Origin of the sequence: Mycobacterium sp. GA-2829 (assembly GCF_001499965.1) — a bacterium.
GTDB lineage: Bacteria > Actinomycetota > Actinomycetes > Mycobacteriales > Mycobacteriaceae > Mycobacterium.
In genome coordinates, this window is sequence record NZ_LQIT01000067.1 from 1 (window position 1) to 57,671 (window position 57,671).

Genomic DNA, 57,671 nt, shown 5'->3' on the forward strand with positions numbered 1-57,671 from the left:
TCGATCCGCCTCGCCTAATTCGACTGTGCGATTTCATCCGCGACGCGCCGAGCTAGGCGTATCGATCCGCACACTCGGCGCAGTCAGCAGACGGTCGATCCGCCTCGCCTAATTCGACTGTGCGATTTCATCCGCGACGCGCCGAGCTAGGCGTATCGATCCGCACACTCGACGCGGTCAGCAGACGGTCGACGCGTCCGGCACGCATTCCGGTTGCGGCTCGGCCGACGGTTCGGGCTCGGGCGACGGTTCCGGCTCGGGCGCGGCGGTCGGTTCAGGCGCGGCTGTCGGCTCCGGCGCAGCCGTCGGCTCAGGGGCAGCCGTCGGCTCCGGCGCGACCGTCGGCTCAGGCTGCGGTTCGGGTTCGGGTTCGGGCTCGGGTTCGGGCGACGGCTGAGGTGCAGGAGTCGACGCAGGCGGCCGCGGAGCGAACGTGACCTCCGGCAACGGGATTCGCGGGAGGTTGAACGCCGGAGCCGGAGCGGGAGCCGGGGCCGCAGGAGCCGGCGCAGGCGCGGGAACCGGAGCCGCAGGTGCAGGTGCAGGTGCAACAGGAGCCGGCGCAGGGGCAGCCTGCTTCGCCACCCGGTCCCCCACCCTCGGCTGTTGAGCAATCGGCGGCCGAGGCGCGGCATCCACCGTCCGAGTCACCGCCGCCGGAGCAGGCGGCGCGACCGCGGGAGCCTGCGGCGCCTCGACCTCCATCGGCCGCTCCGCCACCGGCGCGGAGATCACCGACGAATCCGTCCGCACCGCATCCGCATCGCCGATGTGCGACGTCAGGATCACTCCGGTCGCCGCGAACGCCGCCACACACGCGGCCCCGACGAGCAGCCCCGCCGGCCTGCGGTACCACGGCGTGTCCTCCACCGGTAAGGGCGTCGGCTCGAACGCGAAACCGGGCCGCGCCATCGCGGCGTCCTGCACCGGCTGCACGGACTCGGTCGCCGCGTCGAAGTCCACGGTCTCCTCCGACCACGCCAGTGCCGGCGCCGCCATCGTCTCCGCCGAGTCGAAAGTCGCCACGACCGTCGTCACCGCTTCACGTGAAACCCCGCGCACCGCGACCAGTTCCGCACCCGCCGCCGCCGCGACCTGCGCATACGGACCGGTGATCACCGGCAGCCGGAACGCCTCCGAAAGACGTTGCGTGATGAACGGTATTTGCGCGCCGCCACCCACCGTGGCAACGGCGGCGAGCTGGCCCACCCCGTTGCTGTGCATCACCTCGAACACCGCGTCGACCAGACCGGTCACCGGTGCCGCCAACAGTGCCTCGAGTTCGGGTCGGGTCACCCGGCTTCCGGCGACCGCCGTCGCGGTCTGCGCCGACAATCGTTCCTTGGCCGCCCGGGCCTCGACCCGCAGCGCCGACAACGACGCCACCGCCGACGTCGCGTTCGGGTCCACCTCGCGACCGGCCAGCACGTGGCGCAGCACCGCCTGGTCGACGAGGTCTCCGGAGAAGTCGTCGTAGCGGATCGTCGACCCGATGACGCGGAAGCCGTCACCGGCGTCGGCCAGGGTGATGCTGGTGCCGGTCGCGCCGATGTCACACAGGGCGACCACACCGCGGGCGGGCAGCCCGGGATTCGTCTGCAGCGCCGTGAGCGCGGCGACCGCGTCCGAGACGACGGTCAGATACGGGGCCACCGCACGCAACGCGGCCACCGCCGAAGGCGACCAGTGCGCCGGTACCGCGACCGCGGCCACATCGGGCCGCCGCGTCGGGTGGACGCTGCGGGTGATCGCCTCGATCGCGGCGCCCACCAACCGACCGCCGTCGTGGGCCGAGCCGTCGGCGGCGACCAGCGGGACCGGGTCGCCGACGCGGTCGACGAAACCCGAGAGCGTGGATCCGCCGACCGTGATCTGGGCGGGGCGGATGGTCGGGCGACCGTCGGCGACGGCCACCAGGTTGGCGGCGCCCAAAGAGATGCCGAGAGACGTGCGCATACCTGTATGTCGCCGCGGAGCGCGGAAACGTTAAGCGGGTCCGCGCCCAGCCGCCGCATACGCCGCGACCAGCGCTTCGGCGCTGCGCACCGCCGCCCGGCAGGCCCTGGCGGTGAACGGATCGTTGAGCGGATGTTCGGCGCGGCGGCGCCACCGCTGCGCCGCCGCGAACGCCGCGCGCGGACCGTCGTAGGGGTCCTCGGGTTGCAGGCCGAGCCTGCTGGCCGCGTCGGTGCCGGACCCGCCGATCAGCCGTCGCAGCGAGGCCATCTCGTCGTCGGTCAATGTCGTTGACCGCGAACGCAATTGACTCAGCAGGCGGAGCTCTTCGAACGCGTGGGTGTCGGCGAGCAGCGGGTCGATGTCGGCGATGATGTACGGCGTCGCGTAGATCGGATTGAGCTGCACGAACTGCCGCAGCGACAGCAGCGCCGTATGCGCCTTGAGCAGGTCCGAACGCTGCGCGAACTGCTGATCGATCACGTCGCGCAACGCGACCAGACCGCTGCGTTCGAGTAGTTCGTCGGCCAGCGCCACCGAATCCGACACCCCCGCCCGCAGCACGGCGATCGAGATGCGGATCCCGAACATCCCGAACCGGTCCAGCAGTGCGGCGCGGGTGGCCGCGTCGACAGGTAGCGGGCTGTCTTCGCGGACGAACCGGTCCACCGACAGCATCGCCTTGGCCAGTTCCGTCGGCTCCACGCCCGAAAGCTTCTCCAGCGCGACGAACTCGCTCTGCCGCAGCGTGCGCGCGGTCAGCGCCAGCAGCCCGGACACCGGGACGACGGCCTGACAGATGCCGGTGCGGTCCATCTCGGTGGTGAACCGCTGCGCGACGTCCTTGGCCGACAGCATCGCGTCGATGCGTCCGGCGCCGATCTCGTCGGCGCGCGAGGCCACGCCGATCACGCCGAGCGCCCCCGACGACCCGCCGACCAGTTCGCCGATCTGCTTGAGCAGCGCGATGTCGGCGGCGTTGAGCGTGCGCAGCAGAAACACCACCGCGTCGACGCGCGGCACCCCGTCGTCGGGGACCAGCAGCCGCACCGTGCGGGCCGAGACGTCGCGGTTGATCGAGGACGTGCCCGGGGTGTCGATGATCGTGGCGTCGATCAGTTCGGCGGCGGGCCACTCGACCTCGAGGTCGAGCACCTCGTCAGGGTCGAGCCGCGCGAGGTCGAACGTCAGGCCGCGGTCGCGGGCGATCGGCACGTTGGTCCGCCGGCCGCCGCGGTGGTTGGCGGTCACCTTGGGGGTGGGGCCGTGCCGGAACCACGTGACGATGCGGGTGGCCTCGGTCGCGTCGGTGGGGGCGATCTCCTCGCCTACCAGCGCGTTGACCAGCGTGGACTTCCCGGCCTTCAGCGTTCCGGCCAGCGCGATGCGGATCGGCTGGTTGAGCCGCGCGCCGATGCGCTCGAGTTCCTGGTGGATCTCGGGGCGCTGACGGTATGCCGGGTCGGCGCGGTAGGCGGCGATGGTGCCGCCCAGGATCGCGCGTACTTGATCGCTTGTGCTCAGGGTTTGCCCAGTCCGTTCCCGTTACCCGACTGCTGACCCCTCGAGCTTAGAGACCGGGGCGGCGAGCTTGTCCGCATGTGCGATTACCTGGCGCAGGATGTTGAGTTGCCGTTCGAGTTCCTTGACGCGGGCATTGCGCTCGGACTCCTCGAGTTTTGCCGCGGCGATGGTGGCCTGCAGCGACTCGTTCAGCGAGCGGGTCGTCTGGTTGGCGATCTCGCGGTAGTGGTCGCGCAGCTGGCGCTGGATGCCCTTGAGCCGGTCGCGGGATTCCTTGCCGACGACGAACGCGACGTCGTCGACGAACCGGCGCACGTTGGTCTTGGCCTCGTTGCGCACCCGCAGCATCCGGTTCTCCATGTCCTCCTTGTAGGCCTTGCGGCCGAGAACGAAGCCGGCGCCGAGAGACAGGGGGTTGAACATGCCGAGCCCGGCGAACGAGGTCAGCATCCCGAACATCAGCACGCCGCCATAAGAGCCGCGCATCCCGGTGACGATCTTGTGGCCCATCTTGAGGGGTTTGGCCTCCAACTGAGCCAGCGAGCGGAACTCACCGAACTCGGCGCCCAGTTCGCGGGCGTCGATGGCGGGCATCCGCACCGCGTCGAGACCGGCCTCCATGAATGTGCGGGCCACCTCGGCGGCGAGCGCCTCGGCCCGCTGGTAGGCCCAGACGAAGTTGTCGCCGACGGCGGTGGCGACGGCGTCTTCGAGTTCGGCGCCGATCTCGGCCCAGTGCAGGGTCGGGTCACCGGAGTCGATGACCCGTTCGGTGTGGTGGGTGATGTTGCGGAAGCGTTGGCGCAGATCGTGATCCACGTCGGCGGTGAGGTCGGCGATCCCGTCGTTGAGCACCTGCTGCCACAGCGCGGTGTGCTGCAGCGCCTCCTCCGCCTCCTTCTTGCGCCGCTCGAGGTCGGCGGTCAGGCTGCCGCCGGCCTGCGGGTCGTTGAGCGCGGAGAGTTCGGACTGCACCGTCATCGTGAGATGTTCTGCGGCGGCGCGGATCTCGTTGGCCACCTGGGTGCGCACCCGGTCGTTGTTCTGCGAGAGCACCTGCTCGGACAGGAACTTCACGATCGCGGGAAAGTTCGACTCCTCGTTGAGCTCCTTGTCGTTGAGCTGGACGGCGTGGCTGCGCAGCGTCGACGACACCGGGAGCATCGGGGTGGTCAGCCCGGCGCGCTGGAGGTGGGCGCGGTTGGCATCGGCCACCTGGCGCCAGTGCGGGTACAGGTCGGTCTTGGTGGCGACGATCGCGGCGACCGGGCAGATCTCCAGGGCCTGCCGGATGAACGTCATCTCGGGCTCGGTGAACTCCTGGCTGGTGTCGCTGACCATCAGCATCGCCTGGGCGTCGGGCAGCAGGCCCAGCGTCGCCGACAGGTGAGGTTGTCCGTGGCCGCCGACGCCGGGGGTGTCGACGAACGCGAGACCGCCCTTGAGCAGCGGGCTGGGCACCGTGACCTCCACGCGGAGCACCTCGCGGCCCTCGGCCTGCGGAGCGCGGCGCAGATCCGTGCCCAGATCGGTGGTCGGGATCTCGACGAGTTCGGGTTCCTCCCCCTCGGGGCGGGCCACCACCAGCCGGGCCGCCGGCTGCTCGCCGTAGGAGACGACGGTGGCCAGCACGGTCGACTCGTCGTCACCGACCCGCGCCACCGGCATGTTGAGCAGCGAGTTCAGCAGCATGCTCTTGCCCTGTTTGAGCTGTCCGGCGATGACGACCCGGATCTGCGGATCGCCGATGCGCTTGCGGGCGCGCCCGAGCCGGGCGACGAGGTCGCCGCGGTCGTGCGCCTCGGCGATCGTGGTGGTGTGCTCGAGGAGCTCCTTGATCACCTTGCGCGGGTCGTTCGCTTGCGTCATGACGCCTTCTCTCCCGTCGACCTGTCAACGGTATGCGCGCCAACCGGCGGGGACCAGGTCGGTCCCCGCCGGCTGCGCTATGCGGTTGTCGGTCAGAACACGTCCAGACCGGCGTCGTTGTTCGACGCGACATCGGTGCTGACACCGGTGTCGTTGCCCGAGAACAGGTTCGTGTCGTTGCCCGAACCGATCGCGGACTGGTTGCCCGAACCGATGCTCGACTCGTAGTTCGACGAGTGGTCCTCGATGGAGCTCTCGGTCGAGGTGTTGACCTCGGTCTCGACGACGCTGCTGACCGAGTTGTCCTCGACGTTGTCGCTGCCGTAGTCCCCGTCGATCTGGGTTCCGGTGTTGACGTCGGTGTCGGTGATGACGATGCCGCCACCGTTGCCGCCGGAGCCGCCGACCGCGTTGCCGCCGCCGATCCCGATCAGGCTGCCGCCACCGTCGGCGCCGCCGCCGTTGCCGCCGCTGGTGTCGACGTCGTTGAGGACGGGTGCGTCGTTGTCGGTGATCAGGTCGCCACCGGCGGTCTTCGAGTTGTCCTCGACCTCGTTGCCCTTGCCGACGACGACGTTGGACCCGGAGCCGGCGAGGATGTCGCCGTTGTTCATGGTGTTGCCGTCGCCGAGCACCGCGCCGTCACCGCTGACGATGTCGCCGTCGTTGTCGCGGCCGACCACCACACCGCCGTCGGTGGCGGTCTGCGTGGTCTTGTCGCCGAGGGTGATGTCACCGAAGCCCAGGTTGAACGCACCGTTCTGGGCGTTGGCGCCGGCGTCCTGGATGGGGCTGGCGACCGGGACGTTGTTGCCGCTGAGCAGGTCGGTGTCATTGCGGCTGGCGAGCTCGGTGGTCGGCGCGAAAGAGGTCTGCGGCGAGAACGGCGAGGCGAAGTTCGACGCCAGCTGGTGGTGGTCGGCGACCGCGCGCTGCAGGCCGACGATCGGGTCGCCGCCGCCGAGGGCGTAACCGGCCGGTGCCGCGGTGGCGGCCACGGAGGCCAGCTGTGCGGCGGTCACGTTCGGCAGGCCGGCGTCGCGCAGTGCGCCGTCCGGATCGACGACGAAGCTCGCCGCCGTGCCCGGGTTGCGGAACAGGTCGAGGATGAAGTCGATGATCGTGGTCATGTGACTGCCTTTCTGTCTTCCCGAGTTCCGGGGAGGTTGTCTCGCCGGCACCCCGGCGATCTGGAGACCACGTTATGGAGTTCGGAAGACCCGGCAAACGGGGTTGCCACCCCTGCCTGGCCGCTTCCCGTAGGGGGTGAAGAGCACTCCCCATTAGGGGATTAGGGGGTTGCCGGGGGCATCGGGGGAACAACGGCGAAATCGCAGTTCAGACACGAAAAAGCCCGCGCGGATCGCGATCCGCGCGGGCTTTCGGCGTGTTGTGACGGGTCAGTCGAAGATGTCGAACCCGGGGGTGTGGTCGGCGGGCTGGGCGTCGTCGACGGCCGCGCCCCAGACGTCGTCGAGTCCGGGGTCCGCCGGGGCCACCGTATCGATGGCCGAGTCCGTGAACTGCGTCGATGCCGTGTCGACGAGCGGTTCCGGTGCGGTGAGCACATCCACGGTCGAGGCGTCGACACCGACGGTGTCGATGACGGTCGGACCGGCGTCGATGACCGGTGACGCGGGTGCGAGATCGTCGAACGCGTCGAATGCGGCGGTGGCCGCACCACTGGACCACACATTGCTCGCCGGTTCGGCACCGAAGGCGTCCAGTCCAGGCGACGGAGCGGTCATCGGCATCGACTCCGCCACCACCGGGATCAGGTTGTCGACGTCCACACTGGTCACGCCGGTCAGCCCGGCGTCGGCGAGCGCGCCCGCCGGATCGGCGGCGTACCGGGTCGCGGCGTCGGGATCCCGCACCAGCGACATGACGAAGTCGAGTAGCGAGTTAGCCATCGAGCACCTTATCCCCAACTGATCCCATGACGGATGTGACGCTGTCGATGCTATCGACGCCGCATACGCCCCGGATCGGTGCTGACCCCACTGCCGGCCGCCCGTCGTTAGGGGATCGGCCGTTAGGGGGTCGGCGACACTAGGGGGATATCCCGAGGCTGCAGGGTGTCAACCGCTATCGTGACCGCATGACCGAACCCCTGGGGTTGTCGATCGGCCAGACGAATCTGGTGGCGGCCCGCGTCGGCCGCGCGCCGGTGATCCGACGGGCCATCCTCACCCTCTTCCCCGACCGGCCCGCCGAGGTCGGCGTGCCCAGCGAATGGTCGGCGAATCCCGACAGGCAGGGCCTGGTGCTGACCAGCTTCGTCGACCGGGTGGGCGACCCCGTGCCGCTGGTCGCGGCCGACGGTTCGGCGCACCGCGGTGAACTGGTGCTCGCCGAGGCGCTCGACGCGATGGCCCGCACGGTCGACGGCGGCTCACCGATCGCGATCGCCGTCCCCGCCCACTGGGGTCCGGGCACCGTCGGCGCCCTGCGCGGCGCCCTGCGGTCACGGCCGAACCTGGCGCCGCACGGTGTCCCCGCCGCACTGATCCCCGATTCGACTGCCGCGCTGGCGGCACTGCAGGCCGCCCCGGGCCTGCCCGGCCAGGGCGTGATCGTGCTGGTCGACCTCGGCGGCAGCGGCACCAGCATCTCGTTGGCCGATGCGAACGCCAACCTCGACGCCATCGGTCAGACCGTGCGGTATGCGGAGTTCTCCGGCGATGCGGTCGACCAGGCGCTGCTGAACCATGTCCTGGTCGGCATGGCCGATGCCGGGTCGGGAGACCCGGCGGGCACCGCCGCCGTCGGCTCGCTGGCCCGGCTGCGGGACCAGTGCCGGCTGGCCAAGGAACGGCTGTCCGCCGACACCGCCACCGCGGTCCCGGTCGAACTGCCGGGCGTCGCCTCCGACATCCGGGTGACCCGGCCCGAGCTCGAGCAGTTGATCGCCGCACCGCTCGACGGGCTGCTCGGCGCGATCGAAGACACGTTGCAGCGCAACCAGATCGCACCGGCCAACGTGGCCGCCGTGGCGACCGTCGGCGGTGGCGCGGCGATCCCGCTGGTCACCCAGCGGCTCTCCGAGCGGCTGCGCGCCCCGGTGGTCACCACCCCGGAACCGCAGCTCAACGTCGCCGCGGGTGCGGCGCTGGTGGCCAACCAGAGCGCCGACGCCGACGCCCCGACCGGCATGGCGGCCGCGGCCGATGCCCCCACCGGGATGGCACCCGCCGCGTGGGCCGCAGGCGCGGCCGGTCTGGCGGCCGGTGACGCCGCCGCCGACGGTGCGTCCTCGGCGACCTTCCGGGCGCTGGCGTGGTCGCAGGACGATGCGGCCGCCGGGGAACCGGTCGCCTACGCCGGTCCGGACTACGACCCGTCGGCGACCGGGGCTAGGCCACCGGTGGCATTCGCCCAGGACGACACCGGCTACGGCGCCGCGTACGAGGAACCCGCGCCGCTGCCCTGGTACAAGCGGCCGCCCGTGCTGTTCGGCGCCGCGGCCGCGGCCGCACTGCTGGCTGTCGGCGGGTTGGCGGTCACACTGACCGGCAACGAGGGCGATTCGACACCGGTGACCGAGACCGCGACCACGGTGTCGATGGAACCGTCGCCGCAGGAGTTGCCGCCGCCGGTCACCACGGTGACGGTCGGCCCCGACGGCGTGGCGACCACGACGGTGAGTCAGCCCCCACCGCCGCCTCCGCCGCCCGCACCGACGACGTCCACCACCACGACGACGACGTCGCCGACAACGACGACCACCACCACGACGACCACGACCACCACGACGCAGCCGACGACGACCACCACCCGGCCGACGACGACCCCGCCGCCGACCACCACCCAACCGCCGCCGACGACGACGCAGCCGCCCCCGACGACGGTCGATCCCCCGGATCCGCCCGAGCCGCCGACCACGGACGTCCCGGTCCCCGACGACGGCGCCTGACCGCAGTCGATGACGGAGCTCCCGACCGCCGCGCGTGAGGCCGTCGCGGCGATCGAAGCCGATCCCGGGACGCCGACGAAGCTGGTGGTCGTGGGCGGGATCGGAACCGGTAAGTCCACGGTGCTCGCCGCGGTGCGGATGGCGCTGCGCTCGGCCGGGCGGGCGGTGCTGTCGCGGCCCCGCCGCGCCGACGACCCCGCCGATGCGGCGGTGGTGATCGACGACGCCCACCTGCTCGACACCGATGACCTCGAGCGGCTCACCGAACTCGTCGCAGATTCGGCCGCGACGGTCGTCATCGCGGCCCAACCGCTGGCCCATCACCCGCCGCTGCGCACCCTCGTCACTGCGCTGGAACGCGAAAACCCCGCTGTCACACTGGGATCCGCGTCGCCGGTGGAAGTGGGGCGGGCGGCCGCGGCCGCTCTGGGCGCCGCCCCGGCGCCCGAGCTGGTGCGGATGCTGGCGACGGTCACCGCGGGTCTGCCGTTCCTGGTGCGTCCCGCGCTGGCGGCGGTGGCCTCGGTCGCTGAAAGTGCCGCCGCGGTGCGCCAGGCCACCCGCATCGCGCTCGTCGAACAGTTGCGCCGCCTCGACGAACCGCTGCTCGACACGCTGCTGGTCGCGTCACTGAGCCCGGATCTGGGACCCGACGACGTCGCCGCGGCGCTGCGCATCCCGTCGGACGCGGCGCTTGCAGTGGTCGACCGGGCCAGGGCCAGCGGGTTGCTGGAACCGTCGTTCCACCCCGGCTTCCAGCGCACGGTGCACGACGCGATCGCGCAGATCGTCGGCGCGGCCCGTCATCACGAGATCGAGGTCGCGCTGCTGTGTTCGCAGCTCGAGATGTCCACGCTGACAGCCGATCTCGCGCTGCGCATGGCCGAACACGGGCTGCGGGACGAGAAGCTCGCCACGGCGCTGGCGGACCTGGCGACGCGGGCGGGCGCCCCGGTGCGGGCGGCGCGGCTGTACCGGGCAGCCGCCGACGCCGGCGCCACCGCGCTGAGCGCGCAACTCGCCGACGCGCTCGCCCTGACCGGGGACTGCGCGACCGCCGGGCGGATCGCCGACGAACTGCTCACCGCCGAAGACGTCGACGAACGCGCCGCCGCGGTGCGGATCTCGGCGAGTATCGCCATGCACGACGGCGCCGCCACGCAGGCCCTCGACCTGTTCCGGTGGCTGGGTCCGTCGTCGGATGCGCTGCTGAGCGCGGCAGGCACGGCGGCCGCACTGGCCGCCGGCGACGGCGCCACCGCCAGGGAGTTGTCGCGGACGCAGTCCGCCGGACCGCCGACGTCACTCGCGCGGGCCGCCCGCAGCCTCGCCGACGGCCTCGTCCTCACCCTCGATCAGCCCTACCCCGTCGCGGTCGCGCGGCTGGGCCAGTCGCTGGGCGCCGAACCCGGCGGCCACCTCGTCACCCCGGACACCCCGGCCGCGTTGGTGACGCTGGTGGCGCTGCACGGCGGCGACCCGGTGCGGGCCCGCAGCGTGATCGGCCGTGCCGTCCGGGGCGCCGCTGACGACGCCTCGGCGGATGCGATCTTCGTCACGTACCGGCACCGGTTGCTGCTCGGCTGGACGCAGATGCAGGACGGCCAACTGCAGTCCGCCGCGGCGGCCGTCCCGCGAGCCGAGGCCGACCTGCACCGGCGGGATGCACTGTGGGCGGCGGCGCTGCAAACCGCGATCGCCCGGCGCAGCGGTGACAGCGGCGCCATGCAGCTGCACTGGTACGCCGCGATGGAGGTGCTGGCCGAATACTCCGTCGACCTGTTCGCCCTGTTGCCGCTGGGTGAGTTGTGGGTGGCGGCCGCCCGGATGCGGCAGGTGGACCGGCTGCGGCACACCCTCGACGAGGCGTTCGCCCTGTTGAGTGCGCTCGGCGATCCGCCGCTGTGGTCGGTGCCGCTGCACTGGGCGGGTGTGCACGCCGGGATCCTGGCCAACGCACCCGAGGCGGTCGCCCCGCACGGGCAGGCGCTGACCGCGGCGAGCCGCGACGAGCACGCCCAGAGTGGTTTCGCGAAAGCCCTGGCCACGGCGGGCCGCACCTGGTTGCGGGTACTGGCCAACCAGGTCGACGTCGATGAGGTGACCGCCGCGGCGCGCGGGCTCGCACAGTTCGGCCACACCTGGGACGCGACGCGGCTGGCCGGGCAGGCGGCGCTGCAGACCTCCGACGGCCGGGTGTCGCAGGCGATGCTGCAACTGGCCCGCGACCTCAAACAGGCGGTCGCCGGGACCGACGCCCCGGCCAGGCCGGCCGCCTCGAGCCCGGCGGCGCCCGCACCCGCCGCGGCACCCGCCCGGCCGGCCTCGGCACAGCTCTCGGAGCGCGAGCGCGAGGTCGCCGAACTCCTGCTGCTAGGCATGCCCTACCGCGACATCGGCGCCCAGTTGTTCATCTCAGCTAAGACCGTCGAGCATCACGTGGCCCGGATCCGGCGCCGGTTGGGCGCGGAATCGCGGTCGGAGATGCTGTCGATGTTGCGGGCAATCCTCGCCCCGCCCGGCTGACCGAACGGCGGGTTAGGGCAGCCTTCGTAGCGGCCCGCATACGGGTGATGTCACTATGAGCAGGATCGAGCCTAAGTTACCCACGGGTAACTTCGTCTAAGTTACTGCCGAGTAACTTCATACCGGGAGGCCGCGCGTGGACACCCAGATCCTGATCCGACTCGTCGTCGGATTGCTGATGACCGCGATCGTGATAGCGCTCGCCGCAAAACGCGTGCTGTGGCTGACGAAGCTGATCCGGTCGGGCGCGCCCACCAGCGAGGCCAACAACCGCAAGGACAACCTCAGCAAGCGCATCACGACGCAGTTCGAAGAGGTCTTCGGACAGACCCGCCTGCTGCGGTGGTCGATCCCCGGTATCGCCCACTTCTTCACGATGTGGGGCTTCTTCATCCTGGCGTCGGTCTACCTGGAGGCCTACGGCCTGCTGTTCGACCACGACTTCCACATCCCGATCATCGGCACGTGGGATGTGCTCGGCTTCCTGCAGGACTTCTTCGCCGTCGCGGTGCTGCTGGGCATCATCACGTTCGCGATCATCCGCGTGATGCAGGAGCCGAAACAGCACGGCCGCGACTCCCGGTTCTACGGTTCCCACACCGGCGGCGCCTGGCTGATCTTGTTCATGATTTTCAACGTCATCTGGACCTACGCGCTGGTCCGCGGCGCTGCCGCCGACGTCGGCAACCTGCCCTACGGCAACGGCGCGTTCTTCAGCCAGTTCATGGGTTGGGTGCTCAGCCCGCTGGGCCACAACGTCAACGAGTGGGTCGAGACCATCGCGCTGCTCGCGCACATCGCGGTCATGCTGATCTTCCTGCTGATCGTGCTGCACTCCAAGCACCTGCACATCGGCCTGGCCCCGATCAACGTCACCTTCAAGCGGATGCCCAACGGTCTGGGCCCGCTGCTGCCGATGGAGTACAACGGCGAGCCGATCGACTTCGAGGATCCCGCCGAGGACGCCGTGCTGGGCCGCGGCAAGATCGAGGACTTCACCTGGAAGGGCTACCTCGACATGACCACCTGCACCGAGTGCGGGCGTTGTCAGTCGCAGTGCCCGGCCTGGAACACCGGTAAGCCGCTGTCGCCCAAGCTCGTGATCATGAACCTGCGCGACCACCTGTTCGCGAAGGCGCCGTACATCCTCGGCGACAAGGAGTCCCCGCTGGAGAACACCCCCGAGGGTGGTCTCGGCGAGGAAGCGCGCGGCGAGAAGAGCTCCGAGAAGCACGCGCACGACCACGTGCCGGAGTCCGGGTTCGAGCGGATCCTCGGTTCGGGCCCCGAACAGGCGACCCGCCCGCTCGTCGGGACCGAGGAGCAGGGCGGCGTCATCGACCCCGACGTGCTGTGGTCCTGCACCACCTGCGGCGCCTGCGTCGAGCAGTGCCCGGTGGACATCGAGCACATCGACCACATCGTCGACATGCGCCGCTACCAGGTGATGATGGAGTCCGAGTTCCCCGGTGAGCTCGGCGTGCTGTTCAAGAACCTGGAGACCAAGGGCAACCCCTGGGGCCAGAACGCCAAGGACCGCACCAACTGGATCGACGAGGTCGACTTCGACGTCCCGGTGTACGGCAAGGACGTCGAATCCTTCGAGGGCTTCGAGTACCTATTCTGGGTCGGCTGCGCCGGCGCCTACGAGGACCGCGCGAAGAAGACCACCAAGGCCGTCGCCGAACTGCTCGCGACCGCGGGCGTCAAGTACCTGGTGCTCGGTGAGGGTGAGACCTGCAACGGCGACTCGGCCCGACGCTCGGGTAACGAATTCCTGTTCCAGCAGCTCGCCGCGCAGAACGTCGAGACGCTCAACGATCTGTTCGAAGGCGTCGAGCGCGTCGACCGCAAGGTCGTGGTGACCTGCCCGCACTGCTTCAACACCCTGAGCCGCGAATACCCGCAGGTCGGCGGCAACTACACCGTGCTGCACCACACCCAGCTGCTCAACCGGCTGGTCCGCGACAAGAAGCTGGTCCCGGTCTCGCCCGTCGGCGGCGGCCAGGATGTCACCTACCACGACCCCTGCTACCTGGGCCGGCACAACAAGGAGTACTCCGCTCCGCGTGAGCTGATCGGTGCCGCGGGCGCGAAGCTGACCGAGATGCCCCGGCACGCCGACCGCGGTCTGTGCTGCGGCGCCGGCGGTGCGCGGATGTGGATGGAAGAGCACATCGGCAAGCGCGTGAACGTCGAGCGCACCGAAGAGGCCATGGACACCGCCTCGACCATCGCCACCGGCTGCCCGTTCTGCCGCGTGATGATCACCGACGGTGTCGACGACGTGGCCGCCACCCGTGAGGTGGAGAAGGCCGAGGTCCTCGACGTGGCCCAGCTGCTGCTCGGCTCCCTGGACAAGTCGTCGGTGACGCTGCCGGAGAAGGGCACCGCGGCCAAGGAGGCCGAGGAGCGCGCCGCCAAAGCGGCCGCGGCGGCCCCCGCGCCGGAGAAGGCACCGGAGAAGGCTCCCGCCGAGGAGCCGGAAGCGCCCGCCGCGAAGGCCTCGACCGCCACGGAAGCCAAACCCGTCACGGGTCTTGGCCTCGCCGGCGGCGCGAAGAAGCCGGGCGCGAAGAAGACCGCCGCGCCTGCCGAGGACAAGCCGGCCGCTGCCGCGGCTCCGGCCAAGGGGCTCGGCATCGCGGGTGGCGCCAAGCGTCCGGGTGCGAAGAAGACCGCCGCCGCGGCTCCGGAAGCCAAGGCCGAGACGACCGAGGCGCCCGCCGCACCCGCGGCCAAGGGGCTGGGCATCGCGGCCGGGGCCAAGCGGCCCGGCGCCAAGAAGACCGCGACCGCATCCGCTGAGGCCAAGCCGGAAGCCACCGCCGAGACCGCCGAGGCGCCGGCCAAGCCGGAGCCCGAGGTCAAGGGCCTGGGTCTCGCCGCGGGCGCCCGCCGCCCCGGCGCGAAGAAGAAGGCACCGGCCAAGGCGTCGCCGAACGAGGACGCGGGCACCGTCGTGCAGCCGCCGAACGTCGATCCGGACCAGGCCGAGGCCGGCACCGAGACCGACAACCGGCCCGCCGACACCGCCGATTCGGACCGCGGTCTCGAGACCAAGCCCGAACCCGAGGTGAAGGGTCTCGGCATCGCCGCAGGCGCCCGCCGCCCCGGCGCCAAGAAGAAGGCCTCGACGCCCAAGCCGGCCGAACCGGCTCCCGCGGCCGAACCCGCGCCCGAGCCGGAGGCCGCCGCCGAGCCGGAGCAGGCGCCCGAGCCCGCACCGTCGTCGGACAACGGCGACTCGCGGATCGTCGGCGACGAACCGCCGGTCAAGGGTCTGGGGATCGCCAAGGGCGCGCGCCGCCCCGGAAAGCGTTAGTCCGCGGCCGACACACCGTGAGGCGTCTGATCACCCTGGCTGCGATAGCGCTGCTGGGGTGGTCGGCGCCCGTCGCGAGCGCCGACCCCGTCGACGCGTGCGTCGTCGTCGACACCGACCTCGACATCGACGACCTGATGTCGATCCCGACGGTCATCGGGGCGCGGCACGTCGCGGCGATCGTCACCACCGAGGGCTACACGCTGCCCGGAATCGGCGCGTCGGCGATCAACCGGCTGGTGGCCGAACCGGGCCAGCGCACGATCCCGGTGGTCGTGGGCGCCGCCGTCAACCGTCCGGAGGGCGACATCGCCGATACGTTCGGCGACTACGTGCTGGTGTTCCGCAGGCTGATGAGCCGGCTGAACAACTTCCTGCCGGTCGAGCCGCCGCCGACACCCCCGTCCGACGACTTCGTCCGGCAGATCATCGCCGCGACGGCGGACTGCGCGCGGGTGGACGTGCTGCTCATCGGCGGGTTCACCTCCTACCAGTTCTACGGCCCCGCGATCCGCGCCAAGACCGGCCGCGTCGTGATCACCGGGCGTCCGATCGAAGGCGATCCGGAACTGGAGGCGGGCGAATCCTTCAACTGCGTCTACGACCGGCCGTCTTGCGAGAAGGTGTTCCACGAACAACTTCCGGGCCTGGACCACACGTTCGTCGACGTCCCGCGCGGCGACTGCGATACGACCCCGAACCGGGCGGGCTGTGCGGGCACCGTCTACGGCCCGACGCTGGCAATGGTGCAGGGCCTCGGCCCGACCGGCCTGCCGAACACGCTCAAGCAGATCCTGCTCAACGAGTCGGCGTCGTGGGCGATCGACACCTGGGAGCAGTCGGGGTACGGCGGGCGCACGATGTTCTGGGACCAGTCGACGGTGCTGGCCCTGCTCGAACCGGAGCACTTCCGCCCGGTCGGCGCGCACGTCGAGACCGTGCTCGGCCCACGCGAATTCGCCGACCGCTGGACCGCCGTGACCAACCTCGCGGCCACCTACGCCTGACCGCCGGATTACTAATTGATTGGACGACAGTGCCACCATGGATGACGTGACCACGCCCCAGACGCCCGCGACGTGGCATTCCGCGGGCCATCAACGGCCCCGGACCTTCACACAGTCATCGAAACTGCAGGACGTCCTCTACGAGATCCGCGGCCCGGTGCACGAGCACGCGGGGCGGCTGGAGGCCGAGGGGCACCGCATCCTCAAGCTGAACATCGGCAACCCGGCGCCGTTCGGTTTCGAGGCGCCCGACGTGATCATGCGCGACATCATCGCCGCGCTGCCGACCGCGCAGGGCTACTCCGATTCCAAGGGCATCGTCAGCGCCCGCCGGGCCGTGTTCACCCGTTACGAACTCGTCGACGGGTTCCCCCGCTTCGACATCGACGACGTCTACCTCGGCAACGGGGTCTCCGAGCTGATCCAGATGACGCTGCAGGCGCTGCTGGACAACGGCGACCAGGTGCTGATCCCCGCCCCGGACTACCCGCTGTGGACGGCGTGCACGTCGCTGGCCGGCGGCACCCCGGTGCACTACCTGTGCGACGAGACCCAAGGCTGGAACCCCGACGTCGCCGACATCGAATCCAAGATCACCGATCGCACCAAGGCGATCGTCGTGATCAACCCGAACAATCCGACCGGCGCGGTGTACAGCCGCGAGACGCTCGAGGGCATCGCGAACCTCGCGCGCAAGCACCAGCTGTTGCTGCTCGCCGACGAGATCTACGACAAGATCCTCTACGACGACGCCAAGCACGTATCGCTGGCGTCGCTGGCCCCCGACGTGCTGACGTTGACGTTCAACGGGTTGTCCAAGGCCTACCGAGTTGCCGGGTACCGGTCGGGGTGGCTGGTGATCACCGGGCCCAAGGAGCACGCGAGCAGTTTCATCGAGGGCATCAGCCTGCTTGCCAACATGCGGCTGTGCCCGAATGTGCCTGCGCAACATGCCATTCAGGTCGCGCTCGGCGGCCATCAGAGCATCGACGATCTCGTGCTGCCCGGTGGGCGGCTGCTCGAACAGCGCGACGTGGCGTGGGAGAAGCTCAACGAGATCCCCGGCGTCTCCTGTGTGAAGCCGTCCGGGGCGCTGTACGCGTTCCCGCGGCTGGACCCCGAGGTCTACGACATCCACGACGACGAGCAGCTGGTGCTCGACCTGCTGCTGCAGGAGAAGATCCTGGTGGTGCAGGGCACCGGATTCAATTGGCCCACACCGGATCACCTGCGCATCGTGACGCTGCCGTGGGCACGTGACCTGTCCGCCGCGATCGAACGGCTGGGCAACTTCCTGGTGAGCTACCGGCAGTAGGGCCTCCCCTGCGCCGAACGTGCGCTCATTGCGAGAAATCGCGCCGAGGACCGCACTGAGCGCACGTTCGGCGTTGCGAGGATCGCCCCCTACCCTGTTCAGGTGTCGCACAACCACTCGCATTCGCACTCGTTGAGCGGGCCCTCTCCGTTGGGTCCTCTCGCCGCGAAGATCGTCGTCGGGCTGCTCGTCGTGATCGCGGTCGCCGTGGCGATCGGCGCGGCGGTGTTGTGGCCGAGCGGCCAGCAAGCCGACATTCCGCTGCCCTTCCAGAACGCCGAGGGCGGCGCGGTGACCACCGAGGCCGGGCAGGTGCGTTCGACGAGCCTGGGCGGCTGCGGCAGCCCGTCGGCGGGTCAGGTGCTCACCTCCGCGCCCGCACCGGCCCCGGACGACGGCTCGCAGTGCGTGCAGGTGCTCGTCGCGATCGCGTCCGGCCCCAACTCGGGCGCGAACACGCTGCTCGAGTTCAGCGGCGGACCCGGGCAGCCTCAGCTGGCCGCCGGCGACGACATCCGGATCAGCAGGCAGGTCTCCCCCGACGGCGCCACCACCTACACGTTCTACGACTACGCGCGCGGCTGGCCGCTGGCTCTGCTGGCCGCCGCGTTCGCGATCGTCGTGGTGGCGGTGGCGCGCTGGCGGGGGCTGCGCGCACTGGTGGGGATCGTCGTCGCGTTCGCGGTGCTGGTGGTGTTCCTGCTGCCCGCCCTGCGCGACGGCGCACCGGCCGTCCCGGTCGCGTTGGTGGCGTCGGCGGCGATCCTCTACGCCGTCATCTACCTGGCGCACGGGGTCAGCCTGCGCACGAGTGCAGCGCTGCTCGGCACGCTGACCTCGCTGCTGCTGGCCGCCGTGTTGAGCTGGGGGGCAATCGAACTCGTGCACCTCACCGGGTTGTCGGAGGACCAGAACAACGAGGTCGCCGCATATCTGGGCAGTGTGTCGATCACCGGTCTGCTGTTGGCCGGGTTCATCATCGGTTCGCTCGGTGTGCTCAACGACGTGACCGTGACGCAGGCGTCGACGGTGTTCGAACTGGCCGGGCTGCAGAACAGTTCACGTCGTGCGGTGTTCGTCGGCGCGATGCGGGTGGGCCGTGACCACATCGCGAGCACGGTCTACACGCTGGTGCTGGCTTATGCGGGCAGCGCGCTGCCGTTGCTGCTGCTGTTCAGCGTCGCCAATCGCTCGCTGGGCGACGTGCTGACCAGCGAGAGCGTGGCCATCGAGATCGCGCGCTCGGCCGTCGGCGGTATCGCCCTGGCGCTGTCGGTGCCGTTGACGACGGGGATCGCCGCCGTCCTGGCCACCCCCGACGTTTCGCCAGGGGGGCCCGGGGTACCCCCGCGCCATGACCCAGCCCGCCGGTCATCATGACGTGACCCTCGAGGTCGACGGCCAACAGCGCACGCTGCGCCTCGACAACCGTGTGACCCTGCTCGACGCGCTCCGCGAACACCTCGGTGTGACGGCCCCGAAGAAGGGCTGCGACCACGGCCAGTGCGGGTCCTGCACCGTGCTGCGCGACGGTCGCCGAGTGACCACCTGCCTGACGTTCGCCGTCGCCGCCGACGGTGCGCGCATCACGACCGCCGCCGGCCTGGGCGAAGGTGACGATCTGCACCCGGTCGCCCAGGCGTTTCACGACGAGGACGGCTTCCAGTGCGGCTACTGCACACCGGGCCAGATCTGTTCGGCGGTCGGCATGCTCGACGAGGTGAAGGCCGGCGCGCCGAGCGTCGTCTCCGACGACCTCGAGGCCTCCCCCGAACTGACCGCTGACGAGATCCGGGAACGGATGAGCGGCAACCTGTGTCGTTGTGCGGCGTACCCGAACATCGTCGCCGCGATCGAACGGGCCGCCCGGTGAAGACGTTCGACTACCACCTCGCCGAGAGCCCGGCCGACGCCGTCGCCACCCTGACCGCCCACCCCGACGCCGCGTACCTCGCCGGCGGCACCAACCTCGTCGACCACATGAAGCTCGGGGTCGCCGCTCCCGACCTGCTCGTCGATGTCAGCCGGTTGCCGCTCGACGAGGTCACCACGACCGCCGACGGCGGTGTGCGCGTCGGCGCCACCGTCCGCAACAGCGACCTCGCCGCGCACCCGCTGATCCGTGCGCACTACCCCGTGCTGTCCCGGGCGCTGCTCTCGGCGGCGTCGGGTCAGCTGCGCAACGCGGCCACCACCGCGGGAAACCTGTTGCAGCGCACACGATGTGTGTACTTCCAGGACGTGACCACCCCGTGCAACAAACGCACCCCGGGCAGCGGCTGCTCGGCGATCGGCGGCTATGTGCGCTACCACGCGATCCTGGGCGCGTCACCGCACTGCATCGCCGTGCACCCGTCGGACATGGCGGTGGCGATGAGCGCGCTGGACGGCGTGGTGGTCGCTGAGGGCGCCGACGGGGAACGACGGATCCCGATCGACGAGTTCTACCGACTGCCGGGCGACGAACCGCACCGCGACACGGTGCTGAACCACGGTGAACTGATCACCGCGGTCGAGCTACCCTCCCCGCGCCCGGATGCCGTGTCGGACTACCGCAAGGTCCGCGACCGGGCGTCGTTCGCGTTCGCGCTGGTGTCGGTCGCCGCGGAGATCAGTGTGGACGAAAGCGGCCAGATCGGCTCGGCGCGAATCGCTTTGGGCGGTGTGGCGCACAAACCGTGGCGGGCTCGGCGCGCCGAGGAGGTGCTCACCGGCGCTCCGGCCACTGAGGAGACGTTCGCCGCGGCCGCCGATGCCGAGCTATCGGCCGCCGACCCGCAGCCGGGTAACGAGTTCAAGGTCGCGTTGGCCCGCCGCACGCTCATCGCCGAACTCCGCACGCTGACCGAACGGGGACGCCGATGACCCTCCTCGAACCGCAGGCGATCGGCGCGCCGCTGGCCCGCCTCGACGGCCGCGCCAAGGTCACCGGGACCGCGCCATACGCCTTCGAGCATCAGGTGGACAACCCGGCGTACGTGCACGCGATCCAATCCATCGTCGCGCGTGGGCAGGTCGCGGCCATGGACGTCGCCGCGGCCCGCGAGGTCGAGGGCGTGCTCGACGTGCTGACCGTCTTCGACGCGCCCACACTCGCCGACACCTCCGACGGCGAGCTGGCGATTCTGCAGGACGACAGGGTGCACTTCCGCGGGCAGATCATCGGCGGTGTCGTCGCCGAGACCGCCGAGATCGCCCGTCACGCAGCCGCTTTGGTGCAGGTGATGTACACCGAAGAGCCACACGACGTGGAGTTGCGGGCCGACCATCCGGACCTGTACACACCCGAGTCCGTCAACCCGTCGTATCCTCCCGACACCGACGAGGGCGACGTGGACGCCGCGCTGGCCGTGGCGGAGGTGACCGTCGACCAGACCTATACGACGCCCATCGAGCACAACAACCCGATGGAACCGCATGCCGCGATCGCGACGTGGACGCCCGATGGTGTCACCATGTACGACTCGACGCAGGGCGTGCACGCGGTGCGCAAGGCGTTGGCACCGATTCTCGGGCTCGAGGTCGACCAACTGCGGGTCATCGCACCGCATGTCGGCGGCGGGTTCGGGTCCAAGGGCGCGCCGCACGCCCACGACGTGCTGGTGCTGCTGGCGGCCAAGCGCAGCGGCGGCCGTCCGGTGAAACTGGCGCTGACCCGCCAGCAGATGTTCTCGCTGGTGGGCTACCGCACGCCGACCATTCAGCGCATCCGGCTCGGCGCGTCCCGCGACGGCATCCTGACCGCCCTGTCGCATGAAGTGGTCGAACAGACCTCGACCGCCAAGGAATTCGCCGAGCAGACCGCGGTGACGTCGCGCAAGATGTACGCCGCGCCGAACCGGCGCACCGCACACAGACTCGCCGCCCTCGATGTGCCGGTGCCGTTCTGGTTCCGCGCGCCGGGTGAGTGCCCCGGCACCTACGCCGCCGAGGTCGCGATGGACGAGTTGGCGGAGGCGTGCGGCATCGATCCGATCGAGTTGCGCGTCCGCAACGACCCCGAGGTCGACCCGGAGACCGGTAACCCGTGGTCGGGTCGGCACCTCGTGGAGTGTCTACGGCTGGGGGCCGAGAGGTTCGGTTGGTCGGAGCGTAATCCTGTTTCGGCGCAGCGGGTGTCGGGTGACTGGTACGTCGGGCTCGGGGTGGCGTCGGCGACCTATCCGGCGATGCAGATGCCGGGGAACACGGCGCGGATCACCTATGTCGCCGAGGGACGGTATCTCGTGCAGATCGGTGCCGCCGACATCGGCACCGGGACGTGGACGACGTTGACGCAGATCGCCGCGGACGCGTTGGGCTGTGACGTCGCGGCGGTCGAGTTGCAGATCGGGGACAGTTCGCTACCGGATGCGTCGGTGGCGGGCGGATCATCGGGCATCAACTCGTGGGGGCGGGCAATCGTGGCGGCGGCGCGGCAATTCCGGCAGGACCATGGCGATCCGCCTGCGGTGGGTGCGACGACGGTGGCCGAGGCGCCGGAGAATCCGGAGTCGGAGACGATCACGATGCAGTCGTTCGGCGCGCATTTCGTGGAGGCGCGGGTCAACCGCGACACCGGTGAGATCCGGGTGCCGCGGATGCTCGGGGTGTTCTCGATCGGCCGAGCGATCAATGCGCGGACGCTGCGCTCGCAGTTGATCGGCGGGATGACCATGGGCCTGTCGATGGCGCTGCACGAGGAGAGCGTGCGGGATCCGCGGTTCGGGCACGTCGTGACGCAGAACCTGGCCGAGTATCACATCAGCGCGCACGCCGACGTGGCCGACATCGATGCGATCTGGCTGGACGAGGCCGATGAGCACGCGAATCCGATGGGATCGCGCGGCGCCGGGGAGATCGGGATCGTGGGGTCGGCGGCGGCGGTGGTCAACGCGGTCTACAACGCGACGGGTGTGCGGGTGCGGGATCTGCCGGTGACGTTGGACAAGGTGTTGCCGGGGCTGCCGTGACCCCTCAGCGCTGCAACAACTCCAGAAGGTAAGCGCCATAACCGGATTTGAGCAGCTGCTGTCCCCGCGCGGCCAACTGATCGTCGTCGATGAACCCCACGCGCCACGCCACCTCCTCCGGCACCGAGATCTTCAACCCCTGCCTGCGTTCGATCGTGCGCACGAAATCGCTTGCGTCCAACAGTGAATCGAACGTCCCGGTATCGAGCCACGCGGTTCCCCGTGCGAGCACCTCGACGCTGAGCCGGCCCTGCTCCAGGTAGCGCTGGTTGATCTCGGTGATCTCGTACTCCCCGCGCGCCGACTTCCGCAGCGACCGCGCGATCTCGATGACGTCGTTGTCGTAGAAGTACAGCCCCGGCACCGCGTAGTGCGACTTCGGCGTCGCCGGCTTCTCCTCCAGCGACAGTGCGGTCCCGTCGTCGCCGAACTCGACCACCCCGTACGCCGACGGATTGGCCACCCAGTACGCGAAGATCGCACCCCCGGACACGTCGTGGAAGCGCCGCAACCCGGTCCCGAGTCCCGGCCCGTAGAAGATGTTGTCCCCCAACACGAGTGCCACCGAATCGGTGCCGATGTGATCCGCCCCGATCACGAACGCCTGCGCGAGCCCGTCCGGTTCGTCCTGCACCGCGTAGGTGATGTTCACGCCGAAAGCCGTTCCGTCACCGAGCAATCGGTGGAACGCCGGCGCGTCCTCGGCGGTGGTGATCACCTGGATGTCCTGGATACCCGCCATGATCAACGTGGACAGCGGGTAGTAGATCAGCGGTTTGTCGTACACCGGCAGCAGCTGTTTACTCGCCCCGAGCGTGATCGGGTACAGGCGGGTGCCCGACCCGCCCGCCAGGATGATCCCGCGCATCAGCCGGCCAGATCCTGTTCGCCGAGTTCGGTGGCGGCCAGCGCGGACGCCAGATCGGGATGCCGGAACACCGCCGTCACCTTGTCGTGGACGACGCGGAACGCCGACGCCCCCGCACCGGTCTCCCCCGTCACCGTCACGATCTGCTGTTCGGCGACCACCACCCCGTCCCGGATGTACAGCCTGCCCGGTTCGGCGTTGACGTCGAGGGCGTGCACCCAATCCCGCAGCGCCGCATGCCCTTGCACCGCGCCGTGCGCGTCGCCGATCTCGATGTCATCGCTGGACAACTCGAGCAGCGTGTCGAGGTCGCGGGCGTTGAGTGCGTCGTGCCAGGCGAGCACCGTCGCCTTCTCCGATGTGGTCATGATCGTGAAGGTACGCCACTCAGAACGGCGTCTGCTCCAGCCACCGATCCCAGATCGCCGTCTTGCCGAACGCCTCGAGCCCACTGTCGGCCAGCGTGCGGCGCCGCGCCACCGCCAGCAACAGGTCGGTGACCGGTCCCCGGACCGCGACGTCACCCTTACCGTGTTCGTGCGTCCAGTCGATGCCCTCTTCGGTACTGGTGATCATCCACTCCCCCACGCCGCCGAGACTCTCATCGGTGGCGTGCAGGTGCAGCGTCTGACCCCGCTCGAGCGGCGTGCCGTGCCTGCCCGCCTTCACCGCCGCCAGCTCGATCCACTCGCTGAGCGCATCGGCGGCGAGGTCGGGCGGCAGCTCATACGGCTTGCCGAGCGCGAGCGCCGCATCGGCCCGGTGCACGGCGACCTCATGCACACGCCGCCGGATCCACCACCCCGCCGGGCGCGGTCCCAGGAACGTCCACACCTTCGTCGACGATCCGACATTGTCGACCGCGCCGACGAGCAGCTCAACCCCGTCGCGCAGCCACTGGATCGCGGCGGCCGGGTCGTCGGGGGGTCTGCCGTCGCGCACCTCGCGCGGATCGAGCGGTTCGTTGCGCCGCTCCGCGACGATCTGTGCGGCCCAGCGGTTTCCGCGGCCGACGTGGCGGAACAGCTGTTTGAGCGTCCAGTCGCCGCAGGTGGCCACGGGTGTGTCCGGGTCACCCGCCGCGATCAGGTCACCGAAGTCGTTGGTCTGCTCGAGCAGAGCCGCTCGGAAGTCCACGTCACGAACCTAGCGCGGCGCGCGCGGTTCCGAGTGCGATCGGCAGAGTCGACCACCCGCGCAGCACGCGGGTGTCGCGGCGGCTGCCCGAGCCGGCGAGCTGGGCGTCCGGGAACCGGTCGAAGAACGTCCGCAACCCCACTTCGCCCTCGGCCCGCGCCAGCGCGGCGCCCAGGCAGAAGTGCCTGCCGCCGGAGAACGACAGATGCTTGCCGGCGTTGTCCCGCTCCACGTCGAAGCGGTGCGGATCGTCGAACACCTTGGGGTCGCGGTTGGCGCCGGCGAGGTGGATGATGGTCAGCTCGCCGCGCCGGACGGGCACCCCGGCCACCTCGATGTCGCGGCGCGCGATGCGGGCGCTCATCTGCACCGGCGAGTCCAGCCGCAGGATCTCCTCGACCGCCATGGGCCACAACTCCGGGCGCTCACGCAGCTTCGCCAGCTGATCGGGGTGGTCGAGCAGCATCTTGATGCCGTTGCCGAGCAGGTTGACCGTGGTCTCGAACCCGGCTGCCAGCACCAACCCGGCCGTCGCCTGCAGCTCCCGTTCGCTCAACCCGGCGCCGTCCTCGGTGGCCGAGATCAGCTGGCTGAGCAGATCGTCGCCGGGCTGGCGGCGCAGATCGGCGAGGTGGCGCTTCAGCCACGCGTTGAACCCGACGATGCCGCTGTGCACCCGCAGGTACTGCTGCCAGCTCAGCCCGATGTCCAGGCTCGGCGCGCCCAGCTCGCCATACCGCAGGATCTGGGCGCGGTCGGCGTCGGGGACACCGAGGACGTCGCTGATCACCGAAACCGGCAGCAGCGAGCAGTACCGCGCGACGATGTCGACGGGACCTGAACCGGTGGCGTCGCGCTCGAGGTCGTCGAGCAGCCGGTCCGCGGTGGCCTGGACGCCGTCGCGCAGTTGTGTGACCGCGCGGGTGGTGAACACCGAGGACACCAGCTTGCGGCAGCGGGTGTGGTCGGGCGGTTCGATGGACAGCAGCGACGGCGGTTCGATCGGATGCAGCAGCCCGGTGTCGGTGCGGTCGACGACCCAGCGCAGCGGTTTGGGCAGTTGACCGCCCAGCGAGGACACCCGGAAGTCGTCGGAGCGCAGCAGTTCGTTGGCGACGGCGTGGTCGAAGGTCATCAGGCCGGCCGCCCCGCGGATGATCGGCCCCTTCACCCGCTGCTCGTCGGCGAACGCGGCCGGCTCTCGCCGGACCGCCGGGTCGGCGATGAGACGCGCCTGTGGATCGCCGCGGCGCATCCCGAGCCGGGTCATCGTCCGCACGAAGCCGTGCAGCGCAACCCATCGGACCCGGTGCCGCAGCGTCGGTCTGGAGTCGTCCGCCATCACTCCACCTTAAGGACGGGTCGCAAGTCGTCCAACCGGTCGAACAGGTGCCAGATGTAGGCCGACGACCCGTCCTCGCGGTGGGGGTGCAGGTCGGCGAGGTCGGGGTCGTTGCGGTAGCTGTCGAAGGCTTCCTTGGACTCCCACTCCACGAGGATCAGCACCCGGCGGGGTTCGATGTCCCCGGTGACCGACTCACGGAACTTGCCGAGTGCCACCACGCGTCCGCCGTGCGCGGCCACCGCGGCCGGGGACCGCTTGGCGTAGGCGAGGTACTCCTCGCGGTCGGCGACGTCGAACAGGTTGAGCGCATACACCGGAGCCATATCCGGTGACGCTACCGCCCGACGTCAGCGCCCGAAGGACGGGAACGGCCAGATCGTGTCTCCGCCAGGCGAAGACGATCCGCCGCGGTCGTTCGACCCGCTCGAACCGGAACCCGAACCGGAGCCCGACTGCGATCCCGAGCCGTAGTCACCGCGACCCGAACTCGAACCCGAACCGCCCGACGGCGGGTAGTACGGATTGGACGGGACCTGCGGCACCGACGGCACCTGGGGCACCTGCGGTACGGACGGCACCTGCGGCGCGGGCGCGCGGGTCGGCTGCTGCGGAACGACGGTCCGCGTCGGCTGCTGCGGCCAGTCGTCGTCCTGGGCCGGCGGCTTCTGCGGGCTGGGCTGCCACGGCGGCTTCCACGGGTTCGGCCACGACGGGCGGTCGGGCTTGTCGTCACCGCGTGACGGCGGCCGGAAGATCGGCGGCAGCTGTGGACGCGGCAGCTGGATGACCGGCGGCGGCAGCTGGAATACCGGAGCCGGGACGACCACCGGGACCGGTGCGGGCGCGACCGGGGCCGGCGCCGGCCCCGGTCGCGCCCGCACCGGTCCCGGTGGTCGTCCCGGCTCCGGTATTCCAGCTGCCGCCGCCGGTCATCCAGCTGCCGCGTCCACAGCTGCCGCCGATCTTCCGGCCGCCGTCACGCGGTGACGACAAGCCCGACCGCCCGTCGTGGCCGAACCCGTGGAAGCCGCCGTGGCAGCCCAGCCCGCAGAAGCCGCCGGCCCAGGACGACGACTGGCCGCAGCAGCCGACGCGGACCGTCGTTCCGCAGCAGCCGACCCGCGCGCCCGCGCCGCAGGTGCCGTCCGTACCGCAGGTGCCCCAGGTGCCGTCGGTGCCGCAGGTCCCGTCCAATCCGTACTACCCGCCGTCGGGCGGTTCGGGTTCGAGTTCGGGTCGCGGTGACTACGGCTCGGGATCGCAGTCGGGCTCCGGTTCGGGTTCCGGTTCGAGCGGGTCGAACGACCGCGGCGGATCGTCTTCGCCTGGCGGAGACACGATCTGGCCGTTCCCGTCCTTCGGGCGCTGACGTCGGGCGGTAGCGTCACCGGATATGGCTCCGGTGTATGCGCTCAACCTGTTCGACGTCGCCGACCGCGAGGAGTACCTCGCCTACGCCAAGCGGTCCCCGGCCGCGGTGGCCGCGCACGGCGGACGCGTGGTGGCACTCGGCAAGTTCCGTGAGTCGGTCACCGGGGACATCGAACCCCGCCGGGTGCTGATCCTCGTGGAGTGGGAGTCCAAGGAAGCCTTCGACAGCTACCGCAACGACCCCGACCTCGCCGACCTGCACCCCCACCGCGAGGACGGGTCGTCGGCCTACATCTGGCACCTGTTCGACCGGTTGGACGACTTGCGACCCGTCCTTAAGGTGGAGTGATGGCGGACGACTCCAGACCGACGCTGCGGCACCGGGTCCGATGGGTTGCGCTGCACGGCTTCGTGCGGACGATGACCCGGCTCGGGATGCGCCGCGGCGATCCACAGGCGCGTCTCATCGCCGACCCGGCGGTCCGGCGAGAGCCGGCCGCGTTCGCCGACGAGCAGCGGGTGAAGGGGCCGATCATCCGCGGGGCGGCCGGCCTGATGACCTTCGACCACGCCGTCGCCAACGAACTGCTGCGCTCCGACGACTTCCGGGTGTCCTCGCTGGGCGGTCAACTGCCCAAACCGCTGCGCTGGGTCGTCGACCGCACCGACACCGGGCTGCTGCATCCGATCGAACCGCCGTCGCTGCTGTCCATCGAACCGCCCGACCACACCCGCTGCCGCAAGCTGGTGTCCTCGGTGTTCACCACCCGCGCGGTCACACAACTGCGCGACGGCGTCCAGGCCACCGCGGACCGGCTGCTCGACGACCTCGAGCGCGACGCCACCGGTTCAGGTCCCGTCGACATCGTCGCGCGGTACTGCTCGCTGCTGCCGGTTTCGGTGATCAGCGACGTCCTCGGTGTCCCCGACGCCGACCGCGCCCAGATCCTGCGGTATGGCGAGCTGGGCGCGCCGAGCCTGGACATCGGGCTGAGCTGGCAGCAGTACCTGCGGGTGCACAGCGGCATCGTCGGGTTCAACGCGTGGCTGAAGCGCCACCTCGCCGATCTGCGCCGCCAGCCCGGCGACGATCTGCTCAGCCAGCTGATCTCGGCCACCGAGGACGGCGCCGGGTTGAGCGAACGGGAGCTGCAGGCGACGGCCGGGTTGGTGCTGGCAGCCGGGTTCGAGACCACGGTCAACCTGCTCGGCAACGGCATCAAGATGCTGCTCGACCACCCCGATCAGCTGGCGAAGCTGCGTGAGCGCCCGGAGTTGTGGCCCATGGCGGTCGAGGAGATCCTGCGGCTGGACTCGCCGGTGCAGATGAGCGCCCGCATCGCGCGCCGCGACATCGAGGTGGCCGGGGTGCCCGTCCGGCGCGGCGAGCTGACCATCATCCACCTCGCCGGCGCCAACCGCGACCCCAAGGTGTTCGACGATCCGCACCGCTTCGACGTGGAGCGGGACAACGCCGGCAAGCATCTGTCGTTCTCCGGCGGCAGGCACTTCTGCCTGGGCGCCGCGCTGGCGCGGGCCGAGGGCGAAGTGGGGTTGCGGACGTTCTTCGACCGGTTCCCGGACGCCCAGCTCGCCGGCTCGGGCAGCCGCCGCGACACCCGCGTGCTGCGCGGGTGGTCGACTCTGCCGATCGCACTCGGAACCGCGCGCGCCGCGCTAGGTTCGTGACGTGGACTTCCGAGCGGCTCTGCTCGAGCAGACCAACGACTTCGGTGACCTGATCGCGGCGGGTGACCCGGACACACCCGTGGCCACCTGCGGCGACTGGACGCTCAAACAGCTGTTCCGCCACGTCGGCCGCGGAAACCGCTGGGCCGCACAGATCGTCGCGGAGCGGCGCAACGAACCGCTCGATCCGCGCGAGGTGCGCGACGGCAGACCCCCCGACGACCCGGCCGCCGCGATCCAGTGGCTGCGCGACGGGGTTGAGCTGCTCGTCGGCGCGGTCGACAATGTCGGATCGTCGACGAAGGTGTGGACGTTCCTGGGACCGCGCCCGGCGGGGTGGTGGATCCGGCGGCGTGTGCATGAGGTCGCCGTGCACCGGGCCGATGCGGCGCTCGCGCTCGGCAAGCCGTATGAGCTGCCGCCCGACCTCGCCGCCGATGCGCTCAGCGAGTGGATCGAGCTGGCGGCGGTGAAGGCGGGCAGGCACGGCACGCCGCTCGAGCGGGGTCAGACGCTGCACCTGCACGCCACCGATGAGAGTCTCGGCGGCGTGGGGGAGTGGATGATCACCAGTACCGAAGAGGGCATCGACTGGACGCACGAACACGGTAAGGGTGACGTCGCGGTCCGGGGACCGGTCACCGACCTGTTGCTGGCGGTGGCGCGGCGCCGCACGCTGGCCGACAGTGGGCTCGAGGCGTTCGGCAAGACGGCGATCTGGGATCGGTGGCTGGAGCAGACGCCGTTCTGAGTGGCGTACCTTCACGATCATGACCACATCGGAGAAGGCGACGGTGCTCGCCTGGCACGACGCACTCAACGCCCGCGACCTCGACACGCTGCTCGAGTTGTCCAGCGATGACATCGAGATCGGCGACGCGCACGGCGCGGTGCAAGGGCATGCGGCGCTGCGGGATTGGGTGCACGCCCTCGACGTCAACGCCGAACCGGGCAGGCTGTACATCCGGGACGGGGTGGTGGTCGCCGAACAGCAGATCGTGACGGTGACGGGGGAGACCGGTGCGGGGGCGTCGGCGTTCCGCGTCGTCCACGACAAGGTGACGGCGGTGTTCCGGCATCCCGATCTGGCGTCCGCGCTGGCCGCCACCGAACTCGGCGAACAGGATCTGGCCGGCTGATGCGCGGGATCATCCTGGCGGGCGGGTCGGGCACCCGCCTGTACCCGATCACGCTCGGGGCGAGTAAACAGCTGCTGCCGGTGTACGACAAACCGCTGATCTACTACCCGCTGTCCACGTTGATCATGGCGGGTATCCAGGACATCCAGGTGATCACCACCGCCGAGGACGCGCCGGCGTTCCACCGATTGCTCGGTGACGGAACGGCTTTCGGCGTGAACATCACCTACGCGGTGCAGGACGAACCGGACGGGCTCGCGCAGGCGTTCGTGATCGGGGCGGATCACATCGGCACCGATTCGGTGGCACTCGTGTTGGGGGACAACATCTTCTACGGGCCGGGACTCGGGACCGGGTTGCGGCGCTTCCACGACGTGTCCGGGGGTGCGATCTTCGCGTACTGGGTGGCCAATCCGTCGGCGTACGGGGTGGTCGAGTTCGGCGACGACGGGACCGCACTGTCGCTGGAGGAGAAGCCGGCGACGCCGAAGTCGCACTACGCGGTGCCGGGGCTGTACTTCTACGACAACGACGTCATCGAGATCGCGCGGTCGCTGCGGAAGTCGGCGCGCGGGGAGTACGAGATCACCGAGATCAACCAGCGCTACCTGGAGCAGGGCCGGCTCAGCGTCGAGGTGCTCGCACGGGGAACCGCGTGGCTCGATACCGGGACGTTCGATTCACTGTTGGACGCAAGCGATTTCGTGCGCACGATCGAACGCAGGCAGGGGTTGAAGATCTCGGTGCCGGAGGAGGTGGCGTGGCGCGTGGGGTTCATCGACGACGATCAGTTGGCCGCGCGGGGACAGCAGCTGCTCAAATCCGGTTATGGCGCTTACCTTCTGGAGTTGTTGCAGCGCTGAGGGGTCACGGCAGCCCCGGCAACACCTTGTCCAACGTCACCGGCAGATCCCGCACCCGCACACCCGTCGCGTTGTAGACCGCGTTGACCACCGCCGCCGCCGACCCCACGATCCCGATCTCCCCGGCGCCGCGCGATCCCATCGGATTCGCGTGCTCATCGGCCTCGTCCAGCCAGATCGCATCGATGTCGGCCACGTCGGCGTGCGCGCTGATGTGATACTCGGCCAGGTTCTGCGTCACGACGTGCCCGAACCGCGGATCCCGCACGCTCTCCTCGTGCAGCGCCATCGACAGGCCCATGGTCATCCCGCCGATCAACTGCGAGCGCAGCGTCCGCGCATTGATCGCTCGGCCGATCGAGAACACCCCGAGCATCCGCGGCACCCGGATCTCACCGGTGTCGCGGTTGACCCGCGCCTCCACGAAATGCGCGCCGAACGACTGCATCGTGATCGTCTCCGACTCCGGATTCTCCGGCGCCTCGGCCACCGTCGTCGCACCCACCGCAGGCGGATCGCCATGGTCCTGCCGGAATTGCCGCGCCGCCGCCACGATTGCCCGCCCCCACGAGTTGATGCCCGATGATCCGCCCGCCACCGACGCATCCGGTAGCGAACTGTCCCCGATCTGCAACTCGACCGCCGCGACGTCACAGCCCAACGCGTCCGCGGCGATCTGCGTCAACGTCGTCCACGTCCCGGTGCCGATGTCGGCGGCACCGATCTGCACGAGATACCGTCCCTCGGCGACATAGGTGATCCGCGCCGTGTTCCCCGGCATCTGCATCGCCGGATAGGTCGCCGACGCCACCCCGAGCCCGACGTACCAGTCACCCGACACCCGCTGCGCCGAAACAGGATTACGCTCCGACCAACCGAACCTCTCGGCCCCCAGCCGTAGACACTCCACGAGGTGCCGACCCGACCACGGGTTACCGGTCTCCGGGTCGACCTCGGGGTCGTTGCGGACGCGCAACTCGATCGGATCGATGCCGCACGCCTCCGCCAACTCGTCCATCGCGACCTCGGCGGCGTAGGTGCCGGGGCACTCACCCGGCGCGCGGAACCAGAACGGCACCGGCACATCGAGGGCGGCGAGTCTGTGTGCGGTGCGCCGGTTCGGCGCGGCGTACATCTTGCGCGACGTCACCGCGGTCTGCTCGGCGAATTCCTTGGCGGTCGAGGTCTGTTCGACCACTTCATGCGACAGGGCGGTCAGGATGCCGTCGCGGGACGCGCCGAGCCGGATGCGCTGAATGGTCGGCGTGCGGTAGCCCACCAGCGAGAACATCTGCTGGCGGGTCAGCGCCAGTTTCACCGGACGGCCGCCGCTGCGCTTGGCCGCCAGCAGCACCAGCACGTCGTGGGCGTGCGGCGCGCCCTTGGACCCGAACCCGCCGCCGACATGCGGTGCGATGACCCGCAGTTGGTCGACCTCGAGCCCGAGAATCGGTGCCAACGCCTTGCGCACCGCGTGCACGCCCTGCGTCGAGTCGTACATGGTGACACCATCGGGCGTCCACGTCGCGATCGCGGCATGCGGTTCCATCGGGTTGTTGTGCTCGATGGGCGTCGTATAGGTCTGGTCGACGGTCACCTCCGCCACGGCCAGCGCGGCGTCCACGTCGCCCTCGTCGGTGTCGGGAGGATACGACGGGTTGACGGACTCGGGTGTGTACAGGTCCGGATGGTCGGCCCGCAACTCCACGTCGTGTGGCTCTTCGGTGTACATCACCTGCACCAAAGCGGCTGCGTGACGGGCGATCTCGGCGGTCTCGGCGACGACACCGCCGATGATCTGCCCGCGGAAGTGCACCCTGTCGTCCTGCAGAATCGCCAGCTCGCCGTCGGAGGTGTCGGCGAGTGTGGGCGCGTCGAAGACGGTCAGCACGTCGAGCACGCCCTCGACCTCGCGGGCCGCGGCGACGTCCATGGCCGCGACCTGCCCACGCGCGACGATGGATTGGATCGCGTGCACGTACGCCGGGTTGTCCACCTGATGCTCGAAGGCGTATGGCGCGGTCCCGGTGACCTTGGCGCGGCCGTCGAGGCGGGCCAGCGGCGCGCCGATCGCCTGCGGTTCGAGGAGGGTCATCGGCGTCCCCGTTCGGTCAGCGTGCGGAGTTCGGCGATGAGCGTGCGGCGGGCCAACGCGACCTTGAACTCGTTACCCGGCTGCGGGTCGGCGGCCGATAGCTCGGCATCGGCGGCCGCGGCGAACGTCTCCTCAGTGGCCGGAGCGCCGGTGAGCACCTCCTCGGCGCGCCGAGCCCGCCACGGTTTGTGCGCCACACCGCCCAAAGCGATTCGCGCCGAGCCGATCTGGCCGCTTTCGTCCACACTGATCTCCGCGGCGACCGACACCAGCGCGAACGCGAACGACGCCCGGTCGCGGACCTTGCGGTAGTCCGACACGGCATCCGGGCGCGGGGAGGGTAGCTCGACCGCGGTGATCAGTTCACCGTGGTTCAGCACCGTGTCGCGGTGCGGTTCGTCGCCCGGCAGTCGGTAGAACTCGTCGATCGGGATCCGTCGTTCCCCGTCGGCGCCCTCAGCGACCACCACGCCGTCCAGCGCGCTCATCGCCACCGCCATGTCCGACGGGTGCACGGCGATGCAGTGCGGTGACGCGCCCAGGATCGCGTGGTAGCGCACATAGCCGCCGATCGCCGAGCAGCCGCTGCCCGGGGTGCGTTTGTTGCACGGGGTGGTCACGTCCTGGAAGTACACACATCGTGTGCGCTGCAACAGGTTTCCCGCGGTGGTGGCCGCGTTGCGCAGCTGACCCGACGCCGCCGAGAGCAGCGCCCGGGACAGCACGGGGTAGTGCGCACGGATCAGCGGGTGCGCGGCGAGGTCGCTGTTGCGGACGGTGGCGCCGACGCGCACACCGCCGTCGGCGGTCGTGGTGACCTCGTCGAGCGGCAACCGGCTGACATCGACGAGCAGGTCGGGAGCGGCGACCCCGAGCTTCATGTGGTCGACGAGGTTGGTGCCGCCGGCGAGGTACGCGGCGTCGGGGTGGGCGGTCAGGGTGGCGACGGCGTCGGCCGGGCTCTCGGCGAGGTGGTAGTCGAACGTCTTCACCGGGCGGCCCGTTCGATCGCGGCGACGATGTTCGGGTACGCCGCACAACGACACAGGTTGCCGCTCATCCGTTCCCGGATCTCGTCAGCGGTCAGTTCGGGGGAGGCCTCGAGGTCGTCGGAGACGACGCTCGGCGCGCCGGCCTTCACCTCGTCGAGCATGCCGACCGCCGAACAGATCTGGCCCGGTGTGCAGTAGCCGCACTGGAAGCCGTCCTCGTCGTGAAACGCCTGGGCGACCGGGTGCAGATCGTCACCTTCGCCCAGGCCGGCGGCGGTCGTGATGCGCGCACCGTCGGCGGCGACGGCGAACGTCAGGCAGGTGGTCACTCGGCGACCGTCGCGCAGCACGGTGCAGGACCCGCACTGGCCGTGGTCGCAGCCCTTCTTCGGGGCCGTCACACCGAGGTGTTCGCGGAGCGCGTCGAGCAGGGTCACACGGTTGTCGAGGCGCAGCGTGCGCTGTTGGCCGTCGACCTCGAGGGTCACGTCATGATGACCGGCGGGCTGGGTCATGGCGCGGGGGTACCCCGGGCCCCCCTGGCGAAACGTCGGGGGTGGCCAGGACGGCGGCGATCCCCGTCGTCAACGGCACCGACAGCGCCAGGGCGATACCGCCGACGGCCGAGCGCGCGATCTCGATGGCCACGCTCTCGCTGGTCAGCACGTCGCCCAGCGAGCGATTGGCGACGCTGAACAGCAGCAGCAACGGCAGCGCGCTGCCCGCATAAGCCAGCACCAGCGTGTAGACCGTGCTCGCGATGTGGTCACGGCCCACCCGCATCGCGCCGACGAACACCGCACGACGTGAACTGTTCTGCAGCCCGGCCAGTTCGAACACCGTCGACGCCTGCGTCACGGTCACGTCGTTGAGCACACCGAGCGAACCGATGATGAACCCGGCCAACAGCAGACCGGTGATCGACACACTGCCCAGATATGCGGCGACCTCGTTGTTCTGGTCCTCCGACAACCCGGTGAGGTGCACGAGTTCGATTGCCCCCCAGCTCAACACGGCGGCCAGCAGCAGCGAGGTCAGCGTGCCGAGCAGCGCTGCACTCGTGCGCAGGCTGACCCCGTGCGCCAGGTAGATGACGGCGTAGAGGATCGCCGCCGACGCCACCAACGCGACCGGGACGGCCGGTGCGCCGTCGCGCAGGGCGGGCAGCAGGAACACCACCAGCACCGCGAACGCGACGACGATCCCCACCAGTGCGCGCAGCCCCCGCCAGCGCGCCACCGCCACCACGACGATCGCGAACGCGGCGGCCAGCAGAGCCAGCGGCCAGCCGCGCGCGTAGTCGTAGAACGTGTAGGTGGTGGCGCCGTCGGGGGAGACCTGCCTGCTGATCCGGATGTCGTCGCCGGCGGCCAGCTGAGGCTGCCCGGGTCCGCCGCTGAACTCGAGCAGCGTGTTCGCGCCCGAGTTGGGGCCGGACGCGATCGCGACGAGCACCTGCACGCACTGCGAGCCGTCGTCCGGGGCCGGTGCGGGCGCGGAGGTGAGCACCTGACCCGCCGACGGGCTGCCGCAGCCGCCCAGGCTCGTCGAACGCACCTGCCCGGCCTCGGTGGTCACCGCGCCGCCCTCGGCGTTCTGGAAGGGCAGCGGAATGTCGGCTTGCTGGCCGCTCGGCCACAACACCGCCGCGCCGATCGCCACGGCGACCGCGATCACGACGAGCAGCCCGACGACGATCTTCGCGGCGAGAGGACCCAACGGAGAGGGCCCGCTCAACGAGTGCGAATGCGAGTGGTTGTGCGACACCTGAACAGGGTAGGGGGCGATCCTCGCAACGCCGAACGTGCGCTCAGTGCGGTCCTCGGCGCGATTTCTCGCAATGAGCGCACGTTCGGCGCAGGGGAGGCCCTACTGCCGGTAGCTCACCAGGAAGTTGCCCAGCCGTTCGATCGCGGCGGACAGGTCACGTGCCCACGGCAGCGTCACGATGCGCAGGTGATCCGGTGTGGGCCAATTGAATCCGGTGCCCTGCACCACCAGGATCTTCTCCTGCAGCAGCAGGTCGAGCACCAGCTGCTCGTCGTCGTGGATGTCGTAGACCTCGGGGTCCAGCCGCGGGAACGCGTACAGCGCCCCGGACGGCTTCACACAGGAGACGCCGGGGATCTCGTTGAGCTTCTCCCACGCCACGTCGCGCTGTTCGAGCAGCCGCCCACCGGGCAGCACGAGATCGTCGATGCTCTGATGGCCGCCGAGCGCGACCTGAATGGCATGTTGCGCAGGCACATTCGGGCACAGCCGCATGTTGGCAAGCAGGCTGATGCCCTCGATGAAACTGCTCGCGTGCTCCTTGGGCCCGGTGATCACCAGCCACCCCGACCGGTACCCGGCAACTCGGTAGGCCTTGGACAACCCGTTGAACGTCAACGTCAGCACGTCGGGGGCCAGCGACGCCAGCGATACGTGCTTGGCGTCGTCGTAGAGGATCTTGTCGTAGATCTCGTCGGCGAGCAGCAACAGCTGGTGCTTGCGCGCGAGGTTCGCGATGCCCTCGAGCGTCTCGCGGCTGTACACCGCGCCGGTCGGATTGTTCGGGTTGATCACGACGATCGCCTTGGTGCGATCGGTGATCTTGGATTCGATGTCGGCGACGTCGGGGTTCCAGCCTTGGGTCTCGTCGCACAGGTAGTGCACCGGGGTGCCGCCGGCCAGCGACGTGCACGCCGTCCACAGCGGGTAGTCCGGGGCGGGGATCAGCACCTGGTCGCCGTTGTCCAGCAGCGCCTGCAGCGTCATCTGGATCAGCTCGGAGACCCCGTTGCCGAGGTAGACGTCGTCGATGTCGAAGCGGGGGAACCCGTCGACGAGTTCGTAACGGGTGAACACGGCCCGGCGGGCGCTGACGATGCCCTTGGAATCGGAGTAGCCCTGCGCGGTCGGCAGCGCGGCGATGATGTCGCGCATGATCACGTCGGGCGCCTCGAAACCGAACGGCGCCGGGTTGCCGATGTTCAGCTTGAGGATGCGGTGCCCCTCGGCCTCCAGCCGCCCCGCGTGCTCGTGCACCGGGCCGCGGATCTCGTAGAGGACGTCCTGCAGTTTCGATGACTGTGTGAAGGTCCGGGGCCGTTGATGGCCCGCGGAATGCCACGTCGCGGGCGTCTGGGGCGTGGTCACGTCATCCATGGTGGCACTGTCGTCCAATCAATTAGTAATCCGGCGGTCAGGCGTAGGTGGCCGCGAGGTTGGTCACGGCGGTCCAGCGGTCGGCGAATTCGCGTGGGCCGAGCACGGTCTCGACGTGCGCGCCGACCGGGCGGAAGTGCTCCGGTTCGAGCAGGGCCAGCACCGTCGACTGGTCCCAGAACATCGTGCGCCCGCCGTACCCCGACTGCTCCCAGGTGTCGATCGCCCACGACGCCGACTCGTTGAGCAGGATCTGCTTGAGCGTGTTCGGCAGGCCGGTCGGGCCGAGGCCCTGCACCATTGCCAGCGTCGGGCCGTAGACGGTGCCCGCACAGCCCGCCCGGTTCGGGGTCGTATCGCAGTCGCCGCGCGGGACGTCGACGAACGTGTGGTCCAGGCCCGGAAGTTGTTCGTGGAACACCTTCTCGCAAGACGGCCGGTCGTAGACGCAGTTGAAGGATTCGCCCGCCTCCAGTTCCGGATCGCCTTCGATCGGACGCCCGGTGATCACGACGCGGCCGGTCTTGGCGCGGATCGCGGGGCCGTAGAACTGGTAGGAGGTGAACCCGCCGATGAGCAGCACGTCCACCCGCGCGCAGTCCGCCGTCGCGGCGATGATCTGCCGGACGAAGTCGTCGGACGGGGGTGTCGGCGGCGGCTCGACCGGCAGGAAGTTGTTCAGCCGGCTCATCAGCCTGCGGAACACCAGCACGTAGTCGCCGAACGTATCGGCGATGTCGCCCTCCGGACGGTTGACGGCGGCGCCCACGACCACCGGGATCGTGCGCTGGCCCGGTTCGGCCACCAGCCGGTTGATCGCCGACGCGCCGATTCCGGGCAGCGTGTAGCCCTCGGTGGTGACGATCGCCGCGACGTGCCGCGCCCCGATGACCGTCGGGATCGACATCAGGTCGTCGATGTCGAGGTCGGTGTCGACGACGACGCACGCGTCGACGGGGTCGGCGCTCGCGACGGGCGCCGACCACCCCAGCAGCGCTATCGCAGCCAGGGTGATCAGACGCCTCACGGTGTGTCGGCCGCGGACTAACGCTTTCCGGGGCGGCGCGCGCCCTTGGCGATCCCCAGACCCTTGACCGGCGGTTCGTCGCCGACGATCCGCGAGTCGCCGTTGTCCGACGACGGTGCGGGCTCGGGCGCCTGCTCCGGCTCGGCGGCGGCCTCCGGCTCGGGCGCGGGTTCGGCCGCGGGAGCCGGTTCGGCCGGCTTGGGCGTCGAGGCCTTCTTCTTGGCGCCGGGGCGGCGGGCGCCTGCGGCGATGCCGAGACCCTTCACCTCGGGTTCGGGCTTGGTCTCGAGACCGCGGTCCGAATCGGCGGTGTCGGCGGGCCGGTTGTCGGTCTCGGTGCCGGCCTCGGCCTGGTCCGGATCGACGTTCGGCGGCTGCACGACGGTGCCCGCGTCCTCGTTCGGCGACGCCTTGGCCGGTGCCTTCTTCTTCGCGCCGGGGCGGCGGGCGCCCGCGGCGAGACCCAGGCCCTTGACCTCGGGCTCCGGCTTGGCCGGCGCCTCGGCGGTCTCGGCGGTGGCTTCCGGCTTGGCCTCAGCGGATGCGGTCGCGGTCTTCTTGGCGCCGGGCCGCTTGGCCCCGGCCGCGATGCCCAGCCCCTTGGCCGCGGGTGCGGCGGGCGCCTCGGTCGTCTCGGCCTTGGCTTCCGGAGCCGCGGCGGCGGTCTTCTTCGCACCCGGACGCTTGGCGCCACCCGCGATGCCGAGCCCCTTGGCCGGAGCCGCGGCAGCGGCCGGCTTGTCCTCGGCAGGCGCGGCGGTCTTCTTCGCGCCCGGCTTCTTCGCGCCGCCGGCGAGGCCAAGACCCGTGACGGGTTTGGCTTCCGTGGCGGTCGAGGCCTTCGCGGCGGGCGCTTCCGGCTCCTCGGCGGGAGCCTTCTCCGGTGCCTTCTCCGGCGCGGGGGCCGCCGCGGCCGCTTTGGCGGCGCGCTCCTCGGCCTCCTTGGCCGCGGTGCCCTTCTCCGGCAGCGTCACCGACGACTTGTCCAGGGAGCCGAGCAGCAGCTGGGCCACGTCGAGGACCTCGGCCTTCTCCACCTCACGGGTGGCGGCCACGTCGTCGACACCGTCGGTGATCATCACGCGGCAGAACGGGCAGCCGGTGGCGATGGTCGAGGCGGTGTCCATGGCCTCTTCGGTGCGCTCGACGTTCACGCGCTTGCCGATGTGCTCTTCCATCCACATCCGCGCACCGCCGGCGCCGCAGCACAGACCGCGGTCGGCGTGCCGGGGCATCTCGGTCAGCTTCGCGCCCGCGGCACCGATCAGCTCACGCGGAGCGGAGTACTCCTTGTTGTGCCGGCCCAGGTAGCAGGGGTCGTGGTAGGTGACATCCTGGCCGCCGCCGACGGGCGAGACCGGGACCAGCTTCTTGTCGCGGACCAGCCGGTTGAGCAGCTGGGTGTGGTGCAGCACGGTGTAGTTGCCGCCGACCTGCGGGTATTCGCGGCTCAGGGTGTTGAAGCAGTGCGGGCAGGTCACCACGACCTTGCGGTCGACGCGCTCGACGCCTTCGAACAGATCGTTGAGCGTCTCGACGTTCTGCGCGGCGAGCTGCTGGAACAGGAATTCGTTACCCGAGCGTCGGGCCGAGTCGCCGTTGCAGGTCTCACCCTCACCGAGCACCAGGTACTTGACGCCCGCGGTCGCGAGCAGTTCGGCGACGGCCTTGGTGGTCTTCTTCGCGCGGTCCTCGTAGGCGCCGGCGCAGCCGACCCAGAATAGGTACTCGAAGCCCTCGAAGGATTCGACGTCCTTGCCGTACACCGGGACGTCGAAGTCGACCTCGTCGATCCAGTTGGTGCGGTCCTTGGCGTTCTGGCCCCAGGGGTTGCCCTTGGTCTCCAGGTTCTTGAACAGCACGCCGAGCTCACCGGGGAACTCGGACTCCATCATCACCTGGTAGCGGCGCATGTCGACGATGTGGTCGATGTGCTCGATGTCCACCGGGCACTGCTCGACGCAGGCGCCGCAGGTGGTGCAGGACCACAGCACGTCGGGGTCGATGACGCCGCCCTGCTCCTCGGTCCCGACGAGCGGGCGGGTCGCCTGTTCGGGGCCCGAACCGAGGATCCGCTCGAACCCGGACTCCGGCACGTGGTCGTGCGCGTGCTTCTCGGAGCTCTTCTCGCCGCGCGCTTCCTCGCCGAGACCACCCTCGGGGGTGTTCTCCAGCGGGGACTCCTTGTCGCCGAGGATGTACGGCGCCTTCGCGAACAGGTGGTCGCGCAGGTTCATGATCACGAGCTTGGGCGACAGCGGCTTACCGGTGTTCCAGGCCGGGCACTGCGACTGACAACGCCCGCACTCGGTGCAGGTGGTCATGTCGAGGTAGCCCTTCCAGGTGAAGTCCTCGATCTTGCCGCGGCCCAGCACGGCGTCCTCGGCGGGATCCTCGAAGTCGATCGGCTCGCCGTTGTACTCCATCGGCAGCAGCGGGCCCAGACCGTTGGGCATCCGCTTGAAGGTGACGTTGATCGGGGCCAGGCCGATGTGCAGGTGCTTGGAGTGCAGCACGATCAGCAGGAAGATCAGCATGACCGCGATGTGCGCGAGCAGCGCGATGGTCTCGACCCACTCGTTGACGTTGTGGCCCAGCGGGCTGAGCACCCAACCCATGAACTGGCTGAAGAACGCGCCGTTGCCGTAGGGCAGGTTGCCGACGTCGGCGGCAGCGCCGCGGACCAGCGCGTAGGTCCAGATGACGTTGAAAATCATGAACAAGATCAGCCAGGCGCCGCCGGTGTGGGAACCGTAGAACCGGGAGTCGCGGCCGTGCTGTTTCGGCTCCTGCATCACGCGGATGATCGCGAACGTGATGATGCCCAGCAGCACCGCGACGGCGAAGAAGTCCTGCAGGAAGCCGAGCACATCCCACGTGCCGATGATCGGGATGTGGAAGTCGTGGTCGAACAGCAGGCCGTAGGCCTCCAGGTAGACCGACGCCAGGATGAAGAAGCCCCACATCGTGAAGAAGTGGGCGATACCGGGGATCGACCACCGCAGCAGGCGGGTCTGTCCGAAGACCTCTTCGAACTGCGTCGTGATGCGCTTGCTGAGGTTGTCCTTGCGGTTGTTGGCCTCGCTGGTGGGCGCGCCCGACCGGATCAGCTTCGTCAGCCACAGCACGCGTTTTGCGGCGAGCGCTATCACGATCGCGGTCATCAGCAATCCGACGACGAGTCGGATCAGGATCTGGGTGTCCACGCGCGGCCTCCCGGTATGAAGTTACTCGGCAGTAACTTAGACGAAGTTACCCGTGGGTAACTTAGGCTCGATCCTGCTCATAGTGACATCACCCGTATGCGGGCCGCTACGAAGGCTGCCCTAACCCGCCGTTCGGTCAGCCGGGCGGGGCGAGGATTGCCCGCAACATCGACAGCATCTCCGACCGCGATTCCGCGCCCAACCGGCGCCGGATCCGGGCCACGTGATGCTCGACGGTCTTAGCTGAGATGAACAACTGGGCGCCGATGTCGCGGTAGGGCATGCCTAGCAGCAGGAGTTCGGCGACCTCGCGCTCGCGCTCCGAGAGCTGTGCCGAGGCCGGCCGGGCGGGTGCCGCGGCGGGTGCGGGCGCCGCCGGGCTCGAGGCGGCCGGCCTGGCCGGGGCGTCGGTCCCGGCGACCGCCTGTTTGAGGTCGCGGGCCAGTTGCAGCATCGCCTGCGACACCCGGCCGTCGGAGGTCTGCAGCGCCGCCTGCCCGGCCAGCCGCGTCGCGTCCCAGGTGTGGCCGAACTGTGCGAGCCCGCGCGCCGCGGCGGTCACCTCATCGACGTCGACCTGGTTGGCCAGTACCCGCAACCAGGTGCGGCCCGCCGTGGCCAGGGCTTTCGCGAAACCACTCTGGGCGTGCTCGTCGCGGCTCGCCGCGGTCAGCGCCTGCCCGTGCGGGGCGACCGCCTCGGGTGCGTTGGCCAGGATCCCGGCGTGCACACCCGCCCAGTGCAGCGGCACCGACCACAGCGGCGGATCGCCGAGCGCACTCAACAGGGCGAACGCCTCGTCGAGGGTGTGCCGCAGCCGGTCCACCTGCCGCATCCGGGCGGCCGCCACCCACAACTCACCCAGCGGCAACAGGGCGAACAGGTCGACGGAGTATTCGGCCAGCACCTCCATCGCGGCGTACCAGTGCAGCTGCATGGCGCCGCTGTCACCGCTGCGCCGGGCGATCGCGGTTTGCAGCGCCGCCGCCCACAGTGCATCCCGCCGGTGCAGGTCGGCCTCGGCTCGCGGGACGGCCGCCGCGGCGGACTGCAGTTGGCCGTCCTGCATCTGCGTCCAGCCGAGCAGCAACCGGTGCCGGTACGTGACGAAGATCGCATCCGCCGAGGCGTCGTCAGCGGCGCCCCGGACGGCACGGCCGATCACGCTGCGGGCCCGCACCGGGTCGCCGCCGTGCAGCGCCACCAGCGTCACCAACGCGGCCGGGGTGTCCGGGGTGACGAGGTGGCCGCCGGGTTCGGCGCCCAGCGACTGGCCCAGCCGCGCGACCGCGACGGGGTAGGGCTGATCGAGGGTGAGGACGAGGCCGTCGGCGAGGCTGCGGGCGGCCCGCGCGAGTGACGTCGGCGGTCCGGCGGACTGCGTCCGCGACAACTCCCTGGCGGTGGCGCCGTCGCCGGCGGCCAGTGCGGCCGCCGTGCCTGCCGCGCTCAGCAGCGCATCCGACGACGGACCCAGCCACCGGAACAGGTCGAGGGCCTGCGTGGCGGCGCCGTCGTGCATGGCGATACTCGCCGAGATCCGCACCGCGGCGGCGCGTTCGTCGACGTCTTCGGCGGTGAGCAGTTCGTCGGCGATCCGCCCGGCGGTCGCGCAGTCCCCGGTCAGGGCGAGCGCGTCGGCGAGTTGCGCGCTCAGCGCGGTGGCGCCGGCGTCGGCGGCTGCCCGGTACAGCCGCGCCGCCCGCACCGGGGCGCCCGCCCGCGTCGCCAGGTCCGCCAGCGCCGTGGCGAGCTTCTCGTCCCGCAGCCCGTGTTCGGCCATGCGCAGCGCGAGATCGGCTGTCAGCGTGGACATCTCGAGCTGCGAACACAGCAGCGCGACCTCGATCTCGTGATGACGGGCCGCGCCGACGATCTGCGCGATCGCGTCGTGCACCGTGCGCTGGAAGCCGGGGTGGAACGACGGTTCCAGCAACCCGCTGGCCCTGGCCCGGTCGACCACTGCAAGCGCCGCGTCCGACGGGATGCGCAGCGCCGCGGCGACGTCGTCGGGTCCCAGATCCGGGCTCAGTGACGCGACCAGCAGCGTGTCGAGCAGCGGTTCGTCGAGGCGGCGCAACTGTTCGACGAGCGCGATGCGGGTGGCCTGGCGCACCGCGGCGGCACTTTCAGCGACCGAGGCCACCGCCGCCAGCGCGGGACGCACCAGGAACGGCAGACCCGCGGTGACCGTCGCCAGCATCCGCACCAGCTCGGGCGCCGGGGCGGCGCCCAGAGCGGCCGCGGCCGCCCGCCCCACTTCCACCGGCGACGCGGATCCCAGTGTGACAGCGGGGTTTTCGCGTTCCAGCGCAGTGACGAGGGTGCGCAGCGGCGGGTGATGGGCCAGCGGTTGGGCCGCGATGACGACCGTCGCGGCCGAATCTGCGACGAGTTCGGTGAGCCGCTCGAGGTCATCGGTGTCGAGCAGGTGGGCGTCGTCGATCACCACCGCCGCATCGGCGGGGTCGTCGGCGCGGCGGGGCCGCGACAGCACCGCCCGCCCGGCCGAGCGCAGCGCCATCCGCACCGCGGCGAGCACCGTGGACTTACCGGTTCCGATCCCGCCCACGACCACCAGCTTCGTCGGCGTCCCGGGATCGGCTTCGATCGCCGCGACGGCCTCACGCGCGGCGGTCGGGAGCTCCGTCATCGACTGCGGTCAGGCGCCGTCGTCGGGGACCGGGACGACCGTGGTCGGCGGCTCGGGCGGATCCGGGGGATCGACCGTCGTCGGGGGCGGCTGCGTCGTCGTCGGCGGCGGTTGGGTGGTGGTCGGCGGCGGGGTCGTCGTCGGCCGGGTGGTGGTCGTCGTCGGCTGCGTCGTGGTGGTCGTGGTCGTCGTGGTGGTGGTCGTCGTTGTCGGCGACGTCGTCGTCGTGGTGGTGGACGTCGTCGGTGCGGGCGGCGGAGGCGGCGGTGGGGGCTGACTCACCGTCGTGGTCGCCACGCCGTCGGGGCCGACCGTCACCGTGGTGACCGGCGGCGGCAACTCCTGCGGCGACGGTTCCATCGACACCGTGGTCGCGGTCTCGGTCACCGGTGTCGAATCGCCCTCGTTGCCGGTCAGTGTGACCGCCAACCCGCCGACAGCCAGCAGTGCGGCCGCGGCCGCGGCGCCGAACAGCACGGGCGGCCGCTTGTACCAGGGCAGCGGCGCGGGTTCCTCGTACGCGGCGCCGTAGCCGGTGTCGTCCTGGGCGAATGCCACCGGTGGCCTAGCCCCGGTCGCCGACGGGTCGTAGTCCGGACCGGCGTAGGCGACCGGTTCCCCGGCGGCCGCATCGTCCTGCGACCACGCCAGCGCCCGGAAGGTCGCCGAGGACGCACCGTCGGCGGCGGCGTCACCGGCCGCCAGACCGGCCGCGCCTGCGGCCCACGCGGCGGGTGCCATCCCGGTGGGGGCATCGGCCGCGGCCGCCATGCCGGTCGGGGCGTCGGCGTCGGCGCTCTGGTTGGCCACCAGCGCCGCACCCGCGGCGACGTTGAGCTGCGGTTCCGGGGTGGTGACCACCGGGGCGCGCAGCCGCTCGGAGAGCCGCTGGGTGACCAGCGGGATCGCCGCGCCACCGCCGACGGTCGCCACGGCGGCCACGTTGGCCGGTGCGATCTGGTTGCGCTGCAACGTGTCTTCGATCGCGCCGAGCAGCCCGTCGAGCGGTGCGGCGATCAACTGCTCGAGCTCGGGCCGGGTCACCCGGATGTCGGAGGCGACGCCCGGCAGTTCGACCGGGACCGCGGTGGCGGTGTCGGCGGACAGCCGTTCCTTGGCCAGCCGGCACTGGTCCCGCAGCCGGGCCAGCGAGCCGACGGCGGCGGTGCCCGCCGGGTCTCCCGACCCGGCATCGGCCATGCCGACCAGGACATGGTTCAGCAGCGCCTGGTCGACCGCATCGCCGGAGAACTCCGCATACCGCACGGTCTGACCGATGGCGTCGAGGTTGGCGTTCGCATCGGCCAACGAGATGCTGGTGCCGCTGCCGCCGAGGTCGACCAGCACGATCACGCCCTGGCCGGGCAGGCCCGGGGCGGCCTGCAGTGCCGCCAGCGCGGCAGTCGAATCGGGGATCAGTGCGGCGGGGACACCGTGCGGCGCCAGGTTCGGCCGTGACCGCAGGGCGCCGCGCAGGGCGCCGACGGTGCCCGGACCCCAGTGGGCGGGGACGGCGATCGCGATCGGTGAGCCGCCGTCGACCGTGCGGGCCATCGCGTCGAGCGCCTCGGCGAGCACCAGTTCACCGCGGTGCGCCGAACCGTCGGCCGCGACCAGCGGCACGGGGTCGCCCACCCGGTCGACGAAGCTGGTCAGCACCAGGCCCTGCCTGTCGGGATTCGCCGACCATTCGCTGGGCACGCCGACCTCGGCGGGCCGGTCGGGGAAGAGGGTGAGGATGGCCCGTCGGATCACCGGCGCGCGGCCGACGCGGGCCGCCACCAGATTCGTCTGGCCGATCGACAACCCCAGGGGTTCGGTCATGCGGTCACGATAGCGGTTGACACCCTGCAGCCTCGGGATATCCCCCTAGTGTCGCCGACCCCCTAACGGCCGATCCCCTAACGACGGGCGGCCGGCAGTGGGGTCAGCACCGATCCGGGGCGTATGCGGCGTCGATAGCATCGACAGCGTCACATCCGTCATGGGATCAGTTGGGGATAAGGTGCTCGATGGCTAACTCGCTACTCGACTTCGTCATGTCGCTGGTGCGGGATCCCGACGCCGCGACCCGGTACGCCGCCGATCCGGCGGGCGCGCTCGCCGACGCCGGGCTGACCGGCGTGACCAGTGTGGACGTCGACAACCTGATCCCGGTGGTGGCGGAGTCGATGCCGATGACCGCTCCGTCGCCTGGACTGGACGCCTTCGGTGCCGAACCGGCGAGCAATGTGTGGTCCAGTGGTGCGGCCACCGCCGCATTCGACGCGTTCGACGATCTCGCACCCGCGTCACCGGTCATCGACGCCGGTCCGACCGTCATCGACACCGTCGGTGTCGACGCCTCGACCGTGGATGTGCTCACCGCACCGGAACCGCTCGTCGACACGGCATCGACGCAGTTCACGGACTCGGCCATCGATACGGTGGCCCCGGCGGACCCCGGACTCGACGACGTCTGGGGCGCGGCCGTCGACGACGCCCAGCCCGCCGACCACACCCCCGGGTTCGACATCTTCGACTGACCCGTCACAACACGCCGAAAGCCCGCGCGGATCGCGATCCGCGCGGGCTTTTTCGTGTCTGAACTGCGATTTCGCCGTTGTTCCCCCGATGCCCCCGGCAACCCCCTAATCCCCTAATGGGGAGTGCTCTTCACCCCCTACGGGAAGCGGCCAGGCAGGGGTGGCAACCCCGTTTGCCGGGTCTTCCGAACTCCATAACGTGGTCTCCAGATCGCCGGGGTGCCGGCGAGACAACCTCCCCGGAACTCGGGAAGACAGAAAGGCAGTCACATGACCACGATCATCGACTTCATCCTCGACCTGTTCCGCAACCCGGGCACGGCGGCGAGCTTCGTCGTCGATCCGGACGGCGCACTGCGCGACGCCGGCCTGCCGAACGTGACCGCCGCACAGCTGGCCTCCGTGGCCGCCACCGCGGCACCGGCCGGTTACGCCCTCGGCGGCGGCGACCCGATCGTCGGCCTGCAGCGCGCGGTCGCCGACCACCACCAGCTGGCGTCGAACTTCGCCTCGCCGTTCTCGCCGCAGACCTCTTTCGCGCCGACCACCGAGCTCGCCAGCCGCAATGACACCGACCTGCTCAGCGGCAACAACGTCCCGGTCGCCAGCCCCATCCAGGACGCCGGCGCCAACGCCCAGAACGGTGCGTTCAACCTGGGCTTCGGTGACATCACCCTCGGCGACAAGACCACGCAGACCGCCACCGACGGCGGTGTGGTGGTCGGCCGCGACAACGACGGCGACATCGTCAGCGGTGACGGCGCGGTGCTCGGCGACGGCAACACCATGAACAACGGCGACATCCTCGCCGGCTCCGGGTCCAACGTCGTCGTCGGCAAGGGCAACGAGGTCGAGGACAACTCGAAGACCGCCGGTGGCGACCTGATCACCGACAACGACGCACCCGTCCTCAACGACGTCGACACCAGCGGCGGCAACGGCGGCGGCGCCGACGGTGGCGGCAGCCTGATCGGGATCGGCGGCGGCAACGCGGTCGGCGGCTCCGGCGGCAACGGTGGCGGCATCGTCATCACCGACACCGACGTCAACACCGGAACCCAGATCGACGGGGACTACGGCAGCGACAACGTCGAGGACAACTCGGTCAGCAGCGTCGTCGAGACCGAGGTCAACACCTCGACCGAGAGCTCCATCGAGGACCACTCGTCGAACTACGAGTCGAGCATCGGTTCGGGCAACCAGTCCGCGATCGGTTCGGGCAACGACACGAACCTGTTCTCGGGCAACGACACCGGTGTCAGCACCGATGTCGCGTCGAACAACGACGCCGGTCTGGACGTGTTCTGACCGACAACCGCATAGCGCAGCCGGCGGGGACCGACCTGGTCCCCGCCGGTTGGCGCGCATACCGTTGACAGGTCGACGGGAGAGAAGGCGTCATGACGCAAGCGAACGACCCGCGCAAGGTGATCAAGGAGCTCCTCGAGCACACCACCACGATCGCCGAGGCGCACGACCGCGGCGACCTCGTCGCCCGGCTCGGGCGCGCCCGCAAGCGCATCGGCGATCCGCAGATCCGGGTCGTCATCGCCGGACAGCTCAAACAGGGCAAGAGCATGCTGCTGAACTCGCTGCTCAACATGCCGGTGGCGCGGGTCGGTGACGACGAGTCGACCGTGCTGGCCACCGTCGTCTCCTACGGCGAGCAGCCGGCGGCCCGGCTGGTGGTGGCCCGCCCCGAGGGGGAGGAACCCGAACTCGTCGAGATCCCGACCACCGATCTGGGCACGGATCTGCGCCGCGCTCCGCAGGCCGAGGGCCGCGAGGTGCTCCGCGTGGAGGTCACGGTGCCCAGCCCGCTGCTCAAGGGCGGTCTCGCGTTCGTCGACACCCCCGGCGTCGGCGGCCACGGACAACCTCACCTGTCGGCGACGCTGGGCCTGCTGCCCGACGCCCAGGCGATGCTGATGGTCAGCGACACCAGCCAGGAGTTCACCGAGCCCGAGATGACGTTCATCCGGCAGGCCCTGGAGATCTGCCCGGTCGCCGCGATCGTCGCCACCAAGACCGACCTGTACCCGCACTGGCGCCAGGTGGCCGATGCCAACCGCGCCCACCTCCAGCGCGCCGGGCTGACCACCCCGATGCTCCCGGTGTCGTCGACGCTGCGCAGCCACGCCGTCCAGCTCAACGACAAGGAGCTCAACGAGGAGTCGAACTTTCCCGCGATCGTGAAGTTCCTGTCCGAGCAGGTGCTCTCGCAGAACAACGACCGGGTGCGCACCCAGGTGGCCAACGAGATCCGCGCCGCCGCAGAACATCTCACGATGACGGTGCAGTCCGAACTCTCCGCGCTCAACGACCCGCAGGCCGGCGGCAGCCTGACCGCCGACCTCGAGCGGCGCAAGAAGGAGGCGGAGGAGGCGCTGCAGCACACCGCGCTGTGGCAGCAGGTGCTCAACGACGGGATCGCCGACCTCACCGCCGACGTGGATCACGATCTGCGCCAACGCTTCCGCAACATCACCCACCACACCGAACGGGTCATCGACTCCGGTGACCCGACCCTGCACTGGGCCGAGATCGGCGCCGAACTCGAAGACGCCGTCGCCACCGCCGTCGGCGACAACTTCGTCTGGGCCTACCAGCGGGCCGAGGCGCTCGCCGCCGAGGTGGCCCGCACATTCATGGAGGCCGGTCTCGACGCGGTGCGGATGCCCGCCATCGACGCCCGCGAACTGGGCGCCGAGTTCGGTGAGTTCCGCTCGCTGGCTCAGTTGGAGGCCAAACCCCTCAAGATGGGCCACAAGATCGTCACCGGGATGCGCGGCTCTTATGGCGGCGTGCTGATGTTCGGGATGCTGACCTCGTTCGCCGGGCTCGGCATGTTCAACCCCCTGTCTCTCGGCGCCGGCTTCGTTCTCGGCCGCAAGGCCTACAAGGAGGACATGGAGAACCGGATGCTGCGGGTGCGCAACGAGGCCAAGACCAACGTGCGCCGGTTCGTCGACGACGTCGCGTTCGTCGTCGGCAAGGAATCCCGCGACCGGCTCAAGGGCATCCAGCGCCAGCTGCGCGACCACTACCGCGAGATCGCCAACCAGACGACCCGCTCGCTGAACGAGTCGCTGCAGGCCACCATCGCCGCGGCAAAACTCGAGGAGTCCGAGCGCAATGCCCGCGTCAAGGAACTCGAACGGCAACTCAACATCCTGCGCCAGGTAATCGCACATGCGGACAAGCTCGCCGCCCCGGTCTCTAAGCTCGAGGGGTCAGCAGTCGGGTAACGGGAACGGACTGGGCAAACCCTGAGCACAAGCGATCAAGTACGCGCGATCCTGGGCGGCACCATCGCCGCCTACCGCGCCGACCCGGCATACCGTCAGCGCCCCGAGATCCACCAGGAACTCGAGCGCATCGGCGCGCGGCTCAACCAGCCGATCCGCATCGCGCTGGCCGGAACGCTGAAGGCCGGGAAGTCCACGCTGGTCAACGCGCTGGTAGGCGAGGAGATCGCCCCCACCGACGCGACCGAGGCCACCCGCATCGTCACGTGGTTCCGGCACGGCCCCACCCCCAAGGTGACCGCCAACCACCGCGGCGGCCGGCGGACCAACGTGCCGATCGCCCGCGACCGCGGCCTGACGTTCGACCTCGCGCGGCTCGACCCTGACGAGGTGCTCGACCTCGAGGTCGAGTGGCCCGCCGCCGAACTGATCGACGCCACGATCATCGACACCCCGGGCACGTCCTCGATCAACCGCGACGTCTCGGCCCGCACGGTGCGGCTGCTGGTCCCCGACGACGGGGTGCCGCGCGTCGACGCGGTGGTGTTTCTGCTGCGCACGCTCAACGCCGCCGACATCGCGCTGCTCAAGCAGATCGGCGAACTGGTCGGCGGGTCGTCGGGGGCGCTCGGCGTGATCGGCGTGGCCTCGCGCGCCGACGAGATCGGCGCCGGACGCATCGACGCGATGCTGTCGGCCAAGGACGTCGCGCAGCGGTTCACCACCGAGATGGACCGCACCGGCATCTGTCAGGCCGTCGTCCCGGTGTCCGGGCTGCTGGCGCTGACCGCGCGCACGCTGCGGCAGAGCGAGTTCGTCGCGCTGGAGAAGCTTTCGGGCGTGGAGCCGACGGAACTGGCCAAGGCGATGCTGTCGGTGGACCGGTTCGTCCGCGAAGACAGCCCGCTACCTGTCGACGCGGCCACCCGCGCCGCACTGCTGGACCGGTTCGGGATGTTCGGGATCCGCATCTCGATCGCCGTGCTGCGGGCGGGGGTGTCGGATTCGGTGGCGCTGGCCGACGAACTACTCGAACGCAGCGGTCTGGTCGCGTTGCGCGACGTGATCGATCAGCAGTTCGCGCAGCGTTCGGACCTGCTCAAGGCGCATACGGCGCTGCTGTCGCTGCGGCAGTTCGTGCAGCTCAATCCGATCTACGCGACGCCGTACATCATCGCCGACATCGACCCGCTGCTCGCCGACACCCACGCGTTCGAAGAGCTCCGCCTGCTGAGTCAATTGCGTTCGCGGTCAACGACATTGACCGACGACGAGATGGCCTCGCTGCGACGGCTGATCGGCGGGTCCGGCACCGACGCGGCCAGCAGGCTCGGCCTGCAACCCGAGGACCCCTACGACGGTCCGCGCGCGGCGTTCGCGGCGGCGCAGCGGTGGCGCCGCCGCGCCGAACATCCGCTCAACGATCCGTTCACCGCCAGGGCCTGCCGGGCGGCGGTGCGCAGCGCCGAAGCGCTGGTCGCGGCGTATGCGGCGGCTGGGCGCGGACCCGCTTAACGTTTCCGCGCTCCGCGGCGACATACAGGTATGCGCACGTCTCTCGGCATCTCTTTGGGCGCCGCCAACCTGGTGGCCGTCGCCGACGGTCGCCCGACCATCCGCCCCGCCCAGATCACGGTCGGCGGATCCACGCTCTCGGGTTTCGTCGACCGCGTCGGCGACCCGGTCCCGCTGGTCGCCGCCGACGGCTCGGCCCACGACGGCGGTCGGTTGGTGGGCGCCGCGATCGAGGCGATCACCCGCAGCGTCCACCCGACGCGGCGGCCCGATGTGGCCGCGGTCGCGGTACCGGCGCACTGGTCGCCTTCGGCGGTGGCCGCGTTGCGTGCGGTGGCCCCGTATCTGACCGTCGTCTCGGACGCGGTCGCCGCGCTCACGGCGCTGCAGACGAATCCCGGGCTGCCCGCCCGCGGTGTGGTCGCCCTGTGTGACATCGGCGCGACCGGCACCAGCATCACCCTGGCCGACGCCGGTGACGGCTTCCGCGTCATCGGGTCGACGATCCGCTACGACGACTTCTCCGGAGACCTCGTCGACCAGGCGGTGCTGCGCCACGTGCTGGCCGGTCGCGAGGTGGACCCGAACGCGACGTCGGCGGTGGCGTCGTTGTCGGCGCTGCGGGTCGAGGCCCGGGCGGCCAAGGAACGATTGTCGGCGCAGACCGCGACGGCGGTCGCCGGAAGCCGGGTGACCCGACCCGAACTCGAGGCACTGTTGGCGGCACCGGTGACCGGTCTGGTCGACGCGGTGTTCGAGGTGATGCACAGCAACGGGGTGGGCCAGCTCGCCGCCGTTGCCACGGTGGGTGGCGGCGCGCAAATACCGTTCATCACGCAACGTCTTTCGGAGGCGTTCCGGCTGCCGGTGATCACCGGTCCGTATGCGCAGGTCGCGGCGGCGGCGGGTGCGGAACTGGTCGCGGTGCGCGGGGTTTCACGTGAAGCGGTGACGACGGTCGTGGCGACTTTCGACTCGGCGGAGACGATGGCGGCGCCGGCACTGGCGTGGTCGGAGGAGACCGTGGACTTCGACGCGGCGACCGAGTCCGTGCAGCCGGTGCAGGACGCCGCGATGGCGCGGCCCGGTTTCGCGTTCGAGCCGACGCCCTTACCGGTGGAGGACACGCCGTGGTACCGCAGGCCGGCGGGGCTGCTCGTCGGGGCCGCGTGTGTGGCGGCGTTCGCGGCGACCGGAGTGATCCTGACGTCGCACATCGGCGATGCGGATGCGGTGCGGACGGATTCGTCGGTGATCTCCGCGCCGGTGGCGGAGCGGCCGATGGAGGTCGAGGCGCCGCAGGCTCCCGCGGTCGCGCCGCCTGCTCCGGCGGCGGTGACTCGGACGGTGGATGCCGCGCCTCGGCCGCCGATTGCTCAACAGCCGAGGGTGGGGGACCGGGTGGCGAAGCAGGCTGCCCCTGCGCCGGCTCCTGTTGCACCTGCACCTGCACCTGCGGCTCCGGTTCCCGCGCCTGCGCCGGCTCCTGCGGCCCCGGCTCCCGCTCCGGCTCCGGCGTTCAACCTCCCGCGAATCCCGTTGCCGGAGGTCACGTTCGCTCCGCGGCCGCCTGCGTCGACTCCTGCACCTCAGCCGTCGCCCGAACCCGAGCCCGAACCCGAACCCGAACCGCAGCCTGAGCCGACGGTCGCGCCGGAGCCGACGGCTGCCCCTGAGCCGACGGCTGCGCCGGAGCCGACAGCCGCGCCTGAACCGACCGCCGCGCCCGAGCCGGAACCGTCGCCCGAGCCCGAACCGTCGGCCGAGCCGCAACCGGAATGCGTGCCGGACGCGTCGACCGTCTGCTGACCGCGCCGAGTGTGCGGATCGATACGCCTAGCTCGGCGCGTCGCGGATGAAATCGCACAGTCGAATTAGGCGAGGCGGATCGACCGTCTGCTGACCGCGTCGAGATCGATACGCCTGGCCCGGCGCGCCGCGTATGAAACCGCACACTCGAACCAGGCGGCCAAGAACGACGGTCAGCCGCCGGGCGGGACCAGTGTCGGCACCGTGATCGTCACCGTGCTGGTGCTCGTCTCCACCGTCGTCGGCGTGGTCGGCGCAGTGGTCGTGGTCGTCTCAGCGGTCGTGGTGGTGGTGGTCGTCGTCTCGCTCGTCGGCGGAGTGGTCTCCTCCGGAGTCGTGGTCTCCGGCGCCACCGACGTCTCTGCCGGTGATTCGGTCACCGTCTGCGGCGGCACCACCGCAGGCGCCTCGGACGTCGTCGTGGTCGTGGTCGTGGTCGTGGTCTCCGACGTCGAGGACGAGTCGTCCCCGGACGCCAACTGCACGATCAGCCAGATGATCAACGCCAGCAGCAGCGCGGCCAGCGCACCGAGACCGACGAGTGCGCCCGGTTTGCGGTACCACGGCTGCGGCGGCTCCTCGGGCGGGTACTGGGGATAGGCCCCGGAGTAGTCGCCGTACTGGGTGGGCTCGGCGCTGTAGGCGTTCGAGTACTGGGTCGGCTCGTTGTCCGAATAATTCGGATCTTCAGGAGGTCGCGCCACGGGCTCCGATAGTAGGCGTCGTTTGCCCTACGGACGCGGGTAAAGCGTGCGTGTCTCGTTGAGTCGTGGCCGGTTGCGCGTCGTCGTTCGCGGTGCCGACTCCTCCGAGGTCTCCTCCTGCTGGGTGGTCGAGCGGCCCCTCGGGGTGCTGCTCTCGGACGACGACTCCGAGGGTGGCGGCGGAGGCGGCGCAAGCTCCGGCGGCAGGTCCAGATCGGTGGTCAGCGGCGGGCTGATCCGCGTGGTCGTCGTCGACGTGGACGACGCCGAGGTCGACCGCGACGTCATCGACGAGAACGTCGGGTCGACGAAGTCCGGCGGCGCATCCGGGGCCTGGCCGGAATCCCGCGACACGAACATCACCCCGGCCACGATCAGCGCGATCGCCGCCACTCCGGCCAGGCTGGCGCCGAGTACCTTCGCCGTCGACTGGTGCCAAGGCGTCGGCGCATCCGCCTCTCGGTCGGATGGCTCGTCGTCGTCGGGGGCGCTCACGGGCACCGATCCTAACGGTGACCAGGCATGCCGTGCCGGTCAGCGCAGCTGCGGCAGCACCTGTCCGGCGACCAGCGCCAGGTGGTCGAGGTCGCTCATGTCGAGCAGCTGCAGGTACACCCGCTCGACCCCGGCCTCGACGAATGGGCCCAGCTTGTCGACGATCTCCGCCGGCGTCCCCACCATCGGCGAGTTGCTGCGCAGCTCGTCGACCTCTCGGCCGATCGCATTGGCGCGGCGGGCGATCTCGTTGTCGTCGGCGCCCGCGCACAGCACGAACGCCGCCGAGTACACCATCGAATCCGGTTCGCGCCCGGCGTCGGCGACCGCGGCCCGCACCCGCTCGAACTGGGTCTGCAGGGTCTCCAGCGGCACGAACGGCACGTTGAACTCGCCGGCGTACTTCGCCGCCAGCGCCGGAGTACGTTTGGCGCCCTGACCGCCGATGATCACCGGCGGCACCGCCTGCACCGGTTTGGGCAGCGCGGGGGAATCGACGACGGTGTAGTGGGTGCCGCTGTAGTCGAACGTCTCGCCGACGGGGGTGGACCACATGCCGGTGAGGATGTCGAGCTGTTCGGTGAGCCGGTCGAAGCGTTCACCCAGCGGCGGGAACGGAATCGCGTACGCCTTGTGTTCGGCCTCGAACCAGCCTGCGCCCAAACCCAATTCGACGCGCCCGCCGCTCATCTCGTCGACCTGGGCGACCGAGATCGCCAACGGGCCGGGATAACGGAAGGTGGCCGAGGTGACCATGGTGCCCAGCCGGATCGACGAGGTCTCGCGGGCGATGCCCGCCAGCGTCACCCAGGAGTCGGTCGGGCCGGGCAGCCCGTCGCCGCTCATCGCCAGATAGTGGTCGGAGCGGAAGAACGCGGAGTAGCCCAGTTGTTCGGCGGCGCGCGCCACGGCGAGTTGGTCGGCGTAACGGGCGCCCTGCTGCGGTTCGACGAAGACACGGAAATCCACGGCGGCCAACCTACAGACCCTTGGGGGCGTCTTGCAGCGCCTGCACGTCGGCCGGGTCGCCCTCGAACTCGACGCGGGCCTGGCGGCCGACCGCGAACAGCAACAGTTCCTCCGGCCGTCCCGTCACCGTCACCGCGCCGCCCTTCCCGGCGGTCACCAGCGTCTTGCCCTCCGGGGTGCGCAACGCCACCCGAGCGGGCGCTTTGGCCAGCGTCACCCGCGCCATCAGCGACAGTGTGCGGGTCAGCCCCTTGACCGTCGCGTCGTCCAGCGTCCGCGGCTCCCACCCCGGCTGCGCCCGCCGCACGTCCTCACAGTGGATGAACATCTCAGCGAGGTTGGCGATCGGGTCGAGCAGTTTGAACGGCGAGAACATCGGCGGGCCTGCGGCGATCTTGTCCAGCAGCGCATCCCAGTCGTTCGACTGCGCCGCCTGGTTCTGCACCTTCTCGGTGTACTTCGCCAGCGCCGGCACCGCGATCCCGGCCGAGGCGTCGGGCCGGTGCTCGCGGACGTAGAGGTGGGCAGCCAGGTCGCGGGTCGTCCAGCCCGCGCACAGGGTCGGCGCGTCCGGCCCCTGCATGCGCATGGCGTCGACGAGCGCGGCGCGCTCCCGCTGGGCGGCGGTCATGGTGTTCCTCCAGATTCGTCGAGGGCACGGTCGAGGTTGATCGCGGCGCTGATCAGCGATAGGTGGGTGAAGGCCTGCGGAAAGTTGCCGACCTGTTCGCCGGTGCCGCTGACCTGTTCTGCGTAGAGCCCGACGTGGTTGGCGTAGGTGAACATCTTCTCCAGGGCCAGCCGGGCGTCCTCGAGGCGGCCCGCGCGGGTGAGCGCCTCGACGTACCAGAACGAGCAGATCGAGAAGGTGCCCTCGTCACCGTCGAGGCCGTCGCTGCCGGGCTCATAGCGGAACACCAGGCTGTCGGTCACCAGGCGACGTTCGACGGCGTCCAGCGTGGACAGGAACCGGGGGTCGGCCGGCGACAGGAATTTCAGCATCGGCATCAGCAGTACCCCGGCGTCGAGGTCGCTACCCCCTTCGACACGGGTGAACGCCTGTAGGTCGTCGTTCCAGCACTTCGTCATGATGCGGTCGTAGATCTCGTCGCGGGCCTTGGACCACGACACGATGTCCCCGGGCAGCCCGCGCGTCCGCGCGATCCGGATGGTGCGCTCGATCGCTACCCAGCACATCAACCGTGAGGTGGTGTACGGGCGGTCGTCGTCGCGGATCTCCCACATGCCGGCGTCGGGCCGGTCCCAGTTCTCGGCGACCCAGTTCACCACCTCGGTGGTGTCGCGCCAGCCGTCGTGGCTGATGCCCGGGCCGTACTTGTCGAACAGGTAGACCGAATCGATGATCTCGCCGTAGATGTCGAGTTGCAGCTGACGCGCGGCGGCATTGCCGACGCGCACCGGCGCCGAATCGCGGTAGCCGCGCAGATGGTCGAGTTCGGCCTCCTCGGGCAGGTTGCCATCGATGTCGTAGAGCACCCGCAGCGGTCCGAGCGTGCCGTCGTCGGCGCCGTTGCGTTGGCCCATGCGTTCGGACAGCCAGCGGATGAATTCCCTTGCCTCGGACATGAATCCGAGCCGTAGCAGGGCGTAGGTGCTGAACCCGGCGTCGCGGACCCAGACGTAGCGGTAGTCCCAGTTGCGGGTGCCGCCGACCGGGGCGGGCAGGCTGGTCGTCGGTGCGGCGATGATCGCGCCGCTGGGTTCGTGGCTGAGCAGTTTGAGAGTGATCGCCGAGCGGTGCACCACCTCGCGCCAGCGACCGGTGTAGGTGGACTGCGCCAACCAGCGGTGCCAGAACGCGGTGGTGGCTGTCAGCAGATCGTCGGTCGAGGAGACGGCGTCGGGGGCGACGTCCTCGTCGGGGCCGAGCATCTCGAGGATGAACACGGCGGTGTCGCCGGTGCTCAATTCCACGTCGGCGGTGACGGTTCCGTCGTCGATGTCGAGATCGGCCGACGCGCTGAGCCCCATCCGCACGCCGTCCCCGGTGAGTAGGACAGCGTCGCCGCGGCGTTCGGCCCGGCAGGTCGTGCGCGCGTAGTCGGGGCGGGCGTCGAGACGCATCCGGATCCGCAGGGTGCCGCGCACACCGCTGACCCGCCGCACCAGGCGCTGCCGCGGCGCGGCATCGCCCTCGGGCACCGGCATGAAGTCGTGCACCTCGGCGACGCCGTCGGCGGTGAGGAAGCGGGTGATCAGCACCGCGGTGTCGGGGTAGTAGAACTGGTGGGTGCGGGTGACGCCGACCGCGGGTGCGAGTTCCCAACGGCCGCCGTCGGATTCGTCGAGGATCGCGGCGAAGATGCTGGGCGCGTCGAACCGCGTCGGGCAGAACCAGTCGATGGTGCCGTCGACGCCGACCAGCGCGCAGCTGCGCAGGTCCCCGATCAGCCCGTGGTCGGCGATGCCGAGCGGCTCACTCATCGCCGCAGCCGCCACCCGTCCGCGCCGGGCAGCGCCAGC

General features: G+C 70.3%; 46 protein-coding genes (1 of these 46 running past the window's edge). 20 read left to right on the forward strand and 26 right to left on the reverse strand.

Features of this window, described 5'->3' with window-relative positions; translation table 11 throughout:
- Window positions 1-177: 177 nt before the first annotated feature.
- From AU194_RS27605 to AU194_RS27625, 5 genes are all read right to left on the reverse strand, one after another.
- Window positions 178-1,956, reverse strand: coding sequence for an Hsp70 family protein (locus AU194_RS27605; RefSeq protein WP_059092461.1), 1,779 nt, complete (start codon window positions 1,954-1,956; stop codon window positions 178-180).
- A gap of 30 nt (window positions 1,957-1,986) precedes the next feature.
- Entirely contained in the window at window positions 1,987-3,480 is a 1,494-nt protein-coding gene (locus AU194_RS27610) for a dynamin-like GTPase family protein (RefSeq protein ID WP_059092462.1), read from the reverse strand.
- 21 nt (window positions 3,481-3,501) lie between these two features.
- Window positions 3,502-5,349: an isoniazid-induced dynamin-like GTPase IniA gene (gene iniA / locus AU194_RS27615; RefSeq protein WP_059092463.1), complete on the reverse strand. Its 1,848-nt coding sequence runs from the start codon at window positions 5,347-5,349 to the stop codon at window positions 3,502-3,504.
- 92 nt (window positions 5,350-5,441) lie between these two features.
- Window positions 5,442-6,479, reverse strand: coding sequence for an IniB N-terminal domain-containing protein (locus tag AU194_RS27620; protein WP_059092464.1), 1,038 nt, complete (start codon window positions 6,477-6,479; stop codon window positions 5,442-5,444).
- A gap of 270 nt (window positions 6,480-6,749) precedes the next feature.
- A complete protein-coding gene (locus AU194_RS27625) occupies window positions 6,750-7,262 on the reverse strand; it encodes an IniB N-terminal domain-containing protein (RefSeq protein ID WP_059092465.1) in 513 nt (170 codons plus the stop codon).
- Between the two features lie 188 nt (window positions 7,263-7,450).
- Between AU194_RS27625 and AU194_RS27630 the strand changes: the two genes are divergently transcribed.
- The 9 genes from AU194_RS27630 (at window position 7,451) to AU194_RS27670 (ending at window position 22,390) form a co-directional block, all read left to right on the forward strand.
- Window positions 7,451-9,265 (forward strand): Hsp70 family protein, encoded by a 1,815-nt coding sequence (locus AU194_RS27630; RefSeq protein ID WP_059092466.1) that lies wholly within the window; start codon window positions 7,451-7,453, stop codon window positions 9,263-9,265.
- A 9-nt stretch (window positions 9,266-9,274) separates the two neighbouring features.
- Window positions 9,275-11,791: an isoniazid response ATPase/transcriptional regulator IniR gene (iniR, locus tag AU194_RS27635; RefSeq protein ID WP_059092467.1), complete on the forward strand. Its 2,517-nt coding sequence runs from the start codon at window positions 9,275-9,277 to the stop codon at window positions 11,789-11,791.
- Between the two features lie 136 nt (window positions 11,792-11,927).
- Window positions 11,928-15,116: a (Fe-S)-binding protein gene (locus AU194_RS27640; protein WP_059092468.1), complete on the forward strand. Its 3,189-nt coding sequence runs from the start codon at window positions 11,928-11,930 to the stop codon at window positions 15,114-15,116.
- A 17-nt stretch (window positions 15,117-15,133) separates the two neighbouring features.
- Window positions 15,134-16,123 (forward strand): nucleoside hydrolase, encoded by a 990-nt coding sequence (locus AU194_RS27645; protein ID WP_059092469.1) that lies wholly within the window; start codon window positions 15,134-15,136, stop codon window positions 16,121-16,123.
- A 37-nt stretch (window positions 16,124-16,160) separates the two neighbouring features.
- The gene (locus AU194_RS27650) at window positions 16,161-17,438 is read left to right on the forward strand and encodes a pyridoxal phosphate-dependent aminotransferase (protein WP_059092470.1); all 1,278 of its coding nucleotides are present in this window, start codon (window positions 16,161-16,163) and stop codon (window positions 17,436-17,438) included.
- Window positions 17,439-17,540: 102 nt separating this feature from the next.
- Window positions 17,541-18,818 carry a YibE/F family protein gene (locus AU194_RS27655; RefSeq protein ID WP_059092471.1) on the forward strand — a complete coding sequence of 426 codons (1,278 nt, stop codon included), beginning with the start codon at window positions 17,541-17,543 and terminating at the stop codon, window positions 18,816-18,818.
- On the forward strand, window positions 18,793-19,311 hold the full coding sequence (locus AU194_RS27660; RefSeq protein WP_059092472.1) for a 2Fe-2S iron-sulfur cluster-binding protein: 519 nt from the start codon (window positions 18,793-18,795) through the stop codon (window positions 19,309-19,311). Before AU194_RS27655 ends, AU194_RS27660 begins: the two co-directional genes overlap by 26 nt.
- Window positions 19,308-20,303 carry a xanthine dehydrogenase family protein subunit M gene (locus AU194_RS27665; protein WP_059092473.1) on the forward strand — a complete coding sequence of 332 codons (996 nt, stop codon included), beginning with the start codon at window positions 19,308-19,310 and terminating at the stop codon, window positions 20,301-20,303. Before AU194_RS27660 ends, AU194_RS27665 begins: the two co-directional genes overlap by 4 nt.
- A complete protein-coding gene (locus AU194_RS27670; RefSeq protein WP_059092474.1) occupies window positions 20,300-22,390 on the forward strand; it encodes a xanthine dehydrogenase family protein molybdopterin-binding subunit in 2,091 nt (696 codons plus the stop codon). Before AU194_RS27665 ends, AU194_RS27670 begins: the two co-directional genes overlap by 4 nt.
- A gap of 4 nt (window positions 22,391-22,394) precedes the next feature.
- Here the strand turns inward: AU194_RS27670 and rfbA (AU194_RS27675) are convergent, their stop codons facing one another.
- From rfbA (AU194_RS27675) to AU194_RS27700, 6 genes are read right to left on the reverse strand one after another with little or no spacing between them, the layout of a single operon-like run.
- Window positions 22,395-23,258 (reverse strand): glucose-1-phosphate thymidylyltransferase RfbA, encoded by an 864-nt coding sequence (gene rfbA, locus AU194_RS27675; protein ID WP_059092475.1) that lies wholly within the window; start codon window positions 23,256-23,258, stop codon window positions 22,395-22,397.
- Window positions 23,258-23,626: a nuclear transport factor 2 family protein gene (locus tag AU194_RS27680; protein WP_059092476.1), complete on the reverse strand. Its 369-nt coding sequence runs from the start codon at window positions 23,624-23,626 to the stop codon at window positions 23,258-23,260. Before AU194_RS27680 ends, rfbA (AU194_RS27675) begins: the two co-directional genes overlap by 1 nt.
- Before the next feature lie 19 nt (window positions 23,627-23,645).
- Window positions 23,646-24,395: a maleylpyruvate isomerase family mycothiol-dependent enzyme gene (locus AU194_RS27685; protein ID WP_059092477.1), complete on the reverse strand. Its 750-nt coding sequence runs from the start codon at window positions 24,393-24,395 to the stop codon at window positions 23,646-23,648.
- Between the two features lies 1 nt (window position 24,396).
- Window positions 24,397-25,737, reverse strand: coding sequence for a cytochrome P450 (locus tag AU194_RS27690; protein WP_197417766.1), 1,341 nt, complete (start codon window positions 25,735-25,737; stop codon window positions 24,397-24,399).
- Entirely contained in the window at window positions 25,737-26,063 is a 327-nt protein-coding gene (locus AU194_RS27695; RefSeq protein ID WP_059092479.1) for a DUF1330 domain-containing protein, read from the reverse strand. Before AU194_RS27695 ends, AU194_RS27690 begins: the two co-directional genes overlap by 1 nt.
- Before the next feature lie 24 nt (window positions 26,064-26,087).
- A complete protein-coding gene (locus AU194_RS27700; protein ID WP_059092480.1) occupies window positions 26,088-26,621 on the reverse strand; it encodes a hypothetical protein in 534 nt (177 codons plus the stop codon).
- An 8-nt stretch (window positions 26,622-26,629) separates the two neighbouring features.
- On the opposite strand from AU194_RS27700, the gene AU194_RS27705 reads away from it, so the two are divergent.
- From AU194_RS27705 to rfbA (AU194_RS27730), 6 genes are read left to right on the forward strand one after another with little or no spacing between them, the layout of a single operon-like run.
- Window positions 26,630-27,109: a hypothetical protein gene (locus AU194_RS27705; protein WP_059092481.1), complete on the forward strand. Its 480-nt coding sequence runs from the start codon at window positions 26,630-26,632 to the stop codon at window positions 27,107-27,109.
- 24 nt (window positions 27,110-27,133) lie between these two features.
- Entirely contained in the window at window positions 27,134-27,460 is a 327-nt protein-coding gene (locus tag AU194_RS27710; RefSeq protein ID WP_059092479.1) for a DUF1330 domain-containing protein, read from the forward strand.
- Window positions 27,460-28,800: a cytochrome P450 gene (locus tag AU194_RS27715; RefSeq protein ID WP_197417766.1), complete on the forward strand. Its 1,341-nt coding sequence runs from the start codon at window positions 27,460-27,462 to the stop codon at window positions 28,798-28,800. The genes AU194_RS27710 and AU194_RS27715 overlap by 1 nt, the downstream gene beginning before the upstream one ends.
- A 1-nt stretch (window position 28,801) precedes the next feature.
- The gene (locus AU194_RS27720) at window positions 28,802-29,551 is read left to right on the forward strand and encodes a maleylpyruvate isomerase family mycothiol-dependent enzyme (protein WP_059092477.1); all 750 of its coding nucleotides are present in this window, start codon (window positions 28,802-28,804) and stop codon (window positions 29,549-29,551) included.
- 19 nt (window positions 29,552-29,570) lie between these two features.
- On the forward strand, window positions 29,571-29,939 hold the full coding sequence (locus AU194_RS27725; protein WP_059092476.1) for a nuclear transport factor 2 family protein: 369 nt from the start codon (window positions 29,571-29,573) through the stop codon (window positions 29,937-29,939).
- Window positions 29,939-30,802 (forward strand): glucose-1-phosphate thymidylyltransferase RfbA, encoded by an 864-nt coding sequence (rfbA, locus tag AU194_RS27730; RefSeq protein WP_059092475.1) that lies wholly within the window; start codon window positions 29,939-29,941, stop codon window positions 30,800-30,802. The genes AU194_RS27725 and rfbA (AU194_RS27730) overlap by 1 nt, the downstream gene beginning before the upstream one ends.
- A gap of 4 nt (window positions 30,803-30,806) precedes the next feature.
- Here rfbA (AU194_RS27730) and AU194_RS27735 read toward each other — a convergent pair whose 3' ends face one another.
- From AU194_RS27735 to AU194_RS27775, 9 genes are all read right to left on the reverse strand, one after another.
- Window positions 30,807-32,897 carry a xanthine dehydrogenase family protein molybdopterin-binding subunit gene (locus AU194_RS27735; protein ID WP_059092474.1) on the reverse strand — a complete coding sequence of 697 codons (2,091 nt, stop codon included), beginning with the start codon at window positions 32,895-32,897 and terminating at the stop codon, window positions 30,807-30,809.
- Window positions 32,894-33,889, reverse strand: coding sequence for a xanthine dehydrogenase family protein subunit M (locus tag AU194_RS27740; RefSeq protein WP_059092473.1), 996 nt, complete (start codon window positions 33,887-33,889; stop codon window positions 32,894-32,896). Before AU194_RS27740 ends, AU194_RS27735 begins: the two co-directional genes overlap by 4 nt.
- On the reverse strand, window positions 33,886-34,404 hold the full coding sequence (locus AU194_RS27745; RefSeq protein WP_059092472.1) for a 2Fe-2S iron-sulfur cluster-binding protein: 519 nt from the start codon (window positions 34,402-34,404) through the stop codon (window positions 33,886-33,888). The genes AU194_RS27740 and AU194_RS27745 overlap by 4 nt, the downstream gene beginning before the upstream one ends.
- Complete coding sequence (locus AU194_RS27750) at window positions 34,379-35,656, reverse strand: YibE/F family protein (protein ID WP_059092471.1); 1,278 nt, start codon at window positions 35,654-35,656, stop codon at window positions 34,379-34,381. The genes AU194_RS27745 and AU194_RS27750 overlap by 26 nt, the downstream gene beginning before the upstream one ends.
- A gap of 102 nt (window positions 35,657-35,758) precedes the next feature.
- Window positions 35,759-37,036 carry a pyridoxal phosphate-dependent aminotransferase gene (locus AU194_RS27755; protein ID WP_059092470.1) on the reverse strand — a complete coding sequence of 426 codons (1,278 nt, stop codon included), beginning with the start codon at window positions 37,034-37,036 and terminating at the stop codon, window positions 35,759-35,761.
- A 37-nt stretch (window positions 37,037-37,073) separates the two neighbouring features.
- A complete protein-coding gene (locus AU194_RS27760; RefSeq protein ID WP_059092469.1) occupies window positions 37,074-38,063 on the reverse strand; it encodes a nucleoside hydrolase in 990 nt (329 codons plus the stop codon).
- 17 nt (window positions 38,064-38,080) lie between these two features.
- Window positions 38,081-41,269, reverse strand: a complete 3,189-nt coding sequence (locus tag AU194_RS27765) for a (Fe-S)-binding protein (protein ID WP_059092468.1) — start codon at window positions 41,267-41,269, stop codon at window positions 38,081-38,083.
- A gap of 136 nt (window positions 41,270-41,405) precedes the next feature.
- A complete protein-coding gene (iniR, locus tag AU194_RS27770; protein WP_059092467.1) occupies window positions 41,406-43,922 on the reverse strand; it encodes an isoniazid response ATPase/transcriptional regulator IniR in 2,517 nt (838 codons plus the stop codon).
- A 9-nt stretch (window positions 43,923-43,931) separates the two neighbouring features.
- Complete coding sequence (locus tag AU194_RS27775) at window positions 43,932-45,746, reverse strand: Hsp70 family protein (protein ID WP_059092482.1); 1,815 nt, start codon at window positions 45,744-45,746, stop codon at window positions 43,932-43,934.
- Between the two features lie 188 nt (window positions 45,747-45,934).
- Here AU194_RS27775 and AU194_RS27780 point away from each other — a divergent pair, with 188 nt between their 5' ends.
- From AU194_RS27780 to AU194_RS27800, 5 genes are all read left to right on the forward strand, one after another.
- Window positions 45,935-46,447, forward strand: coding sequence for an IniB N-terminal domain-containing protein (locus AU194_RS27780; RefSeq protein ID WP_059092465.1), 513 nt, complete (start codon window positions 45,935-45,937; stop codon window positions 46,445-46,447).
- A 270-nt stretch (window positions 46,448-46,717) separates the two neighbouring features.
- Window positions 46,718-47,755, forward strand: a complete 1,038-nt coding sequence (locus tag AU194_RS27785; RefSeq protein WP_059092464.1) for an IniB N-terminal domain-containing protein — start codon at window positions 46,718-46,720, stop codon at window positions 47,753-47,755.
- A 92-nt stretch (window positions 47,756-47,847) separates the two neighbouring features.
- Window positions 47,848-49,695, forward strand: a complete 1,848-nt coding sequence (iniA, locus tag AU194_RS27790) for an isoniazid-induced dynamin-like GTPase IniA (RefSeq protein WP_059092463.1) — start codon at window positions 47,848-47,850, stop codon at window positions 49,693-49,695.
- A gap of 21 nt (window positions 49,696-49,716) precedes the next feature.
- Window positions 49,717-51,210 (forward strand): dynamin-like GTPase family protein, encoded by a 1,494-nt coding sequence (locus AU194_RS27795; RefSeq protein ID WP_059092462.1) that lies wholly within the window; start codon window positions 49,717-49,719, stop codon window positions 51,208-51,210.
- Window positions 51,211-51,240: 30 nt separating this feature from the next.
- Complete coding sequence (locus AU194_RS27800) at window positions 51,241-53,019, forward strand: Hsp70 family protein (protein WP_059092461.1); 1,779 nt, start codon at window positions 51,241-51,243, stop codon at window positions 53,017-53,019.
- Window positions 53,020-53,192: 173 nt separating this feature from the next.
- On the opposite strand, the gene AU194_RS27805 is transcribed toward AU194_RS27800, so the two are convergent.
- The 6 genes in view from AU194_RS27805 to zwf are tightly spaced (at most 39 nt apart) and all read right to left on the reverse strand, a layout consistent with a single transcriptional unit that may run on beyond the window.
- Complete coding sequence (locus tag AU194_RS27805; protein ID WP_059092483.1) at window positions 53,193-53,723, reverse strand: hypothetical protein; 531 nt, start codon at window positions 53,721-53,723, stop codon at window positions 53,193-53,195.
- 27 nt (window positions 53,724-53,750) lie between these two features.
- Entirely contained in the window at window positions 53,751-54,218 is a 468-nt protein-coding gene (locus AU194_RS32030; protein WP_059092484.1) for a hypothetical protein, read from the reverse strand.
- A gap of 39 nt (window positions 54,219-54,257) precedes the next feature.
- Complete coding sequence (locus AU194_RS27815) at window positions 54,258-55,187, reverse strand: LLM class F420-dependent oxidoreductase (protein ID WP_059092604.1); 930 nt, start codon at window positions 55,185-55,187, stop codon at window positions 54,258-54,260.
- Between the two features lie 10 nt (window positions 55,188-55,197).
- Entirely contained in the window at window positions 55,198-55,818 is a 621-nt protein-coding gene (locus tag AU194_RS27820) for a TIGR03085 family metal-binding protein (RefSeq protein ID WP_059092485.1), read from the reverse strand.
- The gene (locus AU194_RS27825) at window positions 55,815-57,632 is read right to left on the reverse strand and encodes a glycoside hydrolase family 15 protein (RefSeq protein WP_059092605.1); all 1,818 of its coding nucleotides are present in this window, start codon (window positions 57,630-57,632) and stop codon (window positions 55,815-55,817) included. The genes AU194_RS27820 and AU194_RS27825 overlap by 4 nt, the downstream gene beginning before the upstream one ends.
- Window positions 57,629-57,671, reverse strand: the 3' portion of a protein-coding gene (gene zwf / locus AU194_RS27830; RefSeq protein WP_059092486.1) for a glucose-6-phosphate dehydrogenase. 1,361 nt of this gene lie beyond the right edge of the window; 43 of the gene's 1,404 nt are visible here — the last part of the coding sequence; its start codon lies beyond the right edge, outside the window; its stop codon occupies window positions 57,629-57,631. Before zwf ends, AU194_RS27825 begins: the two co-directional genes overlap by 4 nt.

Excerpts from the sequence above, each read along its gene's own strand:
- AU194_RS27605 (WP_059092461.1), bottom strand. The coding sequence starts at position 1,956 with ATGCGCACGTCTCTCGGCATCTCTTTGGGCGCCGCCAACCTGGTGGCC.
- iniA (WP_059092463.1), bottom strand. The coding sequence starts at position 5,349 with ATGACGCAAGCGAACGACCCGCGCAAGGTGATCAAGGAGCTCCTCGAG.
- AU194_RS27620 (WP_059092464.1), bottom strand. The coding sequence starts at position 6,479 with ATGACCACGATCATCGACTTCATCCTCGACCTGTTCCGCAACCCGGGC.
- AU194_RS27625 (WP_059092465.1), bottom strand. The coding sequence starts at position 7,262 with ATGGCTAACTCGCTACTCGACTTCGTCATGTCGCTGGTGCGGGATCCC.
- AU194_RS27630 (WP_059092466.1), top strand. The coding sequence starts at position 7,451 with ATGACCGAACCCCTGGGGTTGTCGATCGGCCAGACGAATCTGGTGGCG.
- iniR (WP_059092467.1), top strand. The coding sequence starts at position 9,275 with ATGACGGAGCTCCCGACCGCCGCGCGTGAGGCCGTCGCGGCGATCGAA.
- AU194_RS27650 (WP_059092470.1), top strand. The coding sequence starts at position 16,161 with ATGGATGACGTGACCACGCCCCAGACGCCCGCGACGTGGCATTCCGCG.
- AU194_RS27660 (WP_059092472.1), top strand. The coding sequence starts at position 18,793 with ATGACCCAGCCCGCCGGTCATCATGACGTGACCCTCGAGGTCGACGGC.
- AU194_RS27670 (WP_059092474.1), top strand. The coding sequence starts at position 20,300 with ATGACCCTCCTCGAACCGCAGGCGATCGGCGCGCCGCTGGCCCGCCTC.
- rfbA (WP_059092475.1), bottom strand. The coding sequence starts at position 23,258 with ATGCGCGGGATCATCCTGGCGGGCGGGTCGGGCACCCGCCTGTACCCG.
- AU194_RS27680 (WP_059092476.1), bottom strand. The coding sequence starts at position 23,626 with ATGACCACATCGGAGAAGGCGACGGTGCTCGCCTGGCACGACGCACTC.
- AU194_RS27690 (WP_197417766.1), bottom strand. The coding sequence starts at position 25,737 with ATGGCGGACGACTCCAGACCGACGCTGCGGCACCGGGTCCGATGGGTT.
- AU194_RS27695 (WP_059092479.1), bottom strand. The coding sequence starts at position 26,063 with ATGGCTCCGGTGTATGCGCTCAACCTGTTCGACGTCGCCGACCGCGAG.
- AU194_RS27710 (WP_059092479.1), top strand. The coding sequence starts at position 27,134 with ATGGCTCCGGTGTATGCGCTCAACCTGTTCGACGTCGCCGACCGCGAG.
- AU194_RS27715 (WP_197417766.1), top strand. The coding sequence starts at position 27,460 with ATGGCGGACGACTCCAGACCGACGCTGCGGCACCGGGTCCGATGGGTT.
- AU194_RS27725 (WP_059092476.1), top strand. The coding sequence starts at position 29,571 with ATGACCACATCGGAGAAGGCGACGGTGCTCGCCTGGCACGACGCACTC.
- rfbA (WP_059092475.1), top strand. The coding sequence starts at position 29,939 with ATGCGCGGGATCATCCTGGCGGGCGGGTCGGGCACCCGCCTGTACCCG.
- AU194_RS27735 (WP_059092474.1), bottom strand. The coding sequence starts at position 32,897 with ATGACCCTCCTCGAACCGCAGGCGATCGGCGCGCCGCTGGCCCGCCTC.
- AU194_RS27745 (WP_059092472.1), bottom strand. The coding sequence starts at position 34,404 with ATGACCCAGCCCGCCGGTCATCATGACGTGACCCTCGAGGTCGACGGC.
- AU194_RS27755 (WP_059092470.1), bottom strand. The coding sequence starts at position 37,036 with ATGGATGACGTGACCACGCCCCAGACGCCCGCGACGTGGCATTCCGCG.
- iniR (WP_059092467.1), bottom strand. The coding sequence starts at position 43,922 with ATGACGGAGCTCCCGACCGCCGCGCGTGAGGCCGTCGCGGCGATCGAA.
- AU194_RS27775 (WP_059092482.1), bottom strand. The coding sequence starts at position 45,746 with ATGACCGAACCCCTGGGGTTGTCGATCGGCCAGACGAATCTGGTGGCG.
- AU194_RS27780 (WP_059092465.1), top strand. The coding sequence starts at position 45,935 with ATGGCTAACTCGCTACTCGACTTCGTCATGTCGCTGGTGCGGGATCCC.
- AU194_RS27785 (WP_059092464.1), top strand. The coding sequence starts at position 46,718 with ATGACCACGATCATCGACTTCATCCTCGACCTGTTCCGCAACCCGGGC.
- iniA (WP_059092463.1), top strand. The coding sequence starts at position 47,848 with ATGACGCAAGCGAACGACCCGCGCAAGGTGATCAAGGAGCTCCTCGAG.
- AU194_RS27800 (WP_059092461.1), top strand. The coding sequence starts at position 51,241 with ATGCGCACGTCTCTCGGCATCTCTTTGGGCGCCGCCAACCTGGTGGCC.
- AU194_RS27820 (WP_059092485.1), bottom strand. The coding sequence starts at position 55,818 with ATGACCGCCGCCCAGCGGGAGCGCGCCGCGCTCGTCGACGCCATGCGC.
- AU194_RS27825 (WP_059092605.1), bottom strand. The coding sequence starts at position 57,632 with ATGAGTGAGCCGCTCGGCATCGCCGACCACGGGCTGATCGGGGACCTG.